The organism is Polaribacter sp. PL03, assembly GCF_033875165.1.
In the GTDB taxonomy this organism is placed as follows: domain Bacteria; phylum Bacteroidota; class Bacteroidia; order Flavobacteriales; family Flavobacteriaceae; genus Polaribacter.
This window is the reverse complement of record NZ_JAWZSV010000006.1, coordinates 57,672-115,342: the sequence shown is the minus strand read 5'-3', so window position 1 is coordinate 115,342 and position 57,671 is coordinate 57,672. Positions and strand designations below refer to the sequence as shown.

The 57,671-nt window shown below is 30.1% G+C and carries 58 protein-coding genes and 2 tRNA genes (2 of these 60 cut by a window edge); 40 read left to right on the top strand and 20 right to left on the bottom strand.

Translation table 11 applies throughout. The features are described from left to right. Positions 1 to 781 carry the 5' portion of a DUF368 domain-containing protein gene (locus tag SHK09_RS13150; RefSeq protein WP_319811245.1) on the bottom strand. 227 nt of this gene lie to the left of the window's left edge, so the window shows 781 of its 1,008 coding nt (coding positions 1–781); its start codon is at positions 779 to 781; its stop codon lies beyond the left edge, outside the window. Then, positions 781 to 1,704 (bottom strand): DUF368 domain-containing protein, encoded by a 924-nt coding sequence (locus SHK09_RS13145; protein WP_319811244.1) that lies wholly within the window; start codon positions 1,702 to 1,704, stop codon positions 781 to 783. The genes SHK09_RS13150 and SHK09_RS13145 overlap by 1 nt, the downstream gene beginning before the upstream one ends. A 256-nt stretch (positions 1,705 to 1,960) precedes the next feature. Here SHK09_RS13145 and SHK09_RS13140 point away from each other — a divergent pair, with 256 nt between their 5' ends. Together SHK09_RS13140 and SHK09_RS13135 are read left to right on the top strand one after the other, a co-directional pair. Next, the gene (locus tag SHK09_RS13140; RefSeq protein ID WP_319811243.1) at positions 1,961 to 2,737 is read left to right on the top strand and encodes an SGNH/GDSL hydrolase family protein; all 777 of its coding nucleotides are present in this window, start codon (positions 1,961 to 1,963) and stop codon (positions 2,735 to 2,737) included. A 17-nt stretch (positions 2,738 to 2,754) separates the two neighbouring features. Beyond that, entirely contained in the window at positions 2,755 to 3,813 is a 1,059-nt protein-coding gene (locus SHK09_RS13135; protein WP_319811242.1) for a flavin monoamine oxidase family protein, read from the top strand. Positions 3,814 to 3,866: 53 nt separating this feature from the next. Here the strand turns inward: SHK09_RS13135 and SHK09_RS13130 are convergent, their stop codons facing one another. From SHK09_RS13130 to SHK09_RS13120, 3 genes are all read right to left on the bottom strand, one after another. After that, positions 3,867 to 4,124 carry a DUF6952 family protein gene (locus tag SHK09_RS13130; protein ID WP_319811241.1) on the bottom strand — a complete coding sequence of 86 codons (258 nt, stop codon included), beginning with the start codon at positions 4,122 to 4,124 and terminating at the stop codon, positions 3,867 to 3,869. A gap of 7 nt (positions 4,125 to 4,131) precedes the next feature. Beyond that, the gene (locus tag SHK09_RS13125; protein WP_319811240.1) at positions 4,132 to 4,440 is read right to left on the bottom strand and encodes a thioredoxin family protein; all 309 of its coding nucleotides are present in this window, start codon (positions 4,438 to 4,440) and stop codon (positions 4,132 to 4,134) included. A gap of 80 nt (positions 4,441 to 4,520) precedes the next feature. After that, complete coding sequence (locus SHK09_RS13120; RefSeq protein ID WP_319811239.1) at positions 4,521 to 5,162, bottom strand: peroxiredoxin; 642 nt, start codon at positions 5,160 to 5,162, stop codon at positions 4,521 to 4,523. A gap of 301 nt (positions 5,163 to 5,463) precedes the next feature. Here SHK09_RS13120 and katG point away from each other — a divergent pair, with 301 nt between their 5' ends. Further along, complete coding sequence (katG, locus tag SHK09_RS13115; protein WP_319811238.1) at positions 5,464 to 7,656, top strand: catalase/peroxidase HPI; 2,193 nt, start codon at positions 5,464 to 5,466, stop codon at positions 7,654 to 7,656. 74 nt (positions 7,657 to 7,730) lie between these two features. Here the strand turns inward: katG and SHK09_RS13110 are convergent, their stop codons facing one another. The 4 genes from SHK09_RS13110 to SHK09_RS13095 are packed head-to-tail and all read right to left on the bottom strand — an operon-like array spanning position 7,731 to position 12,050. Continuing rightward, entirely contained in the window at positions 7,731 to 8,894 is a 1,164-nt protein-coding gene (locus SHK09_RS13110; protein WP_319811237.1) for a sigma-54 dependent transcriptional regulator, read from the bottom strand. Between the two features lie 20 nt (positions 8,895 to 8,914). Continuing rightward, complete coding sequence (locus tag SHK09_RS13105) at positions 8,915 to 9,790, bottom strand: mechanosensitive ion channel family protein (protein ID WP_319811236.1); 876 nt, start codon at positions 9,788 to 9,790, stop codon at positions 8,915 to 8,917. Further along, on the bottom strand, positions 9,791 to 11,116 hold the full coding sequence (locus tag SHK09_RS13100) for an ABC transporter permease (RefSeq protein WP_319811235.1): 1,326 nt from the start codon (positions 11,114 to 11,116) through the stop codon (positions 9,791 to 9,793). 4 nt (positions 11,117 to 11,120) lie between these two features. Next, complete coding sequence (locus SHK09_RS13095; protein ID WP_319811234.1) at positions 11,121 to 12,050, bottom strand: ATP-binding cassette domain-containing protein; 930 nt, start codon at positions 12,048 to 12,050, stop codon at positions 11,121 to 11,123. 178 nt (positions 12,051 to 12,228) lie between these two features. On the opposite strand from SHK09_RS13095, the gene SHK09_RS13090 reads away from it, so the two are divergent. The 7 genes from SHK09_RS13090 (at position 12,229) to SHK09_RS13060 (ending at position 20,260) form a co-directional block, all read left to right on the top strand. Then, positions 12,229 to 12,687 carry a MarR family winged helix-turn-helix transcriptional regulator gene (locus SHK09_RS13090; RefSeq protein WP_319811233.1) on the top strand — a complete coding sequence of 153 codons (459 nt, stop codon included), beginning with the start codon at positions 12,229 to 12,231 and terminating at the stop codon, positions 12,685 to 12,687. An 11-nt stretch (positions 12,688 to 12,698) separates the two neighbouring features. Next, a complete protein-coding gene (locus SHK09_RS13085) occupies positions 12,699 to 15,104 on the top strand; it encodes a 3-hydroxyacyl-CoA dehydrogenase/enoyl-CoA hydratase family protein (protein ID WP_319811232.1) in 2,406 nt (801 codons plus the stop codon). Between the two features lie 5 nt (positions 15,105 to 15,109). Then, positions 15,110 to 16,300 (top strand): acetyl-CoA C-acyltransferase, encoded by a 1,191-nt coding sequence (locus tag SHK09_RS13080; protein WP_319811231.1) that lies wholly within the window; start codon positions 15,110 to 15,112, stop codon positions 16,298 to 16,300. A 165-nt stretch (positions 16,301 to 16,465) separates the two neighbouring features. Next, a complete protein-coding gene (locus tag SHK09_RS13075; RefSeq protein ID WP_319811230.1) occupies positions 16,466 to 18,262 on the top strand; it encodes an acyl-CoA dehydrogenase family protein in 1,797 nt (598 codons plus the stop codon). 169 nt (positions 18,263 to 18,431) lie between these two features. Next, positions 18,432 to 19,343 carry a septum formation inhibitor Maf gene (locus tag SHK09_RS13070; RefSeq protein ID WP_319811229.1) on the top strand — a complete coding sequence of 304 codons (912 nt, stop codon included), beginning with the start codon at positions 18,432 to 18,434 and terminating at the stop codon, positions 19,341 to 19,343. 11 nt (positions 19,344 to 19,354) lie between these two features. Next, positions 19,355 to 19,747, top strand: coding sequence for a hypothetical protein (locus SHK09_RS13065; protein ID WP_319811228.1), 393 nt, complete (start codon positions 19,355 to 19,357; stop codon positions 19,745 to 19,747). A gap of 66 nt (positions 19,748 to 19,813) precedes the next feature. Then, positions 19,814 to 20,260: a KTSC domain-containing protein gene (locus SHK09_RS13060; RefSeq protein WP_319811227.1), complete on the top strand. Its 447-nt coding sequence runs from the start codon at positions 19,814 to 19,816 to the stop codon at positions 20,258 to 20,260. A 205-nt stretch (positions 20,261 to 20,465) separates the two neighbouring features. On the opposite strand, the gene trxB is transcribed toward SHK09_RS13060, so the two are convergent. Next, entirely contained in the window at positions 20,466 to 21,413 is a 948-nt protein-coding gene (gene trxB, locus SHK09_RS13055; protein ID WP_319811226.1) for a thioredoxin-disulfide reductase, read from the bottom strand. Between the two features lie 194 nt (positions 21,414 to 21,607). Between trxB and SHK09_RS13050 the strand changes: the two genes are divergently transcribed. Then, a tRNA-Pro gene (locus SHK09_RS13050) sits at positions 21,608 to 21,682 on the top strand. A gap of 426 nt (positions 21,683 to 22,108) precedes the next feature. Here the strand turns inward: SHK09_RS13050 and SHK09_RS13045 are convergent. Next, entirely contained in the window at positions 22,109 to 23,203 is a 1,095-nt protein-coding gene (locus SHK09_RS13045) for a formylglycine-generating enzyme family protein (protein WP_319811225.1), read from the bottom strand. 323 nt (positions 23,204 to 23,526) lie between these two features. On the opposite strand from SHK09_RS13045, the gene SHK09_RS13040 reads away from it, so the two are divergent. From SHK09_RS13040 to scpA, 25 genes are all read left to right on the top strand, one after another. Beyond that, entirely contained in the window at positions 23,527 to 24,180 is a 654-nt protein-coding gene (locus SHK09_RS13040; RefSeq protein ID WP_319811224.1) for a TetR family transcriptional regulator C-terminal domain-containing protein, read from the top strand. Positions 24,181 to 24,187: 7 nt separating this feature from the next. Beyond that, complete coding sequence (locus SHK09_RS13035; RefSeq protein WP_319811223.1) at positions 24,188 to 25,492, top strand: ABC1 kinase family protein; 1,305 nt, start codon at positions 24,188 to 24,190, stop codon at positions 25,490 to 25,492. Continuing rightward, positions 25,492 to 26,109 (top strand): flavin reductase family protein, encoded by a 618-nt coding sequence (locus tag SHK09_RS13030; RefSeq protein ID WP_319811222.1) that lies wholly within the window; start codon positions 25,492 to 25,494, stop codon positions 26,107 to 26,109. The genes SHK09_RS13035 and SHK09_RS13030 overlap by 1 nt, the downstream gene beginning before the upstream one ends. 10 nt (positions 26,110 to 26,119) lie before the next feature. Beyond that, the gene (locus SHK09_RS13025; protein WP_319811221.1) at positions 26,120 to 27,541 is read left to right on the top strand and encodes an SDR family oxidoreductase; all 1,422 of its coding nucleotides are present in this window, start codon (positions 26,120 to 26,122) and stop codon (positions 27,539 to 27,541) included. A gap of 2 nt (positions 27,542 to 27,543) precedes the next feature. Beyond that, positions 27,544 to 27,684, top strand: a complete 141-nt coding sequence (locus SHK09_RS13020; RefSeq protein WP_319811220.1) for a DUF2256 domain-containing protein — start codon at positions 27,544 to 27,546, stop codon at positions 27,682 to 27,684. Continuing rightward, positions 27,654 to 28,964, top strand: a complete 1,311-nt coding sequence (locus tag SHK09_RS13015; protein ID WP_319811219.1) for a DASH family cryptochrome — start codon at positions 27,654 to 27,656, stop codon at positions 28,962 to 28,964. The genes SHK09_RS13020 and SHK09_RS13015 overlap by 31 nt, the downstream gene beginning before the upstream one ends. A gap of 1 nt (position 28,965) precedes the next feature. Then, a complete protein-coding gene (locus SHK09_RS13010) occupies positions 28,966 to 30,498 on the top strand; it encodes a cryptochrome/photolyase family protein (RefSeq protein ID WP_319811218.1) in 1,533 nt (510 codons plus the stop codon). Next, positions 30,488 to 31,978 carry a cryptochrome/deoxyribodipyrimidine photo-lyase family protein gene (locus SHK09_RS13005; RefSeq protein ID WP_319811217.1) on the top strand — a complete coding sequence of 497 codons (1,491 nt, stop codon included), beginning with the start codon at positions 30,488 to 30,490 and terminating at the stop codon, positions 31,976 to 31,978. The genes SHK09_RS13010 and SHK09_RS13005 overlap by 11 nt, the downstream gene beginning before the upstream one ends. Before the next feature lie 88 nt (positions 31,979 to 32,066). Next, positions 32,067 to 32,489 (top strand): hypothetical protein, encoded by a 423-nt coding sequence (locus SHK09_RS13000; RefSeq protein ID WP_319811216.1) that lies wholly within the window; start codon positions 32,067 to 32,069, stop codon positions 32,487 to 32,489. Continuing rightward, a complete protein-coding gene (locus SHK09_RS12995) occupies positions 32,490 to 32,759 on the top strand; it encodes a TIGR03643 family protein (protein WP_319811215.1) in 270 nt (89 codons plus the stop codon). A gap of 64 nt (positions 32,760 to 32,823) precedes the next feature. Next, the gene (gene folE / locus SHK09_RS12990; protein ID WP_319811214.1) at positions 32,824 to 33,504 is read left to right on the top strand and encodes a GTP cyclohydrolase I FolE; all 681 of its coding nucleotides are present in this window, start codon (positions 32,824 to 32,826) and stop codon (positions 33,502 to 33,504) included. Positions 33,505 to 33,506: 2 nt separating this feature from the next. Beyond that, the gene (locus tag SHK09_RS12985) at positions 33,507 to 33,731 is read left to right on the top strand and encodes a hypothetical protein (RefSeq protein ID WP_319811213.1); all 225 of its coding nucleotides are present in this window, start codon (positions 33,507 to 33,509) and stop codon (positions 33,729 to 33,731) included. A 74-nt stretch (positions 33,732 to 33,805) separates the two neighbouring features. Beyond that, positions 33,806 to 34,021, top strand: coding sequence for a hypothetical protein (locus SHK09_RS12980; RefSeq protein WP_087520715.1), 216 nt, complete (start codon positions 33,806 to 33,808; stop codon positions 34,019 to 34,021). A 6-nt stretch (positions 34,022 to 34,027) separates the two neighbouring features. Then, entirely contained in the window at positions 34,028 to 34,711 is a 684-nt protein-coding gene (locus SHK09_RS12975; protein ID WP_319811212.1) for an SDR family oxidoreductase, read from the top strand. A 5-nt stretch (positions 34,712 to 34,716) separates the two neighbouring features. Next, entirely contained in the window at positions 34,717 to 35,190 is a 474-nt protein-coding gene (locus SHK09_RS12970; protein WP_319811211.1) for a glutathione peroxidase, read from the top strand. Positions 35,191 to 35,196: 6 nt separating this feature from the next. Beyond that, positions 35,197 to 35,370: a Lacal_2735 family protein gene (locus tag SHK09_RS12965; RefSeq protein ID WP_319811210.1), complete on the top strand. Its 174-nt coding sequence runs from the start codon at positions 35,197 to 35,199 to the stop codon at positions 35,368 to 35,370. A gap of 1 nt (position 35,371) precedes the next feature. Then, positions 35,372 to 35,833 carry a TspO/MBR family protein gene (locus SHK09_RS12960; protein WP_319811209.1) on the top strand — a complete coding sequence of 154 codons (462 nt, stop codon included), beginning with the start codon at positions 35,372 to 35,374 and terminating at the stop codon, positions 35,831 to 35,833. Position 35,834: 1 nt separating this feature from the next. Further along, on the top strand, positions 35,835 to 36,302 hold the full coding sequence (locus SHK09_RS12955; protein ID WP_319811208.1) for an SRPBCC family protein: 468 nt from the start codon (positions 35,835 to 35,837) through the stop codon (positions 36,300 to 36,302). Beyond that, complete coding sequence (locus SHK09_RS12950; protein ID WP_319811390.1) at positions 36,299 to 37,603, top strand: deoxyribodipyrimidine photo-lyase; 1,305 nt, start codon at positions 36,299 to 36,301, stop codon at positions 37,601 to 37,603. Before SHK09_RS12955 ends, SHK09_RS12950 begins: the two co-directional genes overlap by 4 nt. Before the next feature lie 272 nt (positions 37,604 to 37,875). Beyond that, a tRNA-Thr gene (locus tag SHK09_RS12945) sits at positions 37,876 to 37,949 on the top strand. A 301-nt stretch (positions 37,950 to 38,250) separates the two neighbouring features. Beyond that, positions 38,251 to 38,856, top strand: a complete 606-nt coding sequence (gene udk / locus SHK09_RS12940) for a uridine kinase (RefSeq protein WP_319811207.1) — start codon at positions 38,251 to 38,253, stop codon at positions 38,854 to 38,856. Positions 38,857 to 38,858: 2 nt separating this feature from the next. Further along, positions 38,859 to 39,176, top strand: coding sequence for an FtsB family cell division protein (locus tag SHK09_RS12935; protein WP_319811206.1), 318 nt, complete (start codon positions 38,859 to 38,861; stop codon positions 39,174 to 39,176). After that, entirely contained in the window at positions 39,176 to 40,537 is a 1,362-nt protein-coding gene (locus tag SHK09_RS12930) for a methylmalonyl-CoA mutase subunit beta (protein WP_319811205.1), read from the top strand. The genes SHK09_RS12935 and SHK09_RS12930 overlap by 1 nt, the downstream gene beginning before the upstream one ends. 10 nt (positions 40,538 to 40,547) lie before the next feature. Next, on the top strand, positions 40,548 to 40,868 hold the full coding sequence (locus SHK09_RS12925; RefSeq protein WP_319811204.1) for a hypothetical protein: 321 nt from the start codon (positions 40,548 to 40,550) through the stop codon (positions 40,866 to 40,868). Next, positions 40,861 to 42,924, top strand: a complete 2,064-nt coding sequence (gene scpA, locus SHK09_RS12920; RefSeq protein WP_319811203.1) for a methylmalonyl-CoA mutase — start codon at positions 40,861 to 40,863, stop codon at positions 42,922 to 42,924. Before SHK09_RS12925 ends, scpA begins: the two co-directional genes overlap by 8 nt. Positions 42,925 to 42,934: 10 nt before the next feature. Here the strand turns inward: scpA and SHK09_RS12915 are convergent, their stop codons facing one another. Further along, entirely contained in the window at positions 42,935 to 43,276 is a 342-nt protein-coding gene (locus SHK09_RS12915; RefSeq protein ID WP_319811202.1) for a hypothetical protein, read from the bottom strand. A gap of 169 nt (positions 43,277 to 43,445) precedes the next feature. On the opposite strand from SHK09_RS12915, the gene SHK09_RS12910 reads away from it, so the two are divergent. After that, complete coding sequence (locus SHK09_RS12910) at positions 43,446 to 44,978, top strand: GH3 auxin-responsive promoter family protein (RefSeq protein WP_319811201.1); 1,533 nt, start codon at positions 43,446 to 43,448, stop codon at positions 44,976 to 44,978. Positions 44,979 to 44,984: 6 nt separating this feature from the next. Then, on the top strand, positions 44,985 to 46,352 hold the full coding sequence (locus SHK09_RS12905; RefSeq protein ID WP_319811200.1) for an NAD-dependent succinate-semialdehyde dehydrogenase: 1,368 nt from the start codon (positions 44,985 to 44,987) through the stop codon (positions 46,350 to 46,352). Positions 46,353 to 46,429: 77 nt separating this feature from the next. Here the strand turns inward: SHK09_RS12905 and SHK09_RS12900 are convergent, their stop codons facing one another. Then, positions 46,430 to 47,005: a hypothetical protein gene (locus SHK09_RS12900; RefSeq protein WP_319811199.1), complete on the bottom strand. Its 576-nt coding sequence runs from the start codon at positions 47,003 to 47,005 to the stop codon at positions 46,430 to 46,432. Positions 47,006 to 47,115: 110 nt separating this feature from the next. Between SHK09_RS12900 and ccsA the strand changes: the two genes are divergently transcribed. Together ccsA and SHK09_RS12890 are read left to right on the top strand one after the other, a co-directional pair. Then, positions 47,116 to 50,259, top strand: coding sequence for a cytochrome c biogenesis protein CcsA (gene ccsA, locus SHK09_RS12895; protein ID WP_319811198.1), 3,144 nt, complete (start codon positions 47,116 to 47,118; stop codon positions 50,257 to 50,259). A gap of 108 nt (positions 50,260 to 50,367) precedes the next feature. After that, the gene (locus SHK09_RS12890; RefSeq protein ID WP_319811197.1) at positions 50,368 to 50,883 is read left to right on the top strand and encodes a DUF2892 domain-containing protein; all 516 of its coding nucleotides are present in this window, start codon (positions 50,368 to 50,370) and stop codon (positions 50,881 to 50,883) included. A 122-nt stretch (positions 50,884 to 51,005) separates the two neighbouring features. Here SHK09_RS12890 and SHK09_RS12885 read toward each other — a convergent pair whose 3' ends face one another. The 7 genes from SHK09_RS12885 to porU all read right to left on the bottom strand — a co-directional run. Further along, positions 51,006 to 52,631, bottom strand: coding sequence for a LysM peptidoglycan-binding domain-containing protein (locus SHK09_RS12885; protein ID WP_319811196.1), 1,626 nt, complete (start codon positions 52,629 to 52,631; stop codon positions 51,006 to 51,008). 5 nt (positions 52,632 to 52,636) lie between these two features. Continuing rightward, positions 52,637 to 54,172, bottom strand: a complete 1,536-nt coding sequence (guaA, locus tag SHK09_RS12880) for a glutamine-hydrolyzing GMP synthase (protein WP_319811195.1) — start codon at positions 54,170 to 54,172, stop codon at positions 52,637 to 52,639. Positions 54,173 to 54,281: 109 nt separating this feature from the next. Next, entirely contained in the window at positions 54,282 to 55,346 is a 1,065-nt protein-coding gene (locus SHK09_RS12875; protein ID WP_319811194.1) for a 3-oxoacyl-ACP synthase III family protein, read from the bottom strand. 119 nt (positions 55,347 to 55,465) lie between these two features. Beyond that, positions 55,466 to 55,849, bottom strand: a complete 384-nt coding sequence (locus SHK09_RS12870; protein ID WP_319811193.1) for a group III truncated hemoglobin — start codon at positions 55,847 to 55,849, stop codon at positions 55,466 to 55,468. Next, positions 55,850 to 56,332 (bottom strand): cytidine deaminase, encoded by a 483-nt coding sequence (cdd, locus tag SHK09_RS12865; RefSeq protein WP_319811192.1) that lies wholly within the window; start codon positions 56,330 to 56,332, stop codon positions 55,850 to 55,852. It lies immediately after the preceding gene. 77 nt (positions 56,333 to 56,409) lie between these two features. Further along, complete coding sequence (porV, locus tag SHK09_RS12860) at positions 56,410 to 57,531, bottom strand: type IX secretion system outer membrane channel protein PorV (RefSeq protein ID WP_319811191.1); 1,122 nt, start codon at positions 57,529 to 57,531, stop codon at positions 56,410 to 56,412. A 47-nt stretch (positions 57,532 to 57,578) separates the two neighbouring features. After that, a protein-coding gene (porU, locus tag SHK09_RS12855) for a type IX secretion system sortase PorU (RefSeq protein WP_319811190.1) crosses the window boundary here: on the bottom strand, positions 57,579 to 57,671 show its 3' end. 3,300 nt of this gene lie beyond the right edge of the window; the window shows 93 of its 3,393 coding nt (coding positions 3,301–3,393); its start codon lies beyond the right edge, outside the window; the stop codon is at positions 57,579 to 57,581.

Genomic DNA, 57,671 nt, shown 5'->3' with positions numbered 1-57,671 from the left:
CGATAATTACAGCAGTTACAATTGTGTTCCATCTTTTTAGAACATAGCCTAAAACATGACTAATAGAAACCAACCCAAAAGCAGAACCTGCTGTAAACACAGTAATTATCTTAAGGTATCTTATTTTTTCTGGATCTTCTAAAACATCAAAATTTCCTATAATTAAATTGGTTACAACGTAGAACAATTCATTTACAGAATCTACTAATAGTAACACATAATTCCCCATTAAAATAAGAATAAATGAGCCAGAAAGACCTGGAAGCGTCATTCCAGAAACACCAATAATACCGCAAATAAAAACAAACCAAAGATTATCATTTTCTCCTGCAGGGGTTAAAAAACTGATTCCTAAGCCAACCGAAACACCTATAATTAAAGAAATAACATTAGTTTTATTCCAGTCGCCAAAGTCTTTACCAATGTAATATATAGAACCAATAATCATCCCAAAAAACCAACTCCAAACATAAAGTTCGTAATTTTTTAAGAAGTAATCTAAAACAAGAGAAATACTGAAGTAACTAAAAATACTTCCTCCCATTATTAATATTAGAAACTGGCCATTTACATATTTATAAAATGTTTTAAAACGACCATTTATTAACAACTTAAATGCTGTTAAATTTATCTTTCTAAAAGAATAAATAAGTTCTTCGTAAAAACCAAAAACAAAAGAAACTGTTCCGCCAGAAACACCAGGAACTTTATTTGCAGCTCCCATTGCTAATCCTTTTAAGAAAAGGTATAATTTCTGATAAAAACTTTTCTCTTGTTGCATTATCCTTTTTTAACTGCCAATTTCTCCATCAATAAAATTAAACCAAAACCAACAAATGCAAGTACAATTGCCATCATTAATTTAGGATCTCCATCAAAAGAAAAAGGAGAAACACTTTGTTCTAGTAACGGTTTTGTAACTCCATGACTATTTACATACGTAGAAATTGTTTCTTTCCAAGGCCAAACTTTATTTAAAGAACCTAGCATGATACCTGTTAAAACAATTAGCATTTGATTTTTATAATTTGCAAAAAGCCATTTTAATAGTTTAGAAAAAGAAAGTAAACCAACAATTACACCTAAACCAATGGATGCAATTATCTTATAATTTTTATCTGTTAAAGCTGTCATAACAACAGGATATACACCAATTAAAAGCAAAATATAAGAACCAGAAATACCTGGCAAAATCATTGCACAAGATGCTATTGCACCTGCAAAAATTAAAAATAAGTAATTAATACCACCAACATTTGTAGACGGTATTATTGTTATTGCATAACCAAATGAAATACCTAAAATGAATAAAATAATAATTTTAGCATTCCAATTTTCTACTTGCTTTCCTATATAAATAATACTTGCAGCAACCAATCCGAAGAAAAATGACCACAACAAAACCGGCTCATTTTCTAACAACCATTTTATGGTTTTTGCTAAAGAAATTATACTAATAAATATACCTATAAAAAGAGATAATAAGAAAGAACCATTCACTTGTTTCCAAGCAGCTTTTATACCTTCTGTCTTTAGCGTTTTAAGTAATTTTAAATTCACACTCGCTATAGAACTTAAAAGTTCTTCATAAATTCCAGAAATAAATGCAATTGTTCCTCCAGAAACACCAGGAACAACATCTGCAGCTCCCATAGCCATACCTTTTAGTCCGATTACGATATAATCTTTTAAATTTCTTCCCATTATATTTTCTTATTTTTGTAAAAAACGAAGATAATAGAATTTGAAGAAAGATAGAAACGTTTATTCTATTTGTATCTTTTATAGATAATACAAGAAATGCCAAAAAAAGGAAAAGCAAAAAATACGCTAAACAAAGCTAAACACACCAAGTTAATGAATAGAAAAATTAACAAAGTGAAACTAGAAAAACAACTTAATAAAGAACGTTTAAAAGCTATTATTAAGAAAGTAAATGAAGAGAAAGAAGAAAAAGGAAATGAATAACAAATTAAAATATATTCTAGGCGCAATAGTTTCAGTGCCTTTATTGCCTTTTTTATATTTTCAAGGAAAAAGTATTCGTAAAAAAGTACCCAAGCTTCCAGAAGCTAAAGAACCAAGAGGTTTTGTAAATGGTAATTTTAATACAACTCTAAATATACTCTCTATTGGAGAAAGCACAATTGCGGGCGTAGGTGTAGACTTTCATAAAAACGGATTTACAGGCGCTCTTGCAAAGACACTTTCTACAGAATTAAAGGCAAATATAAATTGGCGTGTATATGCTAGAAGTGGTTATACTGTAGAGAGACTTAGTAAAAAAATTATTCCTAAAATTGAAGAAACGTCTACCGATATTATTATTGTTGGTATGGGAGGAAATGATGCTTTTACATTAAATTCCCCTAAAAAGTGGAGTGAAGCTATTGAAGAACTTATCAATTTATTAGAGATTAAATTTCCTGAAACTCCCATATTCTTTACAAATATGCCACCTATAAAAGAATTTCCTGCATTTACAAAACCTATAAAATTTGTAATAGGTAATTTAGTAGAAATATTAGGAGAAAAATTACAAGTTATAGTTAAAGATAAAAAGAACGTTTTCTATTATAATGAAGTTATAACGCTAGAGAATTGGAGTAAAAAACATAGTTTACCTACTAATAATGCTAAAATTTATTTTAGTGATGGCGTTCACCCATCAAAACTAACTTATAATGTCTGGGGACAAGAAATGGGCCTTTTTATAAAATCGAAATTAAATAAATAAGACTCCCTTTTATCAAAATGAAGAAAAAAATAATTATTCTTGGTGCAGGAATTTCTGGTATCTATTTAGGGTATAAATTAAAAAAAGCTGGGTTTTTAGTTACAATTTTAGAAGCAAACAGCAGAGTTGGAGGTAGAATTTACACCAAAAAAGTAAATGATACAAAAGTCGAATTAGGTGCAACTTGGCTTTGGAGATATAATGAAGAATTATTAAAAGTTTGTAAAGAATTAAACATCTCTTTATTTGAACAAAACATGAATGGAGATGCTTTATTTGAGGCAGCTGCTAATAATTTACCTCAACGTTTTAAAGTTCCAAAAAATCAAGAAATTAGTTATAGAATTATTGGTGGAACTGCAACAATCTTAGAAGAATTAGCTAAAGATTTTTCTGAAGATGAAATCTTATTAAATAAGAAGGTCTTAAATATTGATGACACTGAAGCTTCTATAAAGGTGAGTACAGAAAAATCAGTATTTATTGCAGATGTTGTTATTTCAACCATTCCGCCTCAACTATTGGTAAATTCGGTTTCATTTTCTTCTGAATTAGATTCAAACCTCATCAAAATTGCAAACAACACACATACATGGATGAAAGATTCTATAAAATTTGCAATGGTTTATAAAACTTCTTTTTGGAAAGAACAAGGTTTATCTGGCGTTGGTTTTAGTAATGTAGGTCCGTTTACAGAAATGTATGATCATTCTAATTTCGAAAATAACCGTTTTTCTTTAATGGGGTTTTTAAATGGTGCTTTGGTAAATGAATCAAAAGAAACGAGAGAGAAAAAAATACAAGAACAACTCTTTAAATTCTTTGGTGAAGATGGTTTAAACTATCTTTCTTATGAAGAAAAAGTATGGAATAAAGAAAATCTTTTAAATTTTGAAAATGGCACTTATATCAATCCACATTTCAATAACGGACATTCAGTTTATCAGAAAGAATTTTTAAAAGGTAAATTTATAATTGCCGGTTCAGAAACATCAACTAGTTACGGTGGCTATATGGAAGGCGCAATTTATAGAGGAAATGAGATTACAGAACAGTTGAAAAACAAGTTTCAATAAACAAAAAAATCTCAAGCTTACACTTGAGATTCTATATAATATAAGGTTGCTATTTATTTATCAATAGAACCTAAAACGCGTTTCATAAAAGTATTTAACGCTTCTTTTTTTGGTGTGCCATCTTTTATCATTTTATCAACTTCTAGAGCACCATACATATTAGAAATTAACTCTCCAATAACATCTAATTCATCATCTTTTAAAGACGGAACTTCTGTTAAAGCTTCTAGAGTTTCAATAGTTTCTAACACATAATCCTGATCGTTTTCTTCGATAAAATTAGTAAGATGTTTAATTACTGGTAATTTCATAATTTACTTAAATTACTTCGTTTACTAATTCCTTTAACACATCAAACTTATTTGTTTGTGTTTGATTTTTAAAACTACCACCTTCAAAAGTTGCAAAAGTTGGTAAGTTACTTACATCTGCTAATTTTCTGCTTTCAGGAAATTTTTCTGCATCTGCAATTACAAAAGTTATGTTTTCATTTTCTGAAGCTAACTTTTTAAATTTTGGTTTCATAATTCTACAATTACCACACCAAGTAGCAGAGTATTGTACAATTACCTTATTATTTCCGTTTACAATTTCTTGTAAATTATCTTCTGTTAATTCTTGTAACATAATTTTATGTATTAAAAAAAAAGGTAATTCGTATTTTAATCCCCCAACTAAAACACGAATTAGAATCCTTTTTAAATTTTTTAGTTAGATGCTAAATATGCTGCTGTTCCTTTTGCATTAGGAGCCATTGCTTCTTTACCTTCTTCCCAGTTTGCAGGACAAACCTCTCCGTGAGACTGTACGTGCGCATAGGCATCGATTAAACGTAAAAATTCATTTACATTTCTACCAACTGGCATGTGATTAATTCCTTCATGAAAAACAGTTCCTTCTTCGTCAATTAAATAAGTAGCTCTGTAAGTTACATTATCTCCTTCTACTTGAATTGTTTGTGTAGCTTCATCAAAAGTTTCATTGGTAATATCTAAAATACCTAAGATAGACGATAAGTTTCTGTTGCTATCTGCTAAAATTGGGTATGTAACACCTTCTATACCACCATTATCTTTAGAAGTACTTAACCATGCAAAGTGAACTTCTGGAGTATCACAAGAAGCACCAATTACAATTGTATTTCTTTTTTCAAATTCTGCAATAGCTGCTTGAAAAGCGTGTAATTCGGTAGGACAAACAAATGTAAAATCTTTTGGGTACCAGAACAATAACACTTTCTTTTTGTTATTAACTGCTTCTTCCAATACGTTTAATTTAAACGTATCTCCCATTTCATTCATTGCATCTACGTTTAAATCTGGAAATTTTTTACCTACTATTGTTGCCATTCTATATAAATTTTATAATTATTAATATGCTATTTTTTACTGATACAAAGATAGAACGGAAAGCAAAAAAAAAGCAACTATTTTAATGGTAACTTTTTATATTGAAATAAGTTTTACTTATAGTTTTTGTCTTTATAAATAGATTTACACTATTACTAATATATGAGTGAAAAAAAATTGTAACTTTATATTAGTAATAAAGTTTAGTTATATTAAAATAAAAACTATCAATTTTACTTATAACTATTAAGATTACTGAATAAGTAGTTTTACAAAAAATTAAATTTAAAAAATATATTATATGGATCATAATAGCGGAGATATTAGCAAATGTCCTTTTTTTAGTGGCACAAAGAAAGAAACTTCTGGTGGCGGTGTTAAAAATAGAGATTGGTGGCCAAACGAATTAAAGTTAAATATTTTACGTCAGAATGCAGCAAAATCAAACCCAATGGGAGAAGATTTTGATTATGCAAAAGCGTTTAATAGTATCGATTTTTCAGCATTAAAAGAAGATGTTACTAATTTAATGACAGATTCGCAAGATTGGTGGCCTGCAGATTATGGTCATTATGGAGGTTTTATGATTCGTATGGCTTGGCATAGCGCAGGTACATATAGAGTTGGTGACGGTCGCGGTGGCGCTGGAGGTGGTAACCAAAGATTTGCACCTATAAATAGTTGGCCAGATAATGGAAACTTAGATAAAGCTCGTTTATTATTATGGCCTATTAAACAAAAATATGGTACTAAAATTTCTTGGGCAGATTTAATGATTCTTGCAGGAAACTGCGCTTTAGAATCTATGGGATTCCCAACATTTGGGTTTGCTGGAGGAAGAGAAGATGTTTGGGAACCAGAACAAGATGCTTATTGGGGAAGCGAAACAGAATGGGGAGAAAATAAAGACCGTTATGAAGATGGTGATTTAGAAGATCCGCTTGCTGCAGTAATGATGGGATGGATTTACGTAAACCCAGAAGGACCAAATGGAAACCCTGATCCGCAAGGTTCTGCACACGATGTTAGAGAAACTTTTGGTAGAATGGCTATGAATGATGAAGAAACAGTAGCGCTAGTTGCAGGTGGACACACATTTGGTAAAGCACATGGTGCAGCAGATCCTGGTAAATATGTTGGTAAAGAGCCACATGGTGCTTCTATTGAAGAAATGAGTACTGGCTGGAAAAACTCTTTTGGTTCTGGTGTCTTAGATGATACCATTACAAGTGGTATTGAAGGCGCATGGACACCAAACCCAACACGTTGGGATAATGAATATTTTGATGTTTTATTAAATTACGATTGGGAACTAGTGAAAAGTCCTGCCGGAGCACACCAATGGGCGCCAACTGCAGCTTCTAACGCTAAAAGAGCTCCTAAAGCTGGTGATGCAAATGCTACACAAGGTTTAATGATGACTACCGCAGATATTGCTTTAAAAGTAGATCCTGCATATTTAGTAATTTCTAAACGTTTTCATGAAGACCATAAAGCTTTTGAAGATGCCTTTGCACGTGCTTGGTACAAACTTACGCATAGAGATATGGGACCCGTTTCTCGTTACTTAGGTCCAGAAGTTCCTAAAGAAGAATTATTATGGCAAGATCCTATACCAAACGTAAACTATACTTTAAGTGAAGGAGATATTGCTACACTAAAAGAATTAATTTTAAATTCTGGTTTAACAGTTTCTCAATTAGTAACTACAGCTTGGGCTTCTGCTTCTACTTTTAGAGGTTCAGACAAAAGAGGTGGCGCAAATGGCGCACGTGTACGTTTAGAACCACAAAGAAGTTGGGAAGTAAATAACCCTAAAGAGTTAGATAAAGTATTAACTGTTTTAGAAGCAATAAGAAAGGATTTTAAAGGAGAAATTTCTATTGCAGATTTAATTGTTTTAGCGGGTAATGTTGGTATAGAACAAGGACTTAAAAATGTTGGTAATACAACTAAAGTTGATTTTACTCCTGGTAGAGGCGACGCTTCACAAGCACAAACAGATATAGAAGGTTTTAGTTATTTAGAACCTATTGCAGATGGTTTTAGAAACTATATTAAAGCAGATATAAAAATAGCTGGAGAAGATTTATTGATTGATAAAGCTAATTTATTAACGTTATCTGTTCCAGAAATGACTGTTTTAGTGGGTGGTTTACGTGTATTAGGTGCTAATTATGATGGATCTAGCAATGGTGTTTTTACAGAAAACGTAGGTAGTTTAACTAATGACTTCTTTAAAAACATATTAGATTTTACATATACTTGGAAGGCTACTTCTGAAGATGATAGATTCTTTGAAGGTAGAAATCGTAAAACAAATGAAGTTAAATTTACAGGAACTCGTGCAGATTTAATTTTTGGTTCTAATACAGAATTAAGAGCTATTGCAGAAGTATATGGTGCAAATGACGGACAAGAAAGATTTGTTAAAGATTTTGTTGCTGCTTGGACTAAAGTAATGAATCTTGATAGATTTGATATTCAGAAATAAGTAAGATTATTTTTCATAAAAAAGGGGAATCAACAATTGTTGATTCCCCTTTTTTATTATAAACTTTATTAAAATTATTTACTTGCAAATAACTTTATATCATTCGCAGAAACTTCTTTTTCTCCAAGAATAATTAAACGTTCTACCACATTTCTTAATTCACGTATATTTCCTGTCCAATCGTATTCTTGCAATAACTTTATCGCGGCAGATGAAAATACTTTTTTAGGAGTTCCTTGTTCTACAGAAATTTTATCAGTAAAAAAATCTACTAATAAAGGAATATCTTCTCTTCTGTCATTTAAAGAAGGAACTTGAATTAAAATAACAGCTAATCTATGGTACAAATCTTCTCTAAATCTACCTTCAGCAATTTCTTCCTTTAGGTTTTTATTAGTTGCTGCAACAATTCTAACATTTACTTTAATATCTCTATCAGAACCTACACGTTGAATTTTATTTTCTTGCAACGCACGTAACACTTTTGCTTGTGCAGACAGACTCATATCACCAATTTCATCTAGAAAAATAGTTCCACCATTTGCTGCTTCAAACTTACCAGCTCTATCTTTATTTGCACCGGTAAAAGAACCTTTTACATGTCCAAACAATTCACTTTCTATTAATTCTGATGGAATTGCAGCACAGTTCACTTCAATCATAGGAGCCTTAACTCTATCAGATTTTTCGTGTAACCAATGTGCAACCAATTCTTTCCCTGTTCCGTTAGGTCCAGTAATTAAGACTCTTGCATCTGTTGCTGCTACTTTTTCTATAATATCTTTAATATGAGAAATAGCATCACTTTCACCAATCATTTGGTAGCTTTTGCTAACTTTTTTCTTTAATCTTTTATTCTCTACAATTAATACTTTTGTATCTAAAGCATTTCTTACTGTATTTAAAAGTCTATTTAAATCTGGTGGTTTAGAGATATAATCAAACGCACCTAAACGCATTGTATTTACAGCTGTATCTAAATCTCCATGACCAGAAATCATAACAATTGGTATTTCTGGCTTAATCTTTTTTGCCTTTTCCAATACCTCAACACCATCCATTTTTGGCATTTTAATATCACATAAAACTAAATCGTAATCGTTATTTTTAATCATTTCTATTCCTAACAATCCGTCTTCTGCTTCCTCAACATTATAAGCCTCATTTTCTTCTGAAATAATTTTTGTTAAAACCCTTCTAATGGCAGCTTCGTCTTCAATAATTAATATTTTACTCATTCTTTTCAAAGTTTTATATTCTATTCTACTTTTGCTTTTTCACTAAAAACGTGTACATCTCTTTGTGGAAAAGGAATTGTAACATTATTTTCTCTAAATACTTTATCTATAGCAAAACGTAGGTCGCTTTGTACAAATCTGGTTTCAAAACTATCATTTAAAGAAAAAACAAGTTTAAAATTTAAAGAACTATCTGCAAAATCTGTAAATAATACTTTTGGTTCTGGAATTTTTAAAATCTTTTTGTGCTTTTTAGCAGCATCTAATAAGAGTTGTTTTACCAACTCTACATTACTACCATAAGCAACACCAACTGCTACAGATTCTCTAGTTTCTGTTCCGTTTTCTGTCCAATTAAACAAAATGTTTGTAAGGTATAAATGATTGGGAATTACCAACACTTTATTATCTGTTGTAACTGCTCTAGTTGTTCTTAAACGAATATCTAAAACTCTACCTACCTTACCTTCTAACTCTATAATATCACCTACATGAACAGATTTATCTACCAAAATAAAAATACCAGATAATATATCTTGAAACAAGGTTTGTAACGCCAAACCAACACCTATTAATAGTACTGCTGAAGCTGCAAAAACTGCGGTTACATTTACCCCAGAAGCATCCATCGCAATTAAAAAAATCACTAAAAAAACAACCCATCTTATATAACCAAAAACACTAACAAATTTAACTTTATCATTTTCTGGCATTTTTCTAGTAATAAATCTTCTTACTAGTTTTAATATAAAAGCTGTTAGAAAAAGCGCAACAGCAACAAAGATTAAGCCTTTTACAGTTATACTTATTTCTTTACTAAAGATAAAAGTATAATCTAATATAGATTTTGTTTCGTCTACAATGGCGTCTTTAACTTTCTCTAGATTTTCTTGCATTTATCCTTTATATTTTAACCATTTATACAAATCTTTATACGTAGGTTTTTTACCATACATTAAAATACCTACTCTGTAAATTTTAGCTGCTAACCAAACCATAAATACAAATGTAACTAATAATAATGCCATAGAAATTGCTAGTTCATACCATGAAACACCAAAAGGAACTCTCATTAACATTACAATAGGACTTGTAAATGGAATATATGAAAAAAGAACCGCAATAGAACCATGAGGATCATTCATTACTGTTGCAAAACCAACATAAACTCCTAAAATTAAAGGTAGCATTATTGGCAACATAAATTGCTGTGTATCTGTTTCGTTATCTACTGCTGCACCAACGGCTGCAAATAGAGAGCTATACAACATAAAACCACCTAAGAAGTAAAAAATAAATAATACAAACATTTTTAAAATTGGTAATTTTAAAATTTCTTGAATAACCATTTGTCCTTTATCTCCAGCAGTTGCTTGTTTCATTGCATCCATTTGTTCTGCAGGTACTCTTGCTGTCTGCATCTCTACTACATCTACTCCAAAAATAGACGAAGCTACAGTAACAATAACAAAAAGTATTACTCCCCAAATAAAGAATTGTAATAAACCAGCAGAGGCATTTCCTAATATTTTACCCATCATTAATTGAAATGGTTTTACAGAGGAAACTATAATTTCTATAATTCTACTTGTTTTTTCTTCGATAACACTTCTCATAACAGAAGTACCATAAATCATAACAAACATCATTAATAAATATCCTGCAATTGCACCAACACCAATTTTTAATCCGTTTATTAATTTTGATGATTCTTCGCCAGAAAAATCATACATTTTTATATCTGTATTAATTTTAGAAGCTTCAATTTTATCTAAATCAATACCAAAATTGTTTAATTTTTCGTTTCTAATTTTTTGCTCAATTTTATTTTCTAAAGAACTCATTACAGACATTCCTGGAGAATCTTTAGAATAGAATTCTATTGATTTAGCCAACAACTCTAAACTATCTTGTTTAGGAATAATTAAGGCACCATAATAATCTCCTTCTTCTACTTTTTTCTTTGTTTCTTCTATTCCTAAAGCAGTATAATCTAAATAATGAATTGTTTTGGTATCCTTAAAATCTTCCTTCGAAAACATTTCAGAATTATCTACATAGACAATCTCTTTAATTTTTTCGTCGTTTTTTTGCATTAGAAAATAAACCAAAGCTCCCATTCCTACCATTAATAACGGACTTAAAAAAGTCATCATTATAAATGATTTATTACGAACTTTTGCAATAAACTCTCTCTGTATAATTAGTTTTAATTTGCTCATTTTCTTAACTATTTTTGTTTACTGCCTGAATAAAAATATCATTTGCACTTGGTATTAACTCTACAAAATGCTGTACCTCTCCTCTACTCGTTAAAAAAGACAATAAATCATTTGAAGAATTTCCGTTTGTTAATTTTACGTTTAAAGTTAAACTATCATTTAATAATTTAAAGTTCGAAGGTGAAACCTCGAAATTCTCTTTTAATTTAGCTTCTACCTCTTTAGGATTTGCTGTTTGCAAACCAACCTGAAAAGTATTTGTTCTAAATTCACGCTTAATATCATCTAACTTTCCGTCTAAAATCTTATTCGATTTATCTATCAAAGCAATTTCATCACACATTTCTTCTACAGATTCCATTCTATGTGTAGAAAAGATAATTGTTGCGCCTTCATCACGAAGTTGCAAAATTTCTTTGGCTATTAATTGTGCGTTTATAGGATCGAAACCAGAAAAAGGTTCATCAAAAATTAATAATTTAGGATTGTGCATTACCGTAACAATAAATTGTACTTTTTGCGCCATTCCTTTAGACAGCTCTTCAATTTTCTTTCCCCACCAAGCAGAAATATCAAACTTTTCGAACCAATATTTCAATCGTTTTTTAGCTTCTGCTTTAGATAAACCTTTTAATTGTGCTAAATATAACGCCTGTTCACCAACCTTCATCGATTTATACAAACCACGTTCTTCTGGTAAATAACCAATTTGTGCCGTATGATGTGGAGCTAATGGTTCTCCATCTAAAATAATAGAACCACTATCTTGCATAGTAATTTGGTTAATAATTCTAATTAAAGATGTTTTTCCAGCACCATTTGGCCCTAATAAACCATAAACACTTCCTTTAGGAATATGAATGGAAACATCATTTAAAGCAGTAAAATCGCCATATTTCTTTACTACATTATTTATTTCTAATAAATTTTTCATCGATAAAAGTTCATTAATTTTAGAGTAGAATTGCTTACAAAGCTACATATTTTCTATCTATTAGTATCTAAACATCTAAAAACGTTACACTTTAATTTTATGTTAAAATTTACTATGCGTGCATAACTTTTTTGCAATTTACTATGCATGCATAATAAATTTTATTATATTTGAACCAATGAATAAGCATAAATCCATAGATCATCAATTAAGAGCAACTTGGCAAGCTGTTGCAAAAGTGTACAATGAACAGGCTGTAAAGCATGACAGTACAATGGCTACCGCATTTGTTTTATTAAATATTGATAAAGAAAACGGCACACCATCTACAGCATTAGGTCCTTTAATGGGAATGGAACCAACAAGTCTTTCTAGAATTTTAAGAAACATGGAAGATAAAGGAGCTATTTCTAGAGAAAAGAACCCAGAAGATGGTAGAAGTGTTATTATTAAATTAACAGCATATGGTAAAGAAATGCGTAAAGTATCTAAAGGCCATGTTATTCAATTTAATGAAACGGTAGTTAATAATGTTACAGAAAAAGACTTAGAAGGTTTTTTTAATGTAACTTCAAAGATTAATGAATTGATTGCAGATAAAGAGATTTATAAAGAAATCAACAAAAAAGCAGTATAAAAATCAAACAAATGACTAGAAGAATTAAAAAAGTAGCAATTATTGGTTCCGGAATTATGGGAAGTGGTATTGCTTGTCATTTTGCTAATATTGGTGTAGAAGTTCTATTATTGGACATTGTTCCAAGAGAATTAACTGATAAAGAAAAAGCAAAAGGACTTACGTTAGAAGACAAAGTTGTTAGAAACCGATTAGTTAATGATGCATTAACAGCATCTTTAAAATCGAAACCTTCTCCTATTTATAATCAGAAATTTGCAAGCAGAATTACTACTGGTAATTTAGATGATGATATTGCAAAGGTTGCAGATGTAGATTGGATTATGGAGGTTGTAGTTGAAAGACTAGATATTAAAAAAATAGTTTTTGATAAATTAGAGAAATACAGAACTCCAGGAACTATTATTTCTTCTAACACTTCTGGTATTCCTATTAAATTTATGAATGAAGGAAGAAGTGAAGACTTCCAAAAGCATTTTGCGGTAACTCACTTTTTTAATCCTCCAAGATATTTAAAACTTTTCGAAGTTGTTCCTGGACCAGATTGTAAACAAGAAGTTACAGATTTCTTAATGATGTATGGTGAAAAATTCTTAGGTAAAACTTCTGTTTTAGCAAAAGATACACCTGCGTTTATAGGTAATAGAGTTGGAATTTTCGGAATTCAGTCTTTATTTCATCAAGTAAAAGAATTAGGCTTAACAGTTGAAGAAGTAGATAAGTTGACAGGACCAGTAATTGGTCGTCCAAAATCTGCAACCTTTAGAACTGTTGATGTTGTTGGTTTAGATACGTTGGTACATGTTGCTAATGGAATTTATGAAAACTGCCCTAATGATGAAGCTCATGAGCTTTTTAAATTACCAAGTTTCATCAACACAATGATGGAAAACAAATGGTTAGGAAGTAAAACAGGGCAAGGTTTCTACAAGAAAACGGTAAATGATGAAGGAAAAAAAGAAATTTTAACTTTAGACTTAGACACTTTAGAATACCGTTCTTCTAAAAGAGCAAAATTTGCTACTTTAGAATTAACAAAAACAATAGACAAACCAATAGATAGATTTAAAATATTAGTTGGTGGAAAAGATAAAGCTGGTGAGTTCTACAGAAAGAATTTCGCCGCAATGTTTGCATATGTTCAAAATAGAATTCCAGAAATTTCTGACGAATTGTATAAAATTGATGATGCAATGAAAGCTGGTTTTGGTTGGGAGAACGGACCTTTTGAAATTTGGGATGCTGTTGGTGTAGAAGCTGGAATTGAATTAATGAAAGCTGAAGGTGCAGAACCTGCTGCTTGGGTAAAAGAAATGTTAGCTTCTGGCTCTAAATCTTTTTACACTGTAAAAGAAGGCGCTACGTACTTTTATGACGTTCCTTCTAAATCACAAACAAAAAAACCAGGACAAGAGTCTTTTATTATTTTAGATAATATTAGAAAAACAACAGAAGTATTTAAAAACTCTGGAGTTTCTGTACAAGATATTGGAGATGGAATTTTAAATGTAGAATTCCAATCTAAAATGAACACAATTGGTGGTGATGTTTTAGCAGGTATAAATAAGGCAATTGATTTAGCAGAAAAAGATTTTCAAGGTTTGGTTGTTGGTAACCAAGCACCAAATTTTTCTGTTGGAGCAAATATTGGTATGATTTTTATGATGGCTGTAGAGCAAGAATATGATGAACTAAATTACGCCATTAAATACTTCCAAGACACTATGATGCGTATGCGTTATTCATCTATACCAACTATCTCTGCTCCTCATGGAATGGCTTTAGGTGGTGGTTGTGAAATTTCTCTACACGCAGACAAAGTAGTTGCAGCAGCAGAAACGTATATGGGATTAGTCGAATTTGGAGTTGGTGTAATTCCTGGTGGTGGTGGTTCTAAAGAAATGGCTTTAAGAGCATCAGATTCTTTTAGAAAAGGAGATGTAGAATTAAACATTTTACAAGAAAACTTCTTAACTATTGGTATGGCAAAAGTTTCTACTTCTGCTCATGAAGCATTCGATTTAGGCTTACTTCAAAAAGGAAAAGATGTAGTAGTTGTAAATAAAGAAAGACAAATTGCTACAGCAAAAGCGCATGCTAAATTAATGGCAGAAAGTGGTTATACACAACCTGCAAAACGTAATGACGTTAAGGTTTTAGGAAAACAAGCTTTAGGAATGTTCTTAGTAGGAACAGATTCTATGAAAGATTCTAAATACATTAGTGGCCATGATATGAAAATTGCCAACAAACTAGCTTATGTAATGGCAGGTGGAGATTTATCTGAACCAACATTAGTTACAGAGCAGTATTTATTAGATCTTGAAAGAGAAGCATTTTTATCTCTTTGCACAGAGCGTAAAACATTAGAACGTATTCAAGCGATGTTAAAAACTGGTAAACCTTTAAGAAACTAAAAAACATGAAAACAGCATATATAGTAAAAGCATATAGAACTGCAGTTGCAAAAGCTCCAAAAGGTGTTTTTCGCTTTAAACGTGCAGACGAATTAGGTGCAGAAACCATTCAGCACATGATGAAAGAATTACCAAATCTAGACGTAAAACGTATCGATGACGTAATTGTTGGTAATGCAATGCCAGAAGGTTCGCAAGGATTAAACATGGCTCGTTTTATCTCTTTAATAGGATTAAATTCTGTGGATGTTCCTGGAGTTACTGTTAATAGATTCTGTTCATCTGGGTTAGAAACTATTGCAATGGCAGCAGCTAAAATTCAAGCAGGAATGGCAAGTTGTATTATTGCAGGTGGAGCAGAAAGCATGAGTTCTGTACCAATGACTGGTTTTAAACCAGAATTAAATTATGACACAATTAAAGATGGTCATGCAAATTATTATTGGGGAATGGGAAATACTGCAGAAGCAGTAGCTAATCAATTTAAAGTTTCTAGAAAAGACCAAGATGAATTTGCATTTAAGTCTCACATGAAAGCTTTAAAAGCACAAGCTGAAAATCGTTTTCAAGATCAAATAGTTCCTATTGAGGTTGAAGAGACCTATTTAGATGCCAATGGAAAAAAAGCAACTAGAAAGTATACTGTAAATAAAGACGAAGGTCCAAGAGCCGGTACTTCTATTGCTGCCTTAAATAAATTACGTTCAGTATTTGCTGCTGGTGGTAGTGTTACTGCTGGTAATTCATCTCAAATGAGTGATGGAGCAGCGTTTGTAATGGTAATGAGCGAAGAAATGGTAAAAGAATTAAATCTAGAGCCAATTGCTAGAGTAGTAAATTATGCTGCTGCTGGTGTTGAACCAAGAATTATGGGAATTGGACCAGTTGCTGCAATACCTAAAGTTTTAAAACAAGCAGGTTTACAACAAAAAGATATTGAGTTAATAGAATTGAATGAAGCTTTTGCTTCTCAATCTTTAGCGGTTATGCGCGAGTTAGATTTGAATCAAGAAATTGTGAATGTAAATGGTGGTGCCATTGCATTAGGACATCCTTTAGGTTGTACAGGTGCAAAATTATCTGTTCAATTATTTGATGAAATGCGTAAGAGAGATATGAAAAACAAATACGGTATGGTAACCATGTGTGTTGGAACAGGACAAGGTGCTGCAGGTGTATTCGAATTTCTTTCATAACTAAAAACAACTATAAATTAAGAATAAAACTCTTAATTATAAAATATAAATAAATAATATTAGAAGATAAAATAGAAGAATTCCAGAGAGTAACATTGGAGTTTTAAAATAGCAAAAATGTCTATTCTCTATTTTTTTCTTCTATAATCTTAAAACAAAATAAAAATGTCAGAATTATTAAGAGGTGGCCAGTTTCTTGTAAAAGAAACAAATTGTGAAGACGTATTTACTCCAGAAGATTTTTCTGAGGAGCAACAAATGATGAAAGATGCCGTAACGGAATTTAATGATAGAGAAATTATACCTCACAAAGCACGTTTCGAAGCTAAAGATTATGCACTTACAGAAGAAGTAATGCGTAAAGCTGGTGAACTAGGTTTTTTAGGTGTTGCTGTTCCTGAAGAGTATGGAGGACTAGGAATGGGATTTGTTTCTACATTATTAACTTGTGATTATATTTCAAGTGGAACAGGTTCTTTTAGTACTGCCTTTGGTGCGCATACAGGTATTGGTACTATGCCAATTACATTATATGGTACAGAAGAACAAAAACAAAAATATGTACCAAAATTAGCTACTGGTGAGTGGTTTGGTGCTTATTGTTTAACAGAACCAGGTGCTGGTTCTGATGCAAATTCTGGAAAAACTACAGCAGAATTATCTGCTGACGGAAAATCTTATAAAATTAACGGTCAAAAAATGTGGATTTCTAACGCAGGTTTTTGTCGTTTAATGATCGTTTTTGCACGTATAGAAAATGATAAAAATATTACAGGTTTTATTGTTGAATATGATAAAGACAACGCAAATGGTATTACTTTAGGTGAAGAAGAGCATAAATTAGGAATTAGAGCTTCTTCTACAAGACAAGTATTTTTTAACGATACAGTAGTATCTGTAGAAAATATGTTAGCTGGTCGTGGAGAAGGTTTTAAAATTGCAATGAACGCTTTAAATGTAGGTCGTATTAAATTAGCAGGTGCTTGTTTAGATTCTCAAAGAAGAGTTATAACACATGCTGTTAAATACGCTACAGAACGTAGACAATTTAAAACTCCTATTGCAGATTTTGGTGCAATTAAAGTAAAATTAGCAGAAATGTCTGCCAATGCATATGTTGGTGAATCTGCTACTTATAGAGCAGCTAAAGATATTGAAGATAGAATTGCATTAAGAGTTGCTGCAGGTAATACACACCAAGAAGCAGAATTAAAAGGTGTAGAAGAGTATGCTATTGAATGTTCTATTTTAAAAGTTGCAGTTTCTGAAGATGTACAAAGTTGTGCAGATGAAGGAATTCAAATTTTTGGTGGAATGGGATTCTCTGAAGAGACTCCTATGGAATCTGCCTGGAGAGATGCTAGAATTGCTCGTATATACGAAGGTACAAACGAAATTAACAGAATGCTTTCTGTTGGTATGTTAATTAAAAAAGCAATGAAAGGTCATGTAGACTTATTAGGCCCTGCAACAGAAGTTGCAAATAGCTTAATGGGAATTCCTTCTTTTGATACGCCAGATTATTCTGAATTATTTTCTGAAGAAAAACACATGATTGCCAAATTGAAGAAAACTTTTTTAATGGTTGCAGGTGCAGCACTTCAAAAATATGGTCAAGAAATAGAAGCACACCAACAATTATTAATTGCTGCTTCAGATATTCTAATTGAAATTTACATGGCTGAATCTGCCATTTTAAGAACTGAGAAAAATGTAAAACGCACAAGTAAAGAAGAACAATCTGTACAGATTGCTATGTCTAAATTATACTTGTATCATGCTGTAGACATTATCGAAGAGAAAGGGAAAGAAAGTATTATTTCTTTTGCTGAAGGTGATGAGCAACGTATGATGTTAATGGGCTTAAAGCGTTTTACTAAATACCAAAACTACCCAGATATTGTAGATTTACGTAACGAAATTGCAGAAAAAGTAAAAGCAGAAAACAAATACTGTTTCTAAAAATATATAAAATCTTCATAAACTATAAAAAAGTTTTTGAATTTAGTTGTTTGTTTAAAAAGACCATCTTTAAAGATGGTCTTTTTTTTTTACAAAGAAGTGTTAATTTCTTTTTTAGAACCAATAGAGTCTTTGTATTATCGTAAATTGCTATTAAATTTAATAGCAAATGAAATATTACTTAAAAATATTATTACCAGTTATTACAAGTTTTTTATTTATTTTTTGTTCAAATATTGAACCCAAAGAAGTAAAAAAAACACAAAAACGTAAAGTAAATGATTTTAAAAAACATCCTAATTTTAATGCTTACTGGTATAAAGGAAAAGCAGAAATAACTTCCTATAAATTATCGCAAGTGAGATATGGTGAAACTTACGAAGGAACGGCTGTAAATATTTTTGTTACAGAAAACTTTCTACCAGAAAAACAAGTGAAAGCAGATTATGATAATGATAACAATATTCCTGTTTTAAAATTGAATAACACTAAGAAATTTGTTACAGGAATTTACCCATATTCATTAATGACGAGTACCTTCTCTCCTATTAACACTAATAAAGAAGCAATAAAAATTTCTTTTTCTGCACAAGAATGGTGTGGAAATACATTTGTACAATTAAATAATAGAGAAAAATTTCAAATTGATTTTCATTCTTATTTTGAAACAAATGCAGATCAAAAAATTACATTAGAAAAAAATATTTTAGAAAATGAGCTTTGGAATCAATTAAGAATTTCACCAGAAAACCTGCCTTTAGGAAACCATTTAATCGTTCCTTCATTTGAATATTTAGCGTTAAATCATCAAAAAATAAAAAGCTATAAAGCAACAGCTACATTAAAAGAAGAAGGTCATTTATCAAAATACATAATTCATTATCCAGAATTAAAAAGAACATTAATAATTAAATTCACAAAAGAGTTTCCATATACTATAGAATCTTGGGAAGAAAAATCTGTACAAAGAGGTAAAACATTAACTACAAAAGCAGAAAAAATAAAGACAATAAAATCTGCTTATTGGAGTAAAAATGGAGTAACAAATATCAACGAGAGAAAAGAATTGGGTTTATACTAAAATTTATAAAAATGAAAAATATAATTTCCAAAGGCTTTATTTTATCTGGTCTTTCTAATATTGTTGCAGTGTTAATTTTATCTCGCTTTTTTACTAACGAATTTATTCCGAAACACGACAATGTAGTTATGTCTAATTTTGGTTTGTTAATGATTGTTGTTTGGGGATTTGCCTATATTTCTGTTGCAAAAAATTATTTTAAAGTAAAATGGATTGTTGCTGTTTTTGCTGTTGAAAAATTAATTTATGGTCTTATATGGCTAAACTGGAGGTTTCACAATGATATTTCACCCATTTTTAATGAAGATATATTCGCAGGAATATTCTACGGCATCTACGGTATTAATGATTTACTCTTTTTTATTTTCTTCACATATGTATTTATCAAAAAAATTAGAAAATAAAATGATAAAAAAAACAGCTAATCTCTTTTTTATCAATACTTTTGCACGCAATTTGAAAACACACGAATGAAACGTATTAAAGAATATAAAAAACTTTTTAAAGTAGAAGGAGCTATTGATTTAAAAGATTTAAAAAAATCTTATAGAGGCTTAGTAAAAGAATGGCATCCAGATAAATTTCAAGAACAAGAAAAAAAGGATGAAGCAGATGTTATGAGTACTCAAATTATAGATGGGTATCATTTCTTAGTTAGCATCGCTCCAGAAACAAAAGAAGCTAACTTAGACGCTTACAAAAAAACAATAACAGAATCTCAAGTTGCAGATTGGCATCATAAAAGTATGTTATTAGAAGTTACTTTTACAGACGGAAATAAATACGAATACTTTGGTGTTAGTAAAATTCTTTTCGGAAAATTTGTAAACGCAAAATCTATGAACAATTTTGGTAAAAGAAATATTTTTAATTCTTTTACTTATAGAAAATCTATGAAAGCTTCTGTAGAAGTTTAAATAATTATAAAAACACTATTGTTAAAAGTTTCCTTCTGAACAAAGAATGAAAAAGAATTTTGAAATAACCTTATTTATTCAAAATAAAGAAATTTTTCAATCACCTGAAAAGGCTCATTTCGAAATAAAAATTAACAATAAAATATAAAAAAAGAGATTACATATAAATGTAATCTCTTTTTTTATGTTCAAACTTTAATTTAGTTTACTCTAAAGCTCCTAAATAACGTTCTGCATCTAAAGCTGCCATACAACCTGTACCAGCTGCTGTAACTGCTTGTCTGTATTCTTTATCTTGTATATCTCCTGCAGCAAAAACTCCTGGCAAGTTTGTTTTTGTTGATTTTCCTTTCGTCGTTAAATAACCTGTTTCATCCATATCTAAAACTCCTTTAAATAAATCAGAATTTGGTGTATGTCCAATTGCAATAAAAACACCTGTTACAGAAATATCATGTGTTTCTTTTGTTTTATTATTAATTGCTCTAACCCCTTCGACAACATTAGAACCTAAAACCTCGTCGATTTCTGTATTGTATAAAACTTCTATGTTAGCAGTTTTTTCAACTCTATGCTGCATTGCTTTCGATGCTCTCATAAAATCTTTACGAACCAGAATTGTTACTTTTCTACAAATATTTGATAAATAAGTAGCTTCTTCTGCAGCAGTATCTCCTGCTCCAACAACTACAACATCTTGTCCTTTATAGAAAAAACCATCACACGTTGCACAAGCGGAAACTCCACCACCTATTAAGCGTTGTTCACTTTCTAGGCCTAAATATTTAGCTGTTGCTCCTGTAGAAATAATTATTGTTTCAGCTTCTATGTGCTTAGACTCATCAACAACAACTTTATGAATTCCACCAACTTTATCGCTTAATGCTACACTAGTTACCAATCCAAAACGAACTTCTGTACCAAAACGTTCTGCTTGTTTTTTTAGATCTTCCATCATTGCAGTACCATCTGTACCTTCTGCATAACCAGGAAAATTATCTACTTCTGTTGTTGTAGTTAATTGACCTCCCATTTGCATTCCTGTATACATTACAGGGTTCATATCTGCTCTAGCTGCGTAAATTGCTGCAGTATAACCTGCAGGACCAGAACCTATAATTAAACATTTTATTTTTTCTATTGTATCTGACATAATATTCTGTATCGAATTTAGAAGTGTAAAAGTATCATTTTTTGGTGCTTATAAATACGAATGTTTATAAATTTTAATAATGGAAACATAATTAGAGTTAATCAACTTTTTGTAATGAATAATAATTATTAAAAAAATGATTGTTTTTTACAAAAAGAGTGTATCTTTGCAGTCCTTAAATGAGTAATCATTTTCGGGGTGTAGCGTAGCCCGGTCATCGCGCCTCGTTTGGGACGAGGAGGTCGCAGGTTCGAATCCTGCCACCCCGACTTAAATTAAAAAAACCTTGATAAATTTTATCAAGGTTTTTTTTTATTTAAAATACCTAATCACTTATTAGATACTGGTTTTCTGGAACATAAGTTAACCTCCAAGAAACCTTTAAAACGCATCAATACTTCTTTTTTTCCGACATTACAATTAAAGACGATTGTCAACTATTATTTTTCTAAGAAAGTAGTCTTCGAATGTATAAAAAGTTACTAAAAACAAACACTTTTAACTCGATTTTTAAGCAATTATAGATCTATTATTTAGACCTATTTAAGCTTGATAACTTTAAACAATTGTAATAAAACTAATGGTATTAAAAAAAAGTGATTCACATTATGTTTACAATTATAAAACATAAAGTTTAAAGAAAGCACAAAACATTTAGTAACAACTAAGTCTTCGTAATAAAAAACACTGAAGCATTATTTTAATCCTACTAACATTTCTTTTGTAGCAACAGTTCTAAAACCAATATGATCTGAACTAGAACTTGGCTCCATTCCCATTTTTGCTGAAATTCTAAAACTTGCGCAATAAGACACATGGCAAAGAAAAGAACCACCTTTCATTACATATTCTAATTGATAAGGATTAGATGGTGTGTATGATTTCTCTGCACCTTTTGGGTTATTTAAAACTTCGTTAGGTTTTAAACTATTATAGTAATTTACATTAAATAAATCTGAAGTCATTTCCCAAACATTACCAGCCATATCATACAAACCAATATTATTTGCCGGATAAGATTTTACTGGAGAGATGTACTCAAAACCATCTTCAGAAATATTAGTTACAGGAAATTGACCTTGCCAAGTATTTGCGTTTGCATTTAATTCTTGCTGGCTATTACCCCAAGTAAATATATTATTTGTTTTATTTCCTTGTGCAGCAGACTCCCATTCTGCTTCTGTAGGCAATCTTCTATTAGACCATTTACAATACGCTAAAGCATCATTATAACTAATATGAACTACTGGAAAATCATCTTTTCCTGCTATAGAACTTCCTGGTCCTTCTGGCTGCTTCCAATTTGCACCAATTTTCCAAGTCCACCATTGTTGGTAATTATCCATAGAAACTACTTTACCAGCATATTTATTAAAAATTAAGCTTCCAGGTTGTAATATAGAATCTGCTGGTTTTGGTGTGTTTGCAGGTAAATCCTTTTTAATCTCGTCCCAATTAATTGGCTTCTCAGCAGTAGTAATATATTTTGTTGCAGCAACAAATTTCTTGAATTGTAAATTAGTAACTTCATTAATATCTATAAAAAATCCATCTACATTTACTTCATGTGCTGGCTTTTCTCTCATCATTGCATATTTATCTCCGTCTTTTGCTCCCATTAAAAATATTTTTGAAGCAACCCAAACCATACCTTCTGGCACTTTCATTTCTAAATTCTCTTTTACAACCTCATCTACTTTAATCTTAGTTTCTTTCTTTTTATTACACGAGAAAAGAAAAAGAGCTGCGAGTATTAATGTTATAATTATTGAATTGTTCTTAGAAATCATAATTTTAAATATAAATATATTATTCTTTAGAGCATTACTTATTGCTTAGCAACACTACCCTAACGTTAAACAAATGTACATATTGAATTCAAAAATTAAGGAATATTATTTTTCTTTTTAAAGATTCAGTAAAAATTACTAAAAAATATTTAAATTTTCTTTAACAAAAAACACATTATCATCAATCATATCAACAAAAAAAAGACTTTTACTGTTAATAGTTTATTCTAAATTATTTATTAGATATAATTAACGAAATATTATTGTTTAACAAATTGTTAAATTCATTAAACATTTGTATCTTTACTTAAAATTAAAGAATTATGGCTCGTAAGAAAAACATTACAAAAGACAACCTAATTTCTTGGTACATGGAGTTTGTACTAGAAAATAATCATGACCCTAAATCAGTTTTCAGTTTTGCTAAAGAAAACAATTTCGAAGAAGTAGATTTTTACAAATCATATGGTTCTTTTGAAGCTATTGAACAATCTATATTTAGCGAATTCTTTAATCATACAATTAAAGTTTTAGCCAAAAGTGAAGAGTACCCAGAATATGACGCAAGAAATAAATTACTAAGTTTCTACTTTACATTTTTTGAAATATTAACAGCAAACAGAAGCTATGTTGTTTACGCCTTAAAAGATACAAAAGACTTTAAAAATCTTAAATCTTTAAAACATTTAAGAAAAGATTACAAAACCTTTATTAATAATATTGGTATCGAAAAAATAGACTTAAAACAAGAACAGTTAGAAAAAATTCAAGATAAAACATTACAAGAATCTTCTTGGATACATTTAATTATAACAATGAAGTTTTGGCTAGACGACACTTCTACTTCTTTTGAGAAAACAGATATTTTTATAGAGAAATCTATTAATGCACGTTTCGACTTAATGGATATAAAACCTTTAAAAAGCATTATTGATTTTGGTAAATTTATTTTAAAAGAAAAGGTGAACTTTAATTAAAGAACTTATGAAAACTATAGATTCTATTCCTACATCAAAAATACAAAGAGCTTCTAAATTAGTTACAACCGGAGCTAAAATTGGTGTAAACTACTTAAAATATTATGGTGATAAAATTACCAAAACAGAAGAAGAAGCAAAGTCTCGTTTAAATGAGAATAACGCAGAAGATATTTACGATGGTTTAAAAACCCTTAAAGGTTCTGCCTTAAAAGTTGCACAGATGCTTAGTATGGAAAAAAGTATTCTACCAAAAGCATATGTAGAAAAATTTTCTCTTTCTCAGTTTTCTGTACCTCCACTTTCTCCTGCCTTGGTTATAAAAACATTTAAAAGATATTTTGGAAAAAACCCAAGTGAAATTTACGATAAGTTCGATTCTGTTTCTGTAAATGCAGCAAGTATTGGACAAGTACATAAGGCAGAAAAAGACGGAAAAAAACTAGCTGTAAAAATTCAATACCCAGGTGTAGCAGACAGTATTGCTTCAGATTTATCTTTAGTAAAACCAATTGCTGTTAAAATGTTTAATATTAGAGGTAAAGATTCTGATAAATATTTTAAAGAAGTAGAAAATAAATTAGTTGAAGAAACTAATTATATTTTAGAGGTTGAACAAAGTAAAGAGATTGTAGCTGCGTGTAAACATATTCCCAATCTTAATTTTCCTGAATATTATTCAGATTTATCTTCTGATAGAATAATTACAATGGACTGGATGGATGGACTTCATTTATCTGAATTCTCTACTGACAACCAAGAAGTTTCTAATAAGTTAGGGCAGGCTTTATGGGACTTTTATATGTTTCAGATGCACAAATTAAAAAAGGTACATGCAGATCCACATCCTGGAAACTTTCTTGTATCTCCAGAAAACGAATTAATTGTAATCGATTTTGGTTGTATGAAAACAATACCTTTAGATTTCTACACACCATATTTTGAACTTGCAAAACCAGAAAGTATTTCTAATCCTGTGCTTTTTGAAAAGAAGTTATATGAATTAGAAATTTTAAGAGAAGATGATTCTAAAGAAGAGTTAGACTTTTTTAGAGCAATGTTTCATGAAATGTTAAGCTTATTTACACAACCGCTACATCAAGAAGTTTTCGATTTTGCAGATGAAGAGTTTTTTGGTAAAATATCTGATCTAGGTAGCAAATATGCAAAAAGCACAGAGTTAAAAAACATGAACGGAAATAGAGGTTCTAAGCACTTTATATACATTAACAGAACTTTCTTTGGTTTGTATAATTTAATGCACGATTTGAAAGCAAAAAATGTAAAAATCAATAATTTTAAAACATTGTAATGGCATCTTTTACTTTTAAAGAAATTCAAGATTTAGACAAAATTTATAAAATAAATTTAATAAACAGTTGCTCTGGTTTTAAATCTGCTAACTTATTAGGTTCAGTCTCGAAAGAAGGAATTGCAAATGTTGCCGTTTTTAGTTCGGTTACTCACTTAGGTTCTAATCCCCCAACTTTAGGCTTTATACTGAGACCAACAACAGTTCCTCGAGACACCTATAAAAATATTAAAGACTCTGGTATTTTCACAATAAATCATATTTATGAAGATATTATTGAAGACGCACACCATACGTCTGCAAAATACCCAAAAGAGGTTTCAGAATTTGATGTAACAAATTTGAAAGAAGAGTATAAAGGTAATTTTAAAGCACCTTTTGTAAAAGGTTCGCCAGTACAAATGAGCATGAAGTTTGTTGAAGAAGTATATATTTCTTCTAATGATGTAATGCTAATTGTTGCAGAAATTCAAGAATTATATATTCATGACGAATTACTACAAGAAGACGGATTGATAAATCTTTCTAAAGGAAATATTGCAACTATAAATGGTTTAGACACCTACGCAATTCCGAAGTTTAAAAAACAACTTTCATATCAAAGACCAAAAAAATAAATATAACTGCATGAAAATACTCGTAACAGGAGCAACAGGCTACATAGGTAAAAGATTAATACCGTTATTACTTAATGATGGCCACACAATTATTTGCCCAGTTAGAGATAAAAAAAGAGCAGAAAACTATTATAAAAATCAAAAAAACATAGCGTTATTTGAAGCAGACTTTTTAGATGAAAATACCTTAAATACATTACCTAAAGACATAGATGCTGCTTACTATTTAATTCATTCGATGTCTAATTCTGCAAAAGAATTTCATGTTTTAGAAGAAAAATGTGCTTTCAATTTTAAAAATTTTACAGAAAAATCTGACATAAAACAAGTAATTTATTTAAGCGGAATTACGAATGATACCAAACTTTCTAAACATTTATTATCTAGAAAAAATGTAGAGAATGCATTAGCTTCAAAAAAATACGCATTAACTACTTTTAAAGCAGGAATAATTGTTGGTTCTGGAAGCTCTTCTTTTGAAATTATAAGAGATATTGTAGAGAAATTACCCGCAATGATTGCTCCTAAATGGTTAAATACAAAAACACAACCTTTAGCCATAAGAGATGTTTTATCTTTTTTATATAAATCTTTAGGTAGAACAGAATTGTACAATACGTCACATGATATTTTTGGCCCAGAAGTATTAACTTATAAAGAAATGTTACTGCAATTTGCAGAAGTAAGAAAATTAAAAAGATGGATTCTTACTGTTCCCGTAATGACACCAAAACTATCTTCTTACTGGTTGTATTTTGTTACCTCTACATCATACAAACTAGCAAGTTCTTTAGTAAATTCTATGGGTGTTGAAGTAATTGGCAACAAGAGTAACATTAATAAAATTCTAGACGTAAAACCAATGTCTTACAAAAAAGCTGTAAAACTGGCTTTTAAAAAAATTGAACAGAATAGTATTATTTCTAGTTGGAAAGATTCTTATGTAAGTAGCGGAAAACTAAAAAATTACGTTCATGAATTTATAAATGTACCAGAATTTGGCTGTTTTAAAGATTTCAAGAAAAGAAAAGTAAAAAATAAAAAAGAAGCGTTAGATAGAATTTGGGCAATTGGAGGAGAAACAGGTTGGTATTACGGTACTTTTCTATGGAAAATTCGTGGCTTTATAGACCAACTATTTGGAGGCGCAGGAATACGAAGAGGAAGAAGGCACCCAACAGAATTATATGCAGGTGATGCTTTAGATTTTTGGCGCGTAATTTATGCAGATAAAGAAAACGGCAAACTCCTACTCTACGCAGAAATGATTTTACCGGGAGAAGCTTGGTTAGAATTTAAAATAAAAGATGGTATTATTTATCAAACAGCAACTTTTAGGCCTCATGGTCTTGCTGGTAGATTATACTGGTATTCTGTAATGCCATTTCATTGGTTTGTTTTTAATGGAATGATTAATAACATTAATAAATAATTTTGAAAAAAGAAAACCTACCAGAAAAAACCTGCTTGGTATGCCAAAGACCTTTTACTTGGCGAAAAAAATGGGAAAAGAACTGGAACGATGTAAAATATTGTAGTGAAAAATGCAGAAGAAACAAGAAAATACAGGCTTAATTTGGTTTCGTAATAACTTACGAGTAAATGACAATGCTTCATTAGAAAAAGCTAGAAATAATCATTCTAAAATAATTGCAATTTATTTTTTTGATCCTAAATTATTTAAAGTCGATGCTTATGGTTTTACAAAAACAGCGAAACACAGAACAAAGTTTCTTATAGAAACAATAGCAGATTTAAAGAGAAACTTATTAGATCTAAACATTACACTTCTTACCTATTTAGAAAGTCCGGAAGATCGAATTTATAAAATTTGTGACACCTTTTCTATCAATACTATTTACACGCAAAAAGAATGGACAAGTGAAGAGCTTGAAACTAATAATTCTATAAAAAACACTCTTTTAGATTCGATAGACATTGTAGAAGATTACGACCAATTTCTCTACAACCCAGAGACTGTTTCTAAAGATTTCTCTAACATACCAAATGTTTTTACCGTCTTTAGAAAAAAACTAGAGAAGACTGTAAAAATAAAGGGAGTAGTTTCCATATCTAAACTACCTCCAGAAAATCTAATTGAAAACAAAACAACAATTCCAAGTTTAGAAGATTTCAATTTTAATAACTTTAAGCAAAGTACAAAATCTGCTTTCCCATTTTCAGGCGGAGAAACCACAGCATTGGAAAGAATAGATTATTATTTATTTAAAACTAAAAAAATTGCTTTTTACAAAAAAACCAGAAATGGTTTAGTAGGTATAGATTATAGTACAAAATTCTCACCTTGGTTAGCAAACGGCAGTTTATCTGCAAAGACTATTTATTGGAAAGTAAAAGAATTTGAAGCTGAACACGGTGCAAATGACTCTACCTATTGGGTAATTTTTGAACTAATTTGGAGAGATTACTTTAAATACATATCGCTTAAATACAATTCGAAAATTTTTAATATCGGCGGAATATTAAATAAAGAATATAATTGGAATACAAATAGAGAGCAAATAGACCAATGGATTAATGGCGAAACAAAAGATAATTTTGTAAATGCCAATATGTTAGAGCTGCGAGAAACAGGATGGATGAGTAATAGAGGTAGACAAAATGTAGCTTCTTATTTTACAAAAGAACTCTTGCTAGATTGGAGAATTGGCGCTGCATATTTCGAATCTACACTACTAGATTATGATGTACACAGTAATTACGGTAATTGGATGTATGTTGCGGGCGTAGGAAATGACCCAAGAGACAGAAAATTTAACACTCAATTACAAGCTAAACGATATGATGCAGATTATAAATTTAGAAAAATTTGGTTAGAAAAAACATTATTTTAAAATGAAAAAACTACGTCTAATTTTAGGAGATCAATTAAACAGTAAACACTCTTGGTTTTCAGAAACCAATAAAGATGTAATTTACTGCCTATTTGAGATGCGTCAGGAAACAGATTATGTAACGCACCATATTCAAAAAATTGTTGGTTTTTTTGCAGCAATGAGAAATTTTGCAAAAGAATTAAAAGAAAAAAACCACAATGTTATTTATTTTAATATAAATGATAAGGGAAATACACAGAGTTTAACCGAAAACTTATCACGCTTAATTAAAGAAAATAATATAGATAATTTCGAATATCTATCGCCAGACGAATACCGCTTAGACAAACAATTAAAAGATTATTGTACAAATTTAAATATTGCCTCTAATGTTTTTTCTACAGAGCACTTTTACACAGAAAAAAAAGATTTAGAGACCTTTTTTAAAGGTAAGAAACAATTTTTGATGGAGAATTTTTACAGAAATATGCGTAAAAAACATCAAATTTTAATAGTTGATAATCAGCCAGAAGGCGGAAAGTGGAATTTTGATGCCAGCAACCGTAAGAAATGGAAAGGAGAAGCATTAATTCCTCAAGAAATTAGTTTCGATATTAATGTTCAAGAAATAGTATCTGATATAGAAAAAGCAGAGATAAAATCAATTGGAAAAATTAATTCGAAATATTTTGAATACCCTATTTCTAGAAAACAATCTTTAAAACAGCTTTCCTATTTCTGCGAACATCTGTTAGTTCATTTTGGCGATTTCCAAGACGCAATGCATACAGATAAAATCTACTTGTTTCATAGTAGAATTTCATTTGCAATGAATACCAAAATGATTTCTCCTAAAGAAATTATAGACAAAGTTTTAGATACTTACAGAAAACAAGAAGACAATATCGACATATCGCAAGTAGAAGGTTTTATTAGACAAATTTTAGGCTGGCGAGAATACATGAGAGGAATGTATTGGATGTTAATGCCAGATTACAAAAAAGAAAACTTCTTAGAAAATAAAAACAAATTACCTAATTTTTTCTGGACAGGTAAAACAAAAATGAATTGCCTAAAAAATGCAATTAACAACTCTTTAGACAACGGTTACGCGCACCACATACAGCGCTTAATGATAACAGGAAATTTCGCACTGCTAACACAAATCAATCCAGACGAAATAGACGCTTGGTATTTGGGCATATATGTAGACGCAATTGAATGGGTTCAACTACCTAACACACGAGGCATGAGTCAGTTTGCAGATGGCGGTAAAATAGCTACCAAACCCTATGTTTCTAGCGGAAGTTATATTGGAAAAATGAGCAACTACTGCGACGCTTGTAGCTATAAAAAAGCAAAAAAATTCGAGGACGATGCATGCCCTTTTAACACACTTTATTGGAACTTTCTAGATGAAAAGCAAGAAAAATTATCTTCTAATTTTAGAATGAAAATGATGTACAGCTTATTAAATAAAATGTCTTCTGAAGATAGATCGAAAATAAAAGAAAAAGCAAATCATATTATAGAAAACTTAGATGAATACTAATCGAGAAGAAATACATGTTGTTTGGTTTAAACGTGATTTACGTTTGCAAGATAATGAGGCAATTAAAAATGCCTTAGAAAATAATAAACGTGTGCTTTTCTTATACGTTTTTGAAAACTCTTTAATTAATGATGATCATTATGATGAGCGCCACTGGGGTTTTATAAAACAATCTATATTAGACTTAAACACAGATTTAAAGAAATACAACACCAAAGTTCTTTGTGTACAAACAGAAGTTGTAACCGCCTTTAATCAAATTTCTGATTCTTATAAAATAAATACAGTTTTCTCTCACCAAGAAACTGGCTTACTAATAACTTATAATAGAGATAAAGAGTTTACACGATACTGTAGAAATAACTCTATAAATTGGACGGAAAACACAAATAATGGTGTTTTAAGAGGTTTAGTAAATAGAGAAGATTGGTTCGATAAATGGGATGATTACATGTATGATTCTCAGATTAAAAATAAATTTGACGAAAACCAATTTATTAATTTTGAAGAAATTAATGAATTAGAAAAATATTTTCAAACAGTTAATTTAGAAACTAAAAAAGAAGCTCCTTTTCAAAAAGGAGGTACAAAAATGGCCTGGAGATATGCAAATACCTTCTTTGAAAAACGTCATGAAAAATACATGTTTAACATCTCTAAACCCGCTTTAGCTAGAGAAAGCTGTAGTAGATTATCGCCATACATAGCCTGGGGAAATGTTTCAATTCGTCAGATATTTCAAGAAGCAACAAAACACAAAACAGAAGCGAACAAAAGACATTTAGGTGCTTTTGTTTCTAGACTTCGTTGGCAAGCGCATTTTATACAAAAATTTGAAATGGAACATACCATGGAAGAAGAAAGTATAAATAAAGGATATCAAAAGTTAAAAAAAAGCATTTCTACAGAATACCAAAAAGCTTGGAAAGAAGGTAAAACAGGTTTCCCTTTAATAGATGCCTGCATGCGCTGTTTGCAAGAAACTGGCTACTTAAATTTTAGAATGCGCGCAATGCTAATCTCTTTCTTTACCCATATTTTATGGCAACCATGGCAAGCATCATCTAAACACTTATCTAAATTATTTTTAGACTTCGAACCGGGCATTCATTTTCCACAACTACAAATGAATGCTGGTGAAACAGGTATTAATATTTTAAGAATTTATAGCCCAATTAAGAATAGTTTAGAGCATGATGCAGATGCTACATTTATAAAAAAATGGATTCCTGAACTTGCACATTTATCCACGGCATTTATACACGAACCTTATTTAATGACTCCATTAGATCAACAATTTAATAATTTTGAATTAGGTATAAATTACCCAAACCCAATTGTAGATGTTAAGGTTGCACGTAAAAAAGCGAGTGACACACTCTGGAATATGAGAAAAAACAAAGAAGTTAGGGAAGAAAGTGAACGAATTTTAAAAAAACATACACTTACTAGTAAAAATAGGCTAATAAATACCGATTAAGACTTATTTTGTTTATGTTTAAATAATTTTTGTTTAACTTATATTAAAAATACTTAAACATAATGATATTTTTTTGTATCTTTGAGTAATGATATTTAACACTACTTATAAAAATAAAGAAGCTACAAGTAAGATTAATACTACTTTGGGCAAATCTTATAGTTTTTTTGAAGCTATAAAATTAGGTGGTGTAGGATCTAAAAGAATGATTATTGATGGTGTAAGTCCAGGATTTCTAAAGGTTATTAATACCGTTTCAGATATTAACTACGGTAATATAGAACTTAGAGAGAAAGGTATTATAATTCATATAAATAAAGGGTTACAGAACTATAGTTGGGCAATACCATATTACCAATTACATACGTACAAAACAGATGGTTTTAGTATTCATGCACAAGGAAATTTTGTGCACTTTAAGAATAATAAAATGCTGAAAGAAAATAAAAAATTTATCGACAGAGTTACAAACTTTAAGATAGAGAATGACAAACAATATCAATTCTATTAAATGAAAGAACTAAATGGCACATCTATTGATAGAGTTATAGAAATGGCGTGGGAAGACAGAACAACTTTCGAAGCAATTCAATTTCAATTCGGTTTAAAAGAACAAGAAGTTATAGATTTAATGCGAAGAGAAATGAAGCTGAAGAGTTTTAAAATGTGGCGTAAAAGAGTACAAGGAAGAAAAACGAAACATGAAAAACTAAGAACATTTGCTAAAGGAAGATTTAAATGCTCTAGACAAAGATCCATATCTAATAACTCTATAACATAATAATAAAATAGTGCTTTGCTTTAATAATTAAGGTACTTAAAAGACAGCACATAAAAAAGACAAAATGATTACAAAAGAAGAAACAGAAAAAATAAACAATTACTCAGACCAAGAGATTGGAGATGACCACATGTTTACTGGCTTAAAAACACCAATGAAAATTGATGCTTTTAAACTTTCTGATGAGGCTAAAAAAGAGAAAATCGCAACTTTATTTTCTGAAATAATGGATGTTATGGGCTTAGACCTAACAGATGATTCATTAAAAGGAACTCCTAAAAGAGTTGCCAAAATGTACATTGATGAGATTTTCTCTGGGTTAAACCCAGCAAACAAACCAAAAGTTGCGTTGTTTGACAATAAATATCAATACAACCAAATGTTAGTAGAGAAAAATATAACCTTCTACTCTAACTGCGAACATCACTTTGTACCAATAATTGGTAAAGCACATGTAGCTTATATTTCATCAGGAAAAGTAATTGGCTTATCCAAGATAAATAGAATTGTACAATATTTTGCGAAAAGACCGCAAGTTCAAGAGCGCTTAACAAACCAAATTGCTGAAGAATTAAAGAATATTTTAAACACTGAAGACGTTGCTGTTATTATAGATGCAAAACATCTTTGCGTTTCGTCTAGAGGTATTAAAGACGATACTTCTACTACCGTAACCTCTTATTTTGGAGGCGCGTTTGAGAGTCAAGAAAAAATAGTAGAATTACAAAACACATTAAAATACTAAGTATGGAATTAATAGATAAAGCACTAGAATTTGAAACTAGAAAAATGAGATTTCCTACTACTAGCGACCGTATTATGGCAGCTAGAGAAGCAAAAGAATTAATTCTTAGCTTAAATGAAGTTTACAAAGAAAATAAGGATGATAACATTATGGACATCATGAAAAGATTAACCCTTATTAAACAAAGGATTGAAAGACGTTTAAAAGGAAAACCTTTAACTTCTTAATATTTAATAAACTTTTTTATTGTTTTTCTAACATTTATAATTATATTACCGATTATAAAAACTGAAAAGTAATAATGAATTTATTAGAAAGAGCTGAAGAATTTGAACATAGAAAGTTCTCATTTAAAACAACGAGTGATAGAATTGTAGCATCTAGAGAAGTGAAAGCACTTATTTTAGAGCTAAACGAAGTATATAAAGTAGAAAAAGATCTAGAAATAATGGATCAAATGAAGCGTTTAACTGCTGTAAAGCAAAAAATAGAAAAACGCTTGAAAGGAAGACCTTAAAAGCATATGAGAAAAATAGTAATAGTTGGAGGAAGCAAAGGAATTGGAGAAGCAATTGTAAATTCTTTAGTTGATAAAAATAAAGTTGTAAACATTAGTAGATCAGCTCCTTTGCAGCCTCACGCTAATCTAACTCATTATAATTGTGACATTCTAACAGATGACTTACCAGAAATTGAAGAAATAGACACTTTAATCTATTGTCCCGGAAGCATCAATCTTAAACCAATTTCTAGACTAAAATTAAACGATTTTAGAGAAGATTTTGAAATAAATGTTGTTGGAGCTGTAAAAACAATTCAACAATACCTTCCTAAATTAAAAAAAGGAGACAAGCCATCTATCTTATTATTTAGTACAGTAGCAGCAAAATTAGGTATGCCTTACCATGCAAGTGTTGCCGCTGCAAAATCTGCTGTAGAAGGTTTAACTAAATCTCTAGGAGCAGAATTAGCACCAGTAATTCGTGTAAATGCAATTGCACCTACTGTTACAGAAACAGATTTAGCATCGAAACTTTTAAGAAATGACAAAATGATAGAAAATATCACGGAACGTCATCCGCTTAAAAAATTCTTAAAACCAAACGAAGTAGCAGACTTGGCAACATTTCTTATTTCTGATAAAGCAAGCTCTATCTCTGGTCAAATTTTTGAACTTGATTGCGGAATTGTAAGTTTTAAAATATAAAAAACATGACAGATATCTATAATATTAAGATCAATAGCCTACAAAATAAAGCTATTGACTTATCCGAGTACAAGAATAAATTTATTCTTTTTGTTAACGTAGCTTCTAAATGCGGCTTTACTTCACAATATAAAGAATTAGAAGAGTTATACAAAAAACATAAAGAAAACTTAATGATAATAGGCTCTCCTTGCAATCAATTTGGTAGTCAAGAACCAGGTGATGCAGATGACATAGCTGCTTTTTGTAAAGTTAACTTTGGTGTAACTTTTTTAATGACAGAAAAAATTGATGTAAAAGACAGCAAGCAACATCCTTTATATAATTGGCTTACTGATAAAAATTTAAATGGTACAAAAAGTTCTTCTGTAAAATGGAACTTTCAAAAATACTTGGTTTCTCCTGAAGGAAAATTAATTGATTATTATCTTTCTATTACAAAACCACTAAGCTCTAAGATTACAAAACAATTAAAATAAAAAAATATGTTTGGCCTATTTAAGAAAAAGTCTGAAGTTGAAAAACTTCAAGAAAAATATAAAAAAATAATGGAAGATGCTTACAAATTACAATCTATAAATAGAACAGATAGTGATACAAAGTATAAAGAAGCAGATGACATATTAAAAGAAATAGGAGTTTTACAAGGAAAATCTTAAAATGAAACAGCTAAAATTAACCTTACTTTTTTTAATAATAAACTTTGGAGGCTTAGCAATTGGAAGTTGGCTAATGAACAATGGACCTCTTACTAATTGGTATACAAATTTAAATCAAGCACCATGGACGCCACCAGGAATCGTTTTTGGAATCGCTTGGACTCTTATAATGATTTGCTTTGCTATTTATTTAGGCAAACTCTTTAAAGAAGAAAATACAAAAAAAAATAAACTAGCATTTCTACTTCAATTTATATTAAATGTAAGTTGGAATTTTATCTTTTTCAATCAGCATTTTGTTTTATTAGGACTGATAATCATTACACTTTTAACCGCTCTTTTATTTGTTTACTTTCTTAAACTAAGCAACAAGGTTAATAATTATAAATACCTTTTGTTACCATATATAATTTGGCTATGTATTGCAACCTCATTAAACCTTTATATTCTAGTTCATAATTAAGATGAAAATATACACACTCCACAAAAAACAGCAATTACCAATATCATTAGAAACAGCATGGGATTTTTTATCAAACCCAAGAAATTTAAAGGTAATTACACCAGATTATATGAGTTTTAATATTGTTTCTAATATAGACAAACCTTTATATACAGGTCAAATTATTCAATATATAGTAACACCTCTTTTAGGAATTAAAACAAAATGGGTTTCAGAAATAACACATATAGAAGATAAAAAATACTTTGTAGACGAACAAATGTATGGCCCTTATGCATTATGGCATCACAAGCATTTTATTAAAGAAATTGATGGTGGAGTAGAAATGGAAGATATTATAGATTATAAAGTTCCATTAGGTATTTTAGGTCAGCTAGTACATCCTATTTTAGTAAAACCAAAATTAGAAGAGATTTTTAATTACAGGCAAAAGAAATTAATTGAACTTTTTGGTGAATATAAAAAATAATGGAAAAAGTAAATATTTTTTGGTTTCGAAGAGATTTAAGACTCGACGACAATGTTGGTTTTTACAACGCATTAAAAAGTGAAATACCTGTTCTTCCTATTTTTATTTTTGATGAAGAAATTTTAAAAAAGCTACCAAAAGAAGATGCTAGACTTAGCTTTATACATGAAAAACTACAAGAAATTCGAACTACTTTAATAAATAAGCACAAAAGTAGTATTGCTCTTTATCATGGAAATCCTATAGAGATCTATGAAAAATTAATTAAGGAATACAGCATTAACACTGTTTTTACAAACAGAGATTATGAACCTTATGCGAAAGAAAGAGATGATAAAATTCAGGAATTATTAGAAAAAAATAATATTGAATTTAAAACATTTAAAGATCAAGTAATTTTTGAGGAAAACGAAGTTGTTAAAAAAGATGGATTACCATATGTAGTTTACACTCCTTTTATGAAGGTTTGGAAAGAAAAATTTAAAACTATTAATTTAGGTTTCTATTATACAAGCTCATTTTTAAAAAACTTAGTAAAGAATAAAGAATTACCAAATCTTAGCTTATCTGATATTGGTTTCACAAAATCAAATCAAAAAATAGAAGACTATACAGTAACTCCTACTCTTATTCAAACTTACGAAGAAACTCGTAATTTCCCTGCTTTAGACAGCACTTCTAAATTAGGGCCACATTTACGTTTTGGAACTGTTAGTGTTAGAAAAATGGTAGAAAAAGCCATTTCTGAAGAAAACGAAATTTTCTGGCAAGAATTAATTTGGAGAGAATTTTTTACACAGATTTTATGGCACTTCCCTCATACATCTAAAACTTCTTTTAAGGCCAAATATGAAAGAATAGAATGGAGAAATAATGAAGATGAATTTAATAAATGGTGTGCTGGAGAAACAGGTTATCCTTTAGTAGATGCAGGAATGCGTCAATTAAACCAAACAGGGTTTATGCATAACAGAATTAGAATGTTAGTGGGTAGTTTTTTATGTAAACACTTATTAATAGATTGGAGATGGGGCGAAGCTTATTTTGCAGAAAAACTCCACGATTATGAAATGGCAAGTAATGTTGGTAATTGGCAATGGATTGCAGGTTCTGGCGTTGATGCTGCACCATATTTTAGAATTTTTAACCCTACAACTCAAATTAAAAAGTTTGATAAAGATTTAGAGTACATTAAAAAGTGGGTTCCAGATTTTCAAGAATTCACCTACCCTAAAGAGATTGTAGACCACAAAGAAGCCAGAGAAAGGTGCTTACTTACTTATAAACAAGCTTTAAATTAAAACAATAGGTTGTCCTTTTTTACTTAATAAGTAGAATAAAACATTGAATGTCAATTAAAATAAATTTTTAAAGACAACAAAAGATAGAAAAATTCGTTAAAAGAAACATAAGGTAGAAAAATTGTAAAAAAGCAGTTTTTCTATTCTAATTAAAATTATTATTTCTTGATAAAAAGCTTCAATTTAGGTTGAAGCTTTTTTTATTAAAAATAAATCACTTTTCATTTGGTTGTGTTCTAATTTTGTATTTAATTTGCCATCTGAAAATAAAAGCCGATGTAGCTCAGCTGGCTAGAGCAGCTGATTTGTAATCAGCAGGTCGTGGGTTCGAGTCCCTCCATCGGCTCAATTTCTTAAAAACCTCAAAATTAATTTTTTGAGGTTTTTTTTATTCTCAAAAACAAGAACTCCATCAAACTTATCAATCGTTAAATTCATACTAAACCTTATTACGCTTTAAAAAAACGGAAGAAAAAAAAGAAGCTTATTATAGCCATAAAACAAAGCATGTATCGTTTAAAAAGCAATTAGAACTAAAAATACTCACCAAGTTGATTCTGAAAAAAAACATTGATAGCCTATAAATTTGTATTTTTATAATATCTTTACTTTTTTAAGCAAATATTTTATCAAAATCATAATTTTTTATGCTAATTATTGGAATTGCAGGTGGAACTGGAAGTGGAAAAACAACAGTTGTTAATCAAATTATTAAACAATTACCAACTGACGAGGTTTGTGTAATTTCTCAAGACTCTTATTATAATGCAACAGATAGTTTGCCTTATGAAGAAAGAGCTAAAATTAATTTTGATCATCCTAGAGCGATCGACTTCGAATTAATTATTAAACATTTAAAAGCTTTAAAAACCGGAAAAACAATTAACCAACCCGTGTATTCTTTTGTAACACACAATAGAACTAAAGACACTGTAAAGACACACCCCAGAAAAGTGGTAATTGTAGAAGGTATACTAATCTTAAATAATAAAGATTTAAGAGATTTATTTGATATAAAAATATTTGTACATGCAGAAACAGATGAGCGTTTAATTAGAAGATTAAAAAGAGACATCAGTGAAAGAGGTAGAAATATCGACGAAGTTTTAAGCAGATATCAAACAACCTTAAAACCTATGCACCAACAATTTATAGAGCCTACAAAGAATTTTGCAGATTTAATTATACCTAATGACAGGTATAATACTGTTGCAATAGACATTGTTAGAACTGTTATAAACGAACGTTTATAGAAATGTCTTTAAACAGCATAAAAAATAATAGAGCTTTTAAAATTCTGACAAATACTTTTGTCTTAATTTTTATTCCTTTTTTTGTATGGATGTTATTTTTTGACGAAAACTCTTATTTGGTTCACAGAAAATTTAACCAAGAAATAGAAGATTTAGAAAGTACAATTTCATTTTATAAAATAAAAATAGCAGAAGACAAAGCAACTATAAAAAAACTAGATGATTCTTTACAGCTAGAACGTTTTGCTAGAGAAAAGTATTTAATGAAAAAAGAAAACGAAGATATTTATATTATAGAGTTTGATACCATAAAAAAGTAATGAGTAAATTTCTATTTAGCGAATTCGAAGAAACATCACCAACTGCCTGGAAACAAAAAATTCAAGTAGACTTAAAAGGTGCTGACTATAATAAAACGTTACTTTGGACAACTAATGAAGGAATTACAGTAAAACCTTTTTATACAAAAGAAGACAGAACAAATTATAGTGTAAAACTACCTAAAGAAGAGTTTAAAATTTGCCAGACAATTATTATTTCTGATGAAACCACAACAAATGAGTTCGCTTTAGATGCATTAAAAAGAGGTGCTACTGCCATTCAATTCATAGCAAACAGAAAATTTGATTATAAACTTCTATTAGATAACTTAGGCTTTAATTCTTTAAACATTTACTTTAAGTTAAATTTTTTAGACGCTGATTTTATTAAAGAATTATCTAAATATGTAAATTCTAACAAATGCTACTTTCAAATAGATATATTAGGAAACCTTGCAGAAGTTGGTAATTGGCATATAAATTTAAAAGAAGATTTTGGGAAATTAGAAGAAATAGTAAAAACTATTGATAACTCTGTTTCTGTTTCTGGAGATTTATATCAAAATGCAGGTGCAAACATTGTACAGCAATTAGCCTACACTTTAGCACACGCAAATGAATATTTAAACTATTTTGGTGCAGAAAACGCAGGTAAAATTCATTTTCAATTCTCTGTTGGTGGTAATTATTTTCATGAAATCGCAAAATTAAGAGCTTTCCGTTTATTATGGGAATCACTTTTAAAAGAATATGATGTTATAGATATTAAAGCCCATATTTTTACACAGCCATCTTCTAGAAATAAAACACTTTATGACTATAATGTAAACTTACTTAGAACTACATCTGAATGTATGAGTTCTATTCTAGGTGGCTCAGATACCATTTCTAATATCTCTTATGATAAAATTTATGCAGATAAAAATGAATTTGGAGAGCGTATTTCTAGAAATCAGCTATTAATTCTTCAGCAAGAAAGTGGTTTTAAAAATGCACAAACTATTGCTAACGGAAGTTATTATATAGAATCTCTTGCAGAACAGATGGCAGAAAAAGCCTTAATTATATTTAAGCAAATAGAAAAAGGCGGTGGCTTTCTACATCAGCTAAAAGAAGGCAATATTCAAAGAAAAATAAAGGAAAACACAGTAAAAGAAGAAGATCTGTTTCTTAAAAATGAAATTGTTTTATTAGGAACAAATTTACAACCTAATAAAGAGAACTTCATGAAAGGAAATATAGAATTAGATCCTTTTGTAAAACAGAGAAATATAAAAACTTTGTTTCCGCCAATTATAAGAAAAAGACTTTCTGAAAACTATGAAAAGAAAAGATTAAAAGAAGAAAGTAATTCACATTAAAGAAAATAATTTGAGTAAAAATAAAGAAATAATAGCGTACCAAAAAGAACAAACAATTCTAAAAAAAGAAGTTCTACATATAAAAAAAACGATGCCTGTTTATATAATAGGAACTGTCTTTTTTATGTTTTTAATTGTTTTTGCTATTGAAGGTAAAGTATACACTTATTTTGGAGGTACTTTAAATTTTATGGCATTCAGTACCTTTTTTACATTAATTATTTGTGTTCTCTATTTTTACAACAGTCAGAAAAAAATAAAAGAAAAAGAAAAATTATCTAAGGCAATTAGTTCTAAGTTATATAATTTAATGAAGCTTGAAGATGACTAGAAAATCTATCGAAAACATATCACTTTCTAAAAAACAACCAACCGCTAAAGAATCATTTCTTCACGAAGGTTTTGTTGCTGGTATTGCTCCTAATTTAAGAGGTCCATACTCTACGATGTACGTAAGAAGACCTTGGACAATTAGACAATACGCAGGTTTTTCTACTGCACAAGAAAGTAATGCTTTTTATAGAAGAAACTTAGCTGCTGGCCAAAAAGGACTTTCTGTTGCTTTTGACTTAGCTACTCATAGAGGTTATGATTCAGATCATGAACGCGTACAAGGAGATGTTGGTAAAGCTGGTGTTGCTATAGATTCTGTAGAAGACATGAAGGTTTTGTTTGATCAAATTCCGCTAGATAAAATGTCTGTTTCCATGACTATGAATGGTGCCGTCTTACCAATTTTAGCCTTTTATATTGTTGCTGCAGAAGAGCAAGGCGTTTCTCTAAGTGATCTTTCAGGAACCATTCAAAATGACATATTAAAGGAGTTTATGGTACGAAACACGTACATCTATCCTCCTGCACCATCCATGAAAATTATTGCAGATATTTTTAAATATACTAGCAAATACATGCCAAAATATAATTCTATTTCTATTTCTGGTTACCACATGCAAGAAGCAGGTGCAACTGCAGATATTGAACTTGCTTATACACTTGCAGATGGCTTAGAATATATTAGAAAAGGAATTGAAGCAGGAATGGATATCGATTCTTTTGCTCCAAGGTTATCTTTCTTTTGGGCAATTGGTATGGATCATTTTACAGAAATAGCCAAATTAAGAGCAGCAAGAATGTTGTGGGCTAAAATTGTAAAAAAATTCAATCCTAAAAATCAAAAATCATTAGCCTTAAGAACACATTGCCAAACAAGTGGTTGGTCTTTAACAGAACAAGATCCTTTTAATAATGTTGCTAGAACAACAATTGAAGCAATGGCTGCAGCTTTTGGCGGCACACAAAGCTTGCACACAAATGCTTTAGACGAAGCAATTGCTTTACCTACAGATTTTTCTGCAAGAATTGCTCGAAACACTCAAATTTACTTACAAGAAGAAACAAATATTACAAAAACAGTAGATCCTTGGGCGGGAAGTTACCATATAGAAAAACTTACAGAAGACATAGCAAATGAAGCTTGGGCACTAATTGAAGAAGTTGAAGAATTAGGCGGAATGACTAAGGCTATTGAAAAAGGAATTCCGAAAATGAGAATTGAGGAAGCCGCTGCAAAAAAACAAGCAAAGATTGATAGCGGGCAAGATGTAATTGTTGGCGTAAACAAATATCAATTAGAAAAAGAAGACCCTTTACATATTTTAGAAGTAGATAATGAAGCTGTTCGTAATTCTCAAATTGAAAGATTACATGAATTAAAAGTAAATAGAAATAGTAAAGATGTAGAAAAATCTTTATCCGATTTAGTAGAAGCTTCAAAAAACGGAAAAGAAAATTTATTAGATTTAGCTGTAAAAGCAGCAAGAAACAGAGCTACTTTAGGTGAAATTTCAGATGCTTTAGAAATTGAATTTGGCAGACATAAAGCAGTTCATAAAACAATATCTGGCGTGTATAGTAAAGAAATAAAAGAAGATAAACTTTTTAAAGAAGCAAAGGATTTAGCAGATAAATTTGCTGAGTTAGAAGGAAGACGTCCAAGAATTATGATTGCTAAATTAGGGCAAGATGGCCATGACAGAGGAGCAAAAGTTGTTGCAACCGGTTATGCAGACTTAGGTTTCGATGTAGATATTGGGCCACTATTTCAAACACCTAAAGAAGCTACAAAACAAGCCGTAGAAAATGATGTACATATTTTAGGAATTTCTTCTTTAGCTGCAGGTCACAAAACTTTAGTACCGCAAGTTATTGCAGAACTAAAAAAATATGAACGCGAAGATATTATGGTAATTGTTGGTGGCGTAATACCCGCGCAAGATTATCAATTTTTATTTGATGCTGGTGCTGTTGGTGTTTTTGGCCCAGGAACAAAAATTGCACAAGCAGCAATAGATATGTTAACTATTTTAATAGATAGTGTTGCTGATTAATCATCAGCAATTATTTCATAAAAATATTTTCTTTATTTGAAACGTTTTCTTTTGGAATCTCATTGAAGAACTCAGCCGCTTCTGTACTTGACGCTCCACCATAAGATGCTAAAAAAGTACCTTTCCCTTTATATTTTGTTTCTAGAATAAATAACATAGACATGTCTGATGGATTACTCATTCCTTCAAACCGGTGTTCTGCAACTATAAAAACTTCATTAGGTAGGTACTTACTTTTTGTTTTATTGTTTATCAGTAGATTGCCACTAACTCTGTAACTATTTATATATCCTACTGCTTCATATTTCTTAATAATTTCTAACTCATTTTTAGAGGTATTCATTTTTATCATTAATTTAGGTTCAATACAAAGTAAAATGAATTAGTTATTAGTTAATGCCACAAATCATTTAGATTTTAACGCAATCAGAAAAAAATTAAAACTCTAATGAACTCTTATTTATATGATAAGAGTTAATTTAATACCTTCATAATCTTAATCTTTGTAAAAAATAAAAGCAATGGCAATTTTAGGAAATATAATTAAAGGAATTATCAATTTAACAGATACACTTTCTTCGGAAACAAATCATATAGAAGCTCAAAAAGAAGTTTTAAAAAACTTACTTGAAACTGCTAAAGAAACACAATTTGGTAACTATTATAATTTTGAAGAGATTCTTACTTCAGAAAACATTGAAAAAGCATTTGCCAAAAAAATACCCTATTTCGATTATAACTCTTTGAATGAAAAATGGTGGTATAAACTTCATAATGGAGAAGAAAATGTAACATGGGTTGGTAACCCTTCCTATTTTGCTTTAAGCTCTGGTACCACAGGTAAAACAAGTAAAAAAATTCCGGTTACAGATGAAATGATTGCCGCCATAAAAAGTTCTGGTATTAAACAAGTTACCGCTTTAAATAACTTCGATTTACCTGCAGATTTTTTCGAAAAAGACATTATGATGTTAGGAAGTTCTACAGATCTTGCAGAAAAAGAAGATCATTTAGAAGGAGAAATAAGCGGTATTAGTGCAAGTAACATTCCTTTTTGGTTTAAAGGTTATTACAAACCAGGTGAAGAAATTGCAAAAATTGAAGATTGGGATGAACGTGTACAACATATTGCAGAAAATGCTAAAACATGGGATATTGGTGCTTTAAGCGGTATTCCTGCTTGGATAGAACTAATGTTACAAAAAGTGATTGAGTTTCATAATTTAAAAAACATTCATGAGATTTGGCCTAATTTAAAAGTATATACATCTGGTGGTGTTGCTTTTGGTCCTTATGAAAAAAGTTTTAAAGCCTTGTTAGGAAAACCTGTTACAGTTATCGACACTTATTTAGCTTCTGAAGGATATATTGCCACACAAGTAAGACCAGATACAGATGCAATGCAGCTAAACACAGAAAATGGTATTTATTTCGAGTTTGTTCCAATGAATCCAGATTATATAAACGCAGATGGTTCTATAAAACAAAATGCACCTTCTTTAACTCTAGAACAAGTTAAAACAAATACAGATTATATTTTAATAATAAGTACCGTTAGTGGAGCTTGGAGGTACTTAATTGGTGATACTATTGAATTTACAGATGTCGAAAAAGCAGAAATTAAAATTACGGGTCGTACAAAATTCTTTTTAAACACTGTTGGTTCTCAGTTATCTGTTAATAAAATGGATGATGCAATTAAATATTTAGAGGAAAAATTCTCTACAAGAATTACAGAATATACTATTTGTGCAAAACGATTTGAAGATGATGAATTTTACCATTCTTGGTATTTAGGTTCTGAAATGATAAACGAAAATGATAAAATTGTTACAGCTTTAGATGATTATCTAAAAAATGCAAATAAAAACTACAGCGTTGCTAGAAGTAAAGCACTAAAAGGAGTTAAAGTAAAAGTAATTCCTGTTGAAAATTTTTATGATTGGAATGACAATAACAAGAAAAAAGGTGGGCAAGTAAAAATGGAGCGTGTTATGAAAGAAGAAAAATTTGCTGATTGGGAAAAATTTGTGACACAAAATTCTAAAAAATAAGAAATTATGAAAACAACAACTAGTATAAATCCTGCTACAGAAGAAGAAATTACAAGTTACAACAGAGTTTCTGAGGAAAGCGCAAAAGAGAAAATTGCAAAAGCAAACGAAACTTATAAAACTTGGAAAAAAACAAGTTTTAATGAACGTTCTAAATTAATGCATAAACTTGCTAATATTTTTGAAGAGAACAAAGAAAAATATGCACAGTTAGCAACATTAGAAATGGGAAAAGTTATTGAACAATCTCGTAAAGAAATAGAAAAATGTGCTTTAATATGTAGATATTATGCAGATAATATAGCCAATCTATTAGCCGATAAAACTGTAGAAACAGAAGCCAGTAAAAGTTATGTAACGTTTCAGCCATTAGGTGTAACATTAGCTGTAATGCCTTGGAACTTTCCTTTTTATCAAGTTATTCGTTTTGCTGCACCTGCAGTAATGACAGGTAACACCGGCGTTTTAAAACATGCATCTAACGTACAAGGTTGTGCTTTTGCTTTAGAAGTGGCTTTTACAGAAGCTGGTTTCCCTAAAGGAGTTTTCACAAACTTAAATGTAACTTCAGATGCTATAAAAACAATAATAGAAGATAAAAATATTGTTGCAGTAACATTAACTGGTAGTGAGCCTGCAGGACGCTCAGTTGCTAAAATTGCAGGAGAAAATTTAAAAAAGACTGTTTTAGAGTTAGGTGGAAGTGATGCTTATATTATTTTAGAAGATGCAGATTTAGAAAAAGCTACTGATCTAGCTACTTATGGTAGACTACAAAATAATGGACAAACTTGCATTGCTGCTAAACGTTTTATTGTTTTAGAAGAAATTTATGATGAATTCTTAAGCCTCTTTACAAAGAAAATGAAAGCAGCTAAAATGGGGGCACCAACAGACAAAGATGTTTACTATGGCCCAATGGCACGAGTAGATTTACGTAATGAAATTCATGAGCAAGTTCAAAAAACAATTAAGCAAGGAGGAAAATTAATTTTAGGAGGAAAAATTCCTGATAGAAAAGGTGCTTATTATCCTGCAACAATTTTAGGTGATTTAAAACCAGGTATGGTTGCTTTTGATGAAGAACTTTTTGGACCAGTAGCATCTGTTATTAGAGCAAAAGACGAAAATGAGGCTATAGAACTTGCCAACAATTCTACTTTTGGTTTAGGTTCTGGTGTAATTACAAGTAATACTAAAAGAGGAGAAAAAGTTGCGTTACAATTAGAAGCTGGTAATAGTTTTGTAAACAAACTAGTAACTTCAGACCCAAGATTACCTTTTGGTGGAATTAAAAATAGTGGTTATGGGAGAGAGCTTTCTAGTTACGGAATTAGAGAATTTGTAAACACAAAGTCTATTTGGATTGATTAATTTTATTTTAAAAATTAATATAAATTAAAAACCTTCACTAAAATAGTGAAGGTTTTTAATTTGTACAGAAAAAATGCTTATTCAATTTTCTCTAAATTCTCTTTTAATTTATCTCTATCTTCAACTAAAACCATAATTTCTTCTGGAGACAAATAATATCTTTTAATACGATTTTTATACTCTTCAGTTATATCTGCATGATTCAAAATAAAATTTTTAGTTTTTAAAATATAAGATTCCATTTTATGTTTTACAGCAAAACTATCAGCAGCTCTTTCAGCTTCAACAATATGGTTGTCTGAAAACAAATATTTAAATCCGAACCAAATAAGATTTAACTTACTTCTATCTTGGTAATCCATAATATGACCCAGTTCATGCCCAATCCAACCAATAAAAATATCTTTAGGTATATCTCTTGTAGAAAATTCTTTATCAGAAATCTTAAACTTCTCGCTAATTAAAATTAAAAATTTTCTGTTTTTTTTTGATTTAAAAAAACTATCAAAGGTTGGTCTCGCTTGCATTGTAGACTTTTTAATATTTTTTTTAAAAGTGAATTCTATATGTATATTTTTTAACTGCGGATAATAATTTAACGCTGTTTCAACCTCTTCTTTTATAGATTTAGGAATTATATGATATTCAAACATAAATATTGTGATTTTTTTAAAACTTTATTACATAAATATACCGCTAACTAGAAGTTCATTTGTGCTTTTATGCTTAAATTTGTAACTCTTTTAAAAAGCATTTCATAAGGATGAAAAAATTATTCAGTTTCCTCTATTCTACTCGTTTAATGGCCATATTATTTATCTTATTTGCTACAGCCATGGCAATCGCAACTTTTATAGAAAATGATTTTGGTACACAAACCTCTAAAGCACTTATTTACAATGCTTGGTGGTTTGAAGCAATTATGGTTTTCTTTGTCATAAATTTCTTTGGAAATATCTTTAGATACAGATTATACAAAAAAGAGAAATGGCCAGTTTTAATGTTTCATGGCGCTTTTTTATTAATTCTTGTTGGTGCAGGAATTACACGTTATGTTGGTTATGAAGGTATTATGTTGATAAAAGAAGGTGAAACTACCAATAAGTTTCTATCTGAAACAACATATTTAAATGCTATTGTAGATGATGGAAACAGTCAGAAACCAGAAGTAAATGCACAAATAATGCTTTCTGCTTGGGGTACAAATTCTTGGTCTTATACAGACAATTTTAAAACAGAGGATAACAATATCGATTTTAAATTCGAATTGGTAGATTATATTCCTTGGGCAGAAAAAAAGTTAATAGAAGACGAAAATGGTATTGAACACTTATTTTTCGTAGAATCTTCTGAAGGAACTAGACATGAACATTGGATTAAAAAAGGAACGATACAAAACATTCATGGTGTTTTAGTAGGTTTTGATGCAGAGAATGACAATGCTTCTATAAACTTTTCTAATAAAGAAGGCGCGCTTAAAATGACGTCTAAAAACAATGGAGATTGGTTTAGAATGGCAGATCAAAAGAAAGGAACTGTCGTAAAAGATTCGGTTCAGAATTTTCAATATTTAACACTTCATAATATAGGTAAACTACAATTTGTAATTCCAAGACCTGCAGAAAGGGGAATTATGAAAACGATTAGTGGCCCTAAAGATGATAAAACACAAGATGTTATTATTGTTGATATAACAGCAAATAACAAAACTGAGAGAGTAGAATTAAAAGGTGGAAAATTTAATTCTGAAGGTTCTAAAGAAGTTTCTGTTGGTGGTTTAAATTTTAGAGTTTTATATGGCGCTAAAATTTTAGAAACTCCTTTTAATATTAAGTTAAATGATTTTCAATTAGACAAATATCCAGGTTCTGAAAGTGCTGCTGCTTACGCAAGTGAAGTTACAGTTATAGATCCTAAAGAAACTTTTGATTACAGAATTTTTATGAACCATATTTTAGATCACGAGGGTTATAAGTTTTTCCAAGCAAGTTATGATTTGTCTGGTGAAAAAGAAGAAACTCATCTTTCTGTAAATCATGATTTTTTAGGAACTTTTGTTACCTATTTTGGGTACTCTTTATTATACACTGGTTTAATTTGTATTCTCTTTGCAAAAAACACTCGTTTCGATGATCTTAAAAAAGGATTAGCAAAAATTAGAAAGAAGAAATTAACAATGTCTATTGTAGCTACATTACTTTTATCTAGTTTCAGTTTTGGGCAACATGCAAATAATCATCAACCAAATAAAATTACCCATCAACAAATAGATTCTATTTTAAAAGCCAATATGGTGGATGCAAAACATGCTGAAAGCTTTAATAAATTGGTTATTCAGGATAATGGTAGAATGAAACCTGCACATACTTTTGCTTCTGAATTGGTAAGAAAAGTAAGTAAAACAGAAAAATTTAAAGATATGGAACCTAGTCAGGTTTTATTATCTATTATAGAAAATCCAAGACTTTGGTTTGAAGTTCCTGTTATTTATTTAGAAAAAGGAAATACAGAAATTAGAGATTTTATAGGTGTTGCACAAACAACTGAATATGCCGCTTTATCAGATTTTATAACACCAACTGGTATTTATAAAATAGAAAAGAAAGTTGCGGAAGCACAAAAGACTAAAATAAAAAACAAGTTTCAAAAAGATTTAATAAAAATAGATAGAAGAATTGGTTTATTATATTCTGCAATTGGTGGTGGAATTCTAAAGATTTATCCAATTCCTGGTGATGAAAATAACACATGGGTTTCTCAGCCAGAAACATCTACAGCTAATTTTAAAGGAACAGATTCTGTTTTTGTTCGTCAGTCTTTACCTGTTTATATTCAGTTTTTACAAAAAGCTAAAAAAACAAATGATTATTCTGAAGCAAATAAAATTTTAGACGGAATTAAAACATTTCAACAAAAGTTTGGTTCAGAAGTACGTCCTTCAGAAAAGAAAATAGATTTAGAAATTTCATATAATAAGATTCAACCCTTTCAGTTACTCTCTAAGTATTATGGTTTTTTAAGTGTCTTTTTAATAATATTTGTTATTTGGCAAATATTTAATTCTAAAAAATGGATTGGTAAAACTGTAAAAATATTATCAATTGGTGTTGTTGGCTTATTTATCTTTCACACTTTAAGCTTAATTTCTAGATGGTATATAAGTGGTTATGCACCTTGGAGTAATGCTTATGAATCTATTATTTTTGTTGCTTGGGCTACAATGTTATTTGGGCTTTTTATGGGAAGAAGATCTGCATTAACAATTACTGCGACTACTTTTCTTGTGGCAATTACATTAGGTTTTGCACATCAAAACTGGCTAGACCCAGAGATTGCTAACTTGCAACCTGTTTTAAATTCTTGGTGGCTTTTAGTACACACTTCTATTATTGTTGCTAGTTACGGTCCGCTTTCTTTAGGTATGATTTTAGGAATCTTTGCTCTTTTATTAATGGTTTTTACCAATGATAAGAATAAAAAGAAAATGGATTTAAACATTAGAGAGATTACTATTATTAATGAGATGGCTGTTACTGTTGGTTTAATAATGTTAACTATTGGTAACTTTTTAGGCGGAATGTGGGCTAATGAAAGTTGGGGACGTTATTGGGGTTGGGATCCTAAGGAAACTTGGGCATTAATTTCTATTATGATTTATGCTTTTGTTTTACACATGCGTTTAATACCGGGTTTACGTGGTAGATATACTTTTAATTTATGGTCTATAATTGCATATGCTTCTATTATGATGACTTATTTTGGGGTAAATTTCTACTTAGCAGGTTTACATTCTTATGCTAGTGGAGATAGAGTTATTACACCAACTTCTATTTATTATTCTGTTGGTTTTGTATTAATTTTAGGAACCTTTGCATTTATTAAATATAAAAAATATTATAAAAAATAATTTTAAAGAGAAGTAAGGAATTATTTTCATAAGAAAATGTATTTTTGCTTCTCAATCATCAACCTTAAAACCTCGATTTTATCGAGATTTCAAAAAGAAAAATAGTGTATGTTTCATAAAAATATTAAATTAATTTTAGCCGGTATAATTTCAGTTTGGGCAGTATATCAATTTACCCTAGGAAATATTATGAACGGAATTTCTGTTTTATTATTAGCAGGCCTTTTTGTTTTATTTTACTTTAAAAACGAATTTATTTTACTAGCGTTTTTACAGTTACGTAAACAAAATTTTGCAGGTACTAAAAAGTGGTTAGACTATATTAAAAACCCTGAAGCTGCTTTAATTGTTAAGCAACAAGGGTATTTTAACTATTTACATGGTATTATGTTAAGCCAAACAAATATGACTCAAGCAGAAAAATATTTGCGTAAAGCTGTAAAATTAGGTTTAGCAATGGATCATGATTTAGCTATGGCAAAATTACAGTTAGCTGGTATTTCTATGACTAAAAGACGTAAACGTGAAGCTACTATCTTAATGGCAGAAGCTAAGAAACTAGACAAGCATGGTATGTTAAAAGAACAAATGCAACAAATGAAACAACAGATGAAGAAAATTTAATTTTCTTTTAAATTACAATTCCAATTAACAACAATAATTAGAAATGTAACTTACATATAAAGCACAAAAAAATCCGATGAAATTAATTTCATCGGATTTTTTTATTTCTAATAGATATCTCTTTATTGTATTCTTGTTAATGTAAGATCTGCGTTGTACTTCACAATAAACAATCCTTTATTTTCTGTTGTTTTAAAAGCCTTGTCTGTATAATCAAACTTAGTTTCTACTCTATAAGAATAACCTTCATCTAAAGTAGACTTTAAGCTGTTACCAGACGCTAAACGCATTAAAACATCATAAGTTACATCGAAACCTTTTGTTGCGTAAGAAGATGGTAATACACCATTTTTAGCTAAATATTTTCTATTAAAATCCATGGCTTTAAAAGCATCTTCTCTAACATACTCATCGCTAACATAAGTAAAACCTAAGTGCGCTAATTTAGCATTGTCTATATTATCAAAAGCGCTTACCTTATCAAAAGTAAAAACTGTTGCTGTAGTTTCTGCAGGCAAACTAATTAAGCTATTAATTGCACTTGCTACAATTATATTATCGCTGGTAGTAATCACCACAATATTCTTCATCTTTGGTTTAAGAACATCTGTAAATTTAGATTTCTTAATGTAACCGTCTTTAGGCGTAATAAGACTAACGCTATTTATAGAATCATGAGATTTAAGAATCTCTCTAATTTTGTTTGCGCTAGAATTAGATTCCGTTTTGCCGTCTCCAACAATAATTATGTTACCATCGTAAAAATTACCTTCTATATATTTTAATAATTTATCTCTAAATAAATCTTTATTAGGCGAAGTTTTAATAATTCTACTAGATGTAAATTTCGATTGTTTTTTAGAATACACGGGAAAAACAATTGATGTATTTACATTATCTGCTAAAAACTGAACCTCTTCTGAATATAAAGGGCCAATGATAACATCGTTGTCTTTAAGGTTATTTTCTGCTACAATTGTTTTTATTTTTGTACTGTTTTTACCAGTATCAAAAACTGTAACATCTAATTCTACACCTTGTTTTCTTAAAGAATCTATTGCTATTTCTGCACCCAAATAAAAATCTGTTACAATGTTAGATAGTTTACTATTCTCAAAAATATCTTTACTAGAAAGCGCTTCTAACTCAGCAGCTCTAAAAGGAAGCATAATTGCAGCCTTAACAGAAACACCTCTTTTAATGTCATCTTTGTAAAGTAATTCATCCTCCTCTATAAACTCATCTATAGGCATAATTTTAATTAGTTGCCCTAATTTTAAGCCTTCTGATAAAGCAGGGTTTAAACTAATTAAGTCTTCTCTAGTTACATTGTAGAATCTAGTTAGACTATAAAAAGTATCGCCCTTTTTAACTTCGTGAATTTTAAACTCCTTCTCTAACTCTGCAATTAACAAATTTCTTTGTTTTTGCTTTTCAGAAATTACAACAGTTTTAGAATCTTCTTTTTCGGTATTAGAACCAGCAACAACATCCTTATTATTATCCTTATTTATAGTACCCTTTTTCAAATCCTTATTAGGAATTATAATTACGGTATTTGTTTCAGGATTTCTACTTACATCAGGATTAAGACGTAATAAATCTTTGGTTTTCATGTCCAATTTCTTGGCAATAACACGCATCGATTCTCCTTCTTTAACTTTATACTGAACGTATTTTTTTTGTTGACCGCAAGAAACGGTAAACGTTAGAATACACAGAAAAACAAAAAATTTAAGATGTTTCATATATTTTATTCCCATTCTATAGTTGCAGGTGGTTTAGAACTAATGTCATACACTACTCTATTAACGCCTTTTACTTGATTTATTATTTGATTTGATATTTTTTGTAAAAATTCATAAGGTAAATTTACCCAATCTGCAGTCATACCATCTGTGCTTTCTACAGCTCTTAAAGCTACCACTTTTTCGTAAGTTCTTTCGTCTCCCATTACACCTACAGAGTTTACAGGAAGTAACATTGCACCTGCTTGCCAAACTTTATCATACAAACCGTCTTCTTTTAAACCGTTTATAAAAACAGCATCAACATCTTGTAGAATACGTACTTTTTCTGCAGTAACATCTCCTAAGATACGTATACCTAAACCAGGACCAGGAAATGGGTGACGACCTAATAATTCTGGATCAATTCCCATAGAAGCTCCTACTCTTCTTACTTCATCTTTAAAAATCATACGCAAAGGCTCTACAATTTTTAATTTCATGTAATCTGGTAAACCTCCTACATTATGATGACTTTTTATTGTTGCAGATGGACCTCCGTTTACAGAAACAGACTCAATAACATCAGGATAAATTGTTCCTTGTGCTAACCAAGTTACATCTGTTATTTGTTGCGCCTCATCATCAAAAACTTCTATAAAAGAGTTTCCAATTGCTTTTCTTTTCTTTTCTGGATCTGAAACTCCTTCTAAAGCTTTCAAAAAACGTGCAGATGCATCAACACCTTTAACGTTTAATCCCATTCCTTCGTATTGCTTTAAAACGCTATCGAATTCGTTTTTACGTAACAACCCGTTGTTAACAAAAATACAATACAGGTTTTTACCAATTGCTTTGTTTAATAAAACTGCTGCCACTGTAGAATCTACACCTCCAGAAAGTCCTAAAACAACTTTATCATTTCCTACTTTTTCTTGAATTGCTGCAACGGTACTTTCTACGAAAGAATCTGGAGTCCAGGTTTGTGCAACGCCTGCAATTTTTACTAAGAAATTTTCTAATAATTGTTTACCATCTTTAGAATGGTACACTTCTGGGTGAAATTGAATTGCATAGGTTTCTTCCCCCTTAATTTTATAAGCCGCATTTGCTACGTCTTTTGTGCTTGCTAATAATTCTCCATTAGTTGGCAAATCTTTTATAGTGTCTGAATGACTCATCCACACTTGGCTTCCTTGAGAAATGTTTTCAAAGAAAGTTTCATTACTTTTTATGAATGATAAATTTGCTCTACCATATTCTCTTGTATTAGAAGGCGCAACTTCGCCACCAGAGAAATGCGCTAAATATTGTGCGCCATAACAAACTGCTAACATTGGTTTTTTTCCTCTAATATCTGATAAATCTGGATGTAAAACATTTTCTCCTCTTACCGAATTTGGACTACCCGATAAAATGATTGCTTTAAATTCTGATTGATTTTTAGGTGGATGGTTGTATGGATGAATTTCACAGTAAATGTTTAATTCTCTAACTCTTCTTGCAATTAGTTGTGTGTATTGCGATCCGAAATCTAAAATAAGTACGTTGTGTTGTTGCATGCGCAAAAATACTATTTCAGATTAAATTTTAAATGCTGAAATGAATATTTTTTATGATAAATTAGAATTCGTTAAAATTAACGAGAATTCGTGTTTTTTTTATCAAATTTTAGAAACGATAAATAATTGCATTAATATTCATTCCTGCTCCAACAGAAGCTAAAATTGCAACATCTCCCTTTTTTACTTCTTGGTTTTCTATGTTTCCTTTTAAAACTAAATCTAACAAAGTAGGTACAGTAGCTACAGAACTATTCCCTAATTTATGAATACTCATAGGCATAATACCTTCTGGTACTTGTTTTTTAAACAATCTATAGAATCGTTTTACTATCGCTTCATCCATTTTTTCATTTGCTTGATGAATGAAGATTTTCTTAACATCATCAATCCCTAATCCGCTTTTGTCTAAAGCTGTTTTCATAGCTGCAGGAACATTTGTAATTGCAAACTCGTAAATTTTTCTACCGTACATTTTAATATAGCGTACACTTTCATCTTCCTCTTTATTAAAAGATTTACCGAAATGTAAAAAATAGGCTTCTTCTTTTGCAAAAGTTTGTGTTGCATGACTAATTATACCAGAATTTTCTTCCGAAGTTTTCTCTACTATACAAGCACCAGCACCATCGCTATAAATCATAGAATCCCTGTCGTACTTATCTATAACTCTAGACAATGTTTCTGCGCCTATTACCAAACATTTTTTTGCAATTCCTGCTTTTATAAAAGCTTGTGCTTGTATTACACCTTCTATCCAACCAGGGCAACCAAAAAGAATATCATAAGCAACACAATTAGGGTTTGCAATACCTAATCTATATTTAACTCTAGTTGCTAAACTTGGTAACATATCTCCTTGAATAGTTCCTGGTTTTATGTCTCCAAAATTATGTGCAAGAATAATATAATCTAGTTCTTCTATATTTAAATTTGCATCTTTAATTGCTTTTTCTGCAGCAAAAAAAGCCATATCAGATGTTTTATATTCTGGTTTTGCATATCGTCTTTCTTCAATACCAGTAATGTCTTTAAACTTACTTATAATAACATCGTTTTCCGAAGAAAAACCACTACCATCTTCATTTAAAAAATGAGTACTTAAAAAATCTTTATTCTCTTTTTTTATTGAAGGAATAAAACTTCCTGTTCCTGTAATCTTTGATGAAATCATATTGTAGGTATTTATGTAACAAAAATAAAAAGAATATTTAGATAAATTTACTATGCATGCATAACAATGGAAAGTTCAAAATAGATAAAACTACTATTTCTAGTTTTAAATTGATAGGTTTACTTTTTAAAAACATTCATTTTAAGTTGCATAACAGTAGCTATTGAGGTTGCTCTGTTCTTCATTCTTTCTGATATTTCTCCTTGAAAATAAGCGTCAATTGTTTGAAATAAATACGATGTCCAAATTGAAAAATGTTCTTTTTCGAACTTTACAAAAGCATTTTTATCTAAATGTTTTTGCATTGTATTATTTTTATAGGTAGTTGTGTTAAACAAAATATCGTTCCAAAAATCTGAAATAACTTCTAGATGTTCTTCTAAATGGTTTTGTGCAACAATATCCTCGAAAAAAGGAATCATTCTTTTATCTACCAATAACAGCTCATAAAATTTTGAGATGATTAGCTTAATGTCTTTTCTTGAAGAGATATCTGTTTTCATCTATAAGTATGAACTATCAAAAGAAAAAGGCAATAAAGAAAGTAAAGATTCTGTTTTTACAATCTCACCAACTTCTCCCATAAAGATAAGAGGAAAAGATTGTTTTTGCTTTATTTCATATTCAGATAATGATTGTCTACAAGCGCCACAAGGACCAACAGGCTTGTCTACTTTTGTAATTGATGAACTTGCTGAAATTGCCAGTTTCATTATTTTTACACCAGGGTAAGTTGCCCCTGCATAATAAATAGCAACTCGTTCTGCACATAACCCAGAAGGGTACGCTGCATTTTCTTGATTATTACCTAAAACTATTTCTCCGTTTTCTAATAACAACGCTGCACCAACATTAAACTTAGAATAAGGTGCATATGCTTTTTTTCTAGCATCAACAGCTTTCTCCATTAACATTCTGTCTTCTGTAGATAATTCTGAAACATCATTATAAACAGTTGCTGTTGTAGAAATTTTTATTTCTTTCATAATTTAGCGGTCAAAAAAAGCAGCCTAAATTGACTGCTTTAAATATTGTTATAAAATTACTAAAAAAATATGGTTTATTAATAATCTTCGTAAATTTCACCTAAATCAAAAGATAAAGAAAAACGTAAAGAGTTTTCTAATGGGTTATTTACATCTGAAGCATTAATTAAATAAGATAAATCTATATTTAAAGCGTTGGTTTTAAAACCACCACCTAAAGTAAAGTATTGTCTATTTCCTTTTGTTTCGCTTTCATGAAAATAACCAGTTCTTAATGCAAATGCATTGTTGTATAAATATTCTGCACCAAAAGCGTAGGTAACTTCTTTAATTTCTTCACTAAAACCTCCTGGAGCATCACCAAAAGAACTAAAAATTCCATCGATCCAACCTTTTTCATTATTAGGGTCGTTTACAGTTGGTACTAATAGTTTTGTAAATTCTAGAGTTGTAGAGATTGTATTATAATCATCTAAAATAAAGTCGAAACCACCACCTAATTTTAAGTTAGTAGGTATAAAATCTTCTTCACCTGGTGTGTAAGAAACTTTAGGCCCAATATTAGCGATATTAAAACCTATTCTATACTTACCATTAAAATTACCATAATTTTCTTCTAGAGACTGGTAATAACCAGAAACGTCTACAGCAAATGAATTAATTGGCTGTAAAGAATTACCAGATGTACCATTAAACGCTAAATTAGAACGAATGTATTTTAAAGAAACTCCCATTGCAAAAGTTTCGCTTAATTTTAAAGAATAAGAACCAGTTGCTACTAATTCATTAGGGTTTATAGACCCATTTGGGTTACCACCATTATCTGTTAAATCTATTTGCCCTAAAGAAAAATACTTAAAATCTACACCCCAAGCAGCTCTATCGCTATATCTATTAATATAAGATCCACTTCCTATAAAAATATCATCTGTTAAGTTACGTAACCAAGGAGAATATGTTATACCTGTATAAATTTGTCTATTACTAAATGCAATTTTTGCTGGATTATGAAACAAAGAGAAAGCATCTGCACTAGTAGCTACACCTATATCTCCCATACCACCTGCTCTTGCATCTGGTACAATTAGTAAAAATGGTGTTGCTGTTGTAATTCCACCAGTTTGTTCAGTATTTGTCTGTGCCGAAACTTTAATTGTTGCGAAAACACTTAATAATAAACATAGCCCTATTTTCTTCATTTCTTTCATCTATATTGAATCTTGTTCTTATTGCAAATATCTAATTTTTATTGAAGTATTACTAATTTCTCATACTTCTCTGAAACCAAATTACTTAAAGTAGATTTAACTCTTAATTTATAAACGTATACTCCTTTTCC

Excerpts from the sequence above, each read along its gene's own strand:
- SHK09_RS12875 (WP_319811194.1), bottom strand. The coding sequence starts at position 55,346 with ATGATTTCATCAAAGATTACAGGAACAGGAAGTTTTATTCCTTCAATA.
- ccsA (WP_319811198.1), top strand. The coding sequence starts at position 47,116 with ATGAAAAAATTATTCAGTTTCCTCTATTCTACTCGTTTAATGGCCATA.
- SHK09_RS12995 (WP_319811215.1), top strand. The coding sequence starts at position 32,490 with ATGAAAGAACTAAATGGCACATCTATTGATAGAGTTATAGAAATGGCG.
- SHK09_RS12905 (WP_319811200.1), top strand. The coding sequence starts at position 44,985 with ATGAAAACAACAACTAGTATAAATCCTGCTACAGAAGAAGAAATTACA.
- SHK09_RS12890 (WP_319811197.1), top strand. The coding sequence starts at position 50,368 with ATGTTTCATAAAAATATTAAATTAATTTTAGCCGGTATAATTTCAGTT.
- SHK09_RS13005 (WP_319811217.1), top strand. The coding sequence starts at position 30,488 with ATGAATACTAATCGAGAAGAAATACATGTTGTTTGGTTTAAACGTGAT.
- katG (WP_319811238.1), top strand. The coding sequence starts at position 5,464 with ATGGATCATAATAGCGGAGATATTAGCAAATGTCCTTTTTTTAGTGGC.
- SHK09_RS13145 (WP_319811244.1), bottom strand. The coding sequence starts at position 1,704 with ATGGGAAGAAATTTAAAAGATTATATCGTAATCGGACTAAAAGGTATG.
- SHK09_RS13085 (WP_319811232.1), top strand. The coding sequence starts at position 12,699 with ATGACTAGAAGAATTAAAAAAGTAGCAATTATTGGTTCCGGAATTATG.
- cdd (WP_319811192.1), bottom strand. The coding sequence starts at position 56,332 with ATGAAAGAAATAAAAATTTCTACAACAGCAACTGTTTATAATGATGTT.
- SHK09_RS12910 (WP_319811201.1), top strand. The coding sequence starts at position 43,446 with ATGGCAATTTTAGGAAATATAATTAAAGGAATTATCAATTTAACAGAT.
- scpA (WP_319811203.1), top strand. The coding sequence starts at position 40,861 with ATGACTAGAAAATCTATCGAAAACATATCACTTTCTAAAAAACAACCA.
- SHK09_RS13015 (WP_319811219.1), top strand. The coding sequence starts at position 27,654 with ATGCAGAAGAAACAAGAAAATACAGGCTTAATTTGGTTTCGTAATAAC.
- folE (WP_319811214.1), top strand. The coding sequence starts at position 32,824 with ATGATTACAAAAGAAGAAACAGAAAAAATAAACAATTACTCAGACCAA.
- SHK09_RS13030 (WP_319811222.1), top strand. The coding sequence starts at position 25,492 with ATGGCATCTTTTACTTTTAAAGAAATTCAAGATTTAGACAAAATTTAT.
- SHK09_RS13065 (WP_319811228.1), top strand. The coding sequence starts at position 19,355 with ATGAAAAATATAATTTCCAAAGGCTTTATTTTATCTGGTCTTTCTAAT.
- SHK09_RS13135 (WP_319811242.1), top strand. The coding sequence starts at position 2,755 with ATGAAGAAAAAAATAATTATTCTTGGTGCAGGAATTTCTGGTATCTAT.
- SHK09_RS13045 (WP_319811225.1), bottom strand. The coding sequence starts at position 23,203 with ATGATTTCTAAGAACAATTCAATAATTATAACATTAATACTCGCAGCT.
- SHK09_RS12970 (WP_319811211.1), top strand. The coding sequence starts at position 34,717 with ATGACAGATATCTATAATATTAAGATCAATAGCCTACAAAATAAAGCT.
- SHK09_RS12930 (WP_319811205.1), top strand. The coding sequence starts at position 39,176 with ATGAGTAAATTTCTATTTAGCGAATTCGAAGAAACATCACCAACTGCC.
- SHK09_RS13000 (WP_319811216.1), top strand. The coding sequence starts at position 32,067 with ATGATATTTAACACTACTTATAAAAATAAAGAAGCTACAAGTAAGATT.
- SHK09_RS13010 (WP_319811218.1), top strand. The coding sequence starts at position 28,966 with ATGAAAAAACTACGTCTAATTTTAGGAGATCAATTAAACAGTAAACAC.
- SHK09_RS12885 (WP_319811196.1), bottom strand. The coding sequence starts at position 52,631 with ATGAAACATCTTAAATTTTTTGTTTTTCTGTGTATTCTAACGTTTACC.
- udk (WP_319811207.1), top strand. The coding sequence starts at position 38,251 with ATGCTAATTATTGGAATTGCAGGTGGAACTGGAAGTGGAAAAACAACA.
- SHK09_RS13120 (WP_319811239.1), bottom strand. The coding sequence starts at position 5,162 with ATGGCAACAATAGTAGGTAAAAAATTTCCAGATTTAAACGTAGATGCA.
- SHK09_RS12980 (WP_087520715.1), top strand. The coding sequence starts at position 33,806 with ATGAATTTATTAGAAAGAGCTGAAGAATTTGAACATAGAAAGTTCTCA.
- SHK09_RS13070 (WP_319811229.1), top strand. The coding sequence starts at position 18,432 with ATGAAATATTACTTAAAAATATTATTACCAGTTATTACAAGTTTTTTA.
- porV (WP_319811191.1), bottom strand. The coding sequence starts at position 57,531 with ATGAAGAAAATAGGGCTATGTTTATTATTAAGTGTTTTCGCAACAATT.
- SHK09_RS13125 (WP_319811240.1), bottom strand. The coding sequence starts at position 4,440 with ATGTTACAAGAATTAACAGAAGATAATTTACAAGAAATTGTAAACGGA.
- SHK09_RS12985 (WP_319811213.1), top strand. The coding sequence starts at position 33,507 with ATGGAATTAATAGATAAAGCACTAGAATTTGAAACTAGAAAAATGAGA.
- guaA (WP_319811195.1), bottom strand. The coding sequence starts at position 54,172 with ATGCAACAACACAACGTACTTATTTTAGATTTCGGATCGCAATACACA.
- SHK09_RS13080 (WP_319811231.1), top strand. The coding sequence starts at position 15,110 with ATGAAAACAGCATATATAGTAAAAGCATATAGAACTGCAGTTGCAAAA.
- SHK09_RS12870 (WP_319811193.1), bottom strand. The coding sequence starts at position 55,849 with ATGAAAACAGATATCTCTTCAAGAAAAGACATTAAGCTAATCATCTCA.
- SHK09_RS13095 (WP_319811234.1), bottom strand. The coding sequence starts at position 12,050 with ATGAAAAATTTATTAGAAATAAATAATGTAGTAAAGAAATATGGCGAT.
- SHK09_RS12915 (WP_319811202.1), bottom strand. The coding sequence starts at position 43,276 with ATGATAAAAATGAATACCTCTAAAAATGAGTTAGAAATTATTAAGAAA.
- SHK09_RS13100 (WP_319811235.1), bottom strand. The coding sequence starts at position 11,116 with ATGAGCAAATTAAAACTAATTATACAGAGAGAGTTTATTGCAAAAGTT.
- SHK09_RS12900 (WP_319811199.1), bottom strand. The coding sequence starts at position 47,005 with ATGTTTGAATATCATATAATTCCTAAATCTATAAAAGAAGAGGTTGAA.
- SHK09_RS12965 (WP_319811210.1), top strand. The coding sequence starts at position 35,197 with ATGTTTGGCCTATTTAAGAAAAAGTCTGAAGTTGAAAAACTTCAAGAA.
- SHK09_RS13035 (WP_319811223.1), top strand. The coding sequence starts at position 24,188 with ATGAAAACTATAGATTCTATTCCTACATCAAAAATACAAAGAGCTTCT.
- SHK09_RS12935 (WP_319811206.1), top strand. The coding sequence starts at position 38,859 with ATGTCTTTAAACAGCATAAAAAATAATAGAGCTTTTAAAATTCTGACA.
- SHK09_RS13075 (WP_319811230.1), top strand. The coding sequence starts at position 16,466 with ATGTCAGAATTATTAAGAGGTGGCCAGTTTCTTGTAAAAGAAACAAAT.
- SHK09_RS13130 (WP_319811241.1), bottom strand. The coding sequence starts at position 4,124 with ATGAAATTACCAGTAATTAAACATCTTACTAATTTTATCGAAGAAAAC.
- SHK09_RS13025 (WP_319811221.1), top strand. The coding sequence starts at position 26,120 with ATGAAAATACTCGTAACAGGAGCAACAGGCTACATAGGTAAAAGATTA.
- SHK09_RS13090 (WP_319811233.1), top strand. The coding sequence starts at position 12,229 with ATGAATAAGCATAAATCCATAGATCATCAATTAAGAGCAACTTGGCAA.
- SHK09_RS12960 (WP_319811209.1), top strand. The coding sequence starts at position 35,372 with ATGAAACAGCTAAAATTAACCTTACTTTTTTTAATAATAAACTTTGGA.
- trxB (WP_319811226.1), bottom strand. The coding sequence starts at position 21,413 with ATGTCAGATACAATAGAAAAAATAAAATGTTTAATTATAGGTTCTGGT.
- SHK09_RS13040 (WP_319811224.1), top strand. The coding sequence starts at position 23,527 with ATGGCTCGTAAGAAAAACATTACAAAAGACAACCTAATTTCTTGGTAC.
- SHK09_RS13060 (WP_319811227.1), top strand. The coding sequence starts at position 19,814 with ATGAAACGTATTAAAGAATATAAAAAACTTTTTAAAGTAGAAGGAGCT.
- SHK09_RS12975 (WP_319811212.1), top strand. The coding sequence starts at position 34,028 with ATGAGAAAAATAGTAATAGTTGGAGGAAGCAAAGGAATTGGAGAAGCA.
- SHK09_RS12955 (WP_319811208.1), top strand. The coding sequence starts at position 35,835 with ATGAAAATATACACACTCCACAAAAAACAGCAATTACCAATATCATTA.
- SHK09_RS13110 (WP_319811237.1), bottom strand. The coding sequence starts at position 8,894 with ATGAGTAAAATATTAATTATTGAAGACGAAGCTGCCATTAGAAGGGTT.
- SHK09_RS13140 (WP_319811243.1), top strand. The coding sequence starts at position 1,961 with ATGAATAACAAATTAAAATATATTCTAGGCGCAATAGTTTCAGTGCCT.
- SHK09_RS13105 (WP_319811236.1), bottom strand. The coding sequence starts at position 9,790 with ATGCAAGAAAATCTAGAGAAAGTTAAAGACGCCATTGTAGACGAAACA.